General features: G+C 71.3%; 50 protein-coding genes and 1 riboswitch (2 of these 51 running past the window's edge). Of the genes, 22 read left to right on the forward strand and 28 right to left on the reverse strand.

All coding sequences use genetic code 11. The features are described 5' to 3' along the window. Positions 1-559, forward strand: the 3' portion of a protein-coding gene (locus UA75_RS13080; RefSeq protein WP_075740478.1) for a GNAT family N-acetyltransferase. Its footprint begins 656 nt before the window's first position; the window shows 559 of its 1,215 coding nt (coding positions 657-1,215); its start codon lies beyond the left edge, outside the window; it ends in the stop codon at positions 557-559. A 217-nt stretch (positions 560-776) separates the two neighbouring features. Here UA75_RS13080 and UA75_RS13085 read toward each other — a convergent pair whose 3' ends face one another. Continuing rightward, positions 777-1,739, reverse strand: coding sequence for a 5'-3' exonuclease (locus tag UA75_RS13085; RefSeq protein WP_075740479.1), 963 nt, complete (start codon positions 1,737-1,739; stop codon positions 777-779). Positions 1,740-1,884: 145 nt separating this feature from the next. Between UA75_RS13085 and UA75_RS13090 the strand changes: the two genes are divergently transcribed. Together UA75_RS13090 and UA75_RS13095 are read left to right on the forward strand one after the other, a co-directional pair. Next, complete coding sequence (locus UA75_RS13090) at positions 1,885-3,042, forward strand: M24 family metallopeptidase (protein ID WP_075740480.1); 1,158 nt, start codon at positions 1,885-1,887, stop codon at positions 3,040-3,042. Beyond that, positions 3,039-3,491: an Lrp/AsnC family transcriptional regulator gene (locus tag UA75_RS13095; RefSeq protein WP_075740481.1), complete on the forward strand. Its 453-nt coding sequence runs from the start codon at positions 3,039-3,041 to the stop codon at positions 3,489-3,491. Before UA75_RS13090 ends, UA75_RS13095 begins: the two co-directional genes overlap by 4 nt. Positions 3,492-3,688: 197 nt before the next feature. On the opposite strand, the gene UA75_RS13100 is transcribed toward UA75_RS13095, so the two are convergent. Further along, positions 3,689-4,768 (reverse strand): GDSL-type esterase/lipase family protein, encoded by a 1,080-nt coding sequence (locus UA75_RS13100; protein ID WP_075743757.1) that lies wholly within the window; start codon positions 4,766-4,768, stop codon positions 3,689-3,691. A 381-nt stretch (positions 4,769-5,149) separates the two neighbouring features. On the opposite strand from UA75_RS13100, the gene UA75_RS13105 reads away from it, so the two are divergent. Together UA75_RS13105 and UA75_RS13110 are read left to right on the forward strand one after the other, a co-directional pair. Continuing rightward, positions 5,150-5,800: a class I SAM-dependent methyltransferase gene (locus UA75_RS13105; RefSeq protein ID WP_232251196.1), complete on the forward strand. Its 651-nt coding sequence runs from the start codon at positions 5,150-5,152 to the stop codon at positions 5,798-5,800. Positions 5,801-6,098: 298 nt separating this feature from the next. Beyond that, positions 6,099-6,995, forward strand: coding sequence for a putative RNA methyltransferase (locus UA75_RS13110; protein WP_157434152.1), 897 nt, complete (start codon positions 6,099-6,101; stop codon positions 6,993-6,995). A 9-nt stretch (positions 6,996-7,004) separates the two neighbouring features. On the opposite strand, the gene UA75_RS13115 is transcribed toward UA75_RS13110, so the two are convergent. From UA75_RS13115 to UA75_RS13125, 3 genes are read right to left on the reverse strand one after another with little or no spacing between them, the layout of a single operon-like run. Further along, complete coding sequence (locus UA75_RS13115; protein ID WP_075740482.1) at positions 7,005-7,694, reverse strand: ABC transporter ATP-binding protein; 690 nt, start codon at positions 7,692-7,694, stop codon at positions 7,005-7,007. After that, on the reverse strand, positions 7,691-8,395 hold the full coding sequence (locus UA75_RS13120) for an ABC transporter ATP-binding protein (protein ID WP_075743760.1): 705 nt from the start codon (positions 8,393-8,395) through the stop codon (positions 7,691-7,693). Before UA75_RS13120 ends, UA75_RS13115 begins: the two co-directional genes overlap by 4 nt. A gap of 4 nt (positions 8,396-8,399) precedes the next feature. After that, on the reverse strand, positions 8,400-11,009 hold the full coding sequence (locus UA75_RS13125; protein ID WP_157434153.1) for an FtsX-like permease family protein: 2,610 nt from the start codon (positions 11,007-11,009) through the stop codon (positions 8,400-8,402). A gap of 405 nt (positions 11,010-11,414) precedes the next feature. On the opposite strand from UA75_RS13125, the gene UA75_RS13130 reads away from it, so the two are divergent. The 4 genes from UA75_RS13130 (at position 11,415) to UA75_RS13145 (ending at position 15,488) form a co-directional block, all read left to right on the forward strand. Then, complete coding sequence (locus UA75_RS13130; RefSeq protein ID WP_075740484.1) at positions 11,415-11,990, forward strand: FxsA family protein; 576 nt, start codon at positions 11,415-11,417, stop codon at positions 11,988-11,990. Between the two features lie 50 nt (positions 11,991-12,040). Further along, on the forward strand, positions 12,041-13,675 hold the full coding sequence (locus UA75_RS13135) for an amidohydrolase (protein ID WP_075740485.1): 1,635 nt from the start codon (positions 12,041-12,043) through the stop codon (positions 13,673-13,675). 51 nt (positions 13,676-13,726) lie between these two features. Further along, positions 13,727-14,365: a DUF1707 domain-containing protein gene (locus UA75_RS13140; protein ID WP_404799974.1), complete on the forward strand. Its 639-nt coding sequence runs from the start codon at positions 13,727-13,729 to the stop codon at positions 14,363-14,365. Positions 14,366-14,894: 529 nt separating this feature from the next. Further along, complete coding sequence (locus UA75_RS13145; RefSeq protein ID WP_083683172.1) at positions 14,895-15,488, forward strand: winged helix-turn-helix domain-containing protein; 594 nt, start codon at positions 14,895-14,897, stop codon at positions 15,486-15,488. Between the two features lie 228 nt (positions 15,489-15,716). Here UA75_RS13145 and UA75_RS13150 read toward each other — a convergent pair whose 3' ends face one another. Both UA75_RS13150 and UA75_RS13155 read right to left on the reverse strand, forming a co-directional pair. Continuing rightward, the gene (locus UA75_RS13150) at positions 15,717-17,333 is read right to left on the reverse strand and encodes a cellulase family glycosylhydrolase (RefSeq protein WP_075740487.1); all 1,617 of its coding nucleotides are present in this window, start codon (positions 17,331-17,333) and stop codon (positions 15,717-15,719) included. 396 nt (positions 17,334-17,729) lie between these two features. Continuing rightward, entirely contained in the window at positions 17,730-18,335 is a 606-nt protein-coding gene (locus UA75_RS13155) for a sigma-70 family RNA polymerase sigma factor (protein ID WP_075740488.1), read from the reverse strand. Positions 18,336-18,372: 37 nt separating this feature from the next. Here UA75_RS13155 and UA75_RS32805 point away from each other — a divergent pair, with 37 nt between their 5' ends. Both UA75_RS32805 and UA75_RS13165 read left to right on the forward strand, forming a co-directional pair. Beyond that, on the forward strand, positions 18,373-19,098 hold the full coding sequence (locus UA75_RS32805; RefSeq protein ID WP_257787507.1) for a zf-HC2 domain-containing protein: 726 nt from the start codon (positions 18,373-18,375) through the stop codon (positions 19,096-19,098). Positions 19,099-19,503: 405 nt separating this feature from the next. Further along, positions 19,504-20,490, forward strand: coding sequence for an aldo/keto reductase (locus UA75_RS13165; protein WP_075740489.1), 987 nt, complete (start codon positions 19,504-19,506; stop codon positions 20,488-20,490). A 101-nt stretch (positions 20,491-20,591) separates the two neighbouring features. Here UA75_RS13165 and UA75_RS13170 read toward each other — a convergent pair whose 3' ends face one another. Continuing rightward, complete coding sequence (locus tag UA75_RS13170; RefSeq protein WP_075740490.1) at positions 20,592-20,837, reverse strand: hypothetical protein; 246 nt, start codon at positions 20,835-20,837, stop codon at positions 20,592-20,594. 501 nt (positions 20,838-21,338) lie between these two features. Between UA75_RS13170 and UA75_RS13175 the strand changes: the two genes are divergently transcribed. Together UA75_RS13175 and UA75_RS13180 are read left to right on the forward strand one after the other, a co-directional pair. Then, on the forward strand, positions 21,339-22,817 hold the full coding sequence (locus UA75_RS13175) for a phytoene desaturase family protein (RefSeq protein WP_075743763.1): 1,479 nt from the start codon (positions 21,339-21,341) through the stop codon (positions 22,815-22,817). Between the two features lie 715 nt (positions 22,818-23,532). After that, complete coding sequence (locus UA75_RS13180; protein WP_083684034.1) at positions 23,533-24,258, forward strand: SGNH/GDSL hydrolase family protein; 726 nt, start codon at positions 23,533-23,535, stop codon at positions 24,256-24,258. A gap of 275 nt (positions 24,259-24,533) precedes the next feature. Here the strand turns inward: UA75_RS13180 and UA75_RS32810 are convergent, their stop codons facing one another. The 7 genes from UA75_RS32810 to UA75_RS13210 form a co-directional block, all read right to left on the reverse strand. Further along, positions 24,534-24,707, reverse strand: coding sequence for a hypothetical protein (locus UA75_RS32810; RefSeq protein ID WP_157434155.1), 174 nt, complete (start codon positions 24,705-24,707; stop codon positions 24,534-24,536). 128 nt (positions 24,708-24,835) lie between these two features. Continuing rightward, entirely contained in the window at positions 24,836-25,867 is a 1,032-nt protein-coding gene (locus UA75_RS13185) for an NAD-dependent epimerase/dehydratase family protein (protein ID WP_232237740.1), read from the reverse strand. Between the two features lie 26 nt (positions 25,868-25,893). Beyond that, on the reverse strand, positions 25,894-26,526 hold the full coding sequence (locus tag UA75_RS13190; RefSeq protein WP_198044254.1) for a DUF2231 domain-containing protein: 633 nt from the start codon (positions 26,524-26,526) through the stop codon (positions 25,894-25,896). A gap of 216 nt (positions 26,527-26,742) precedes the next feature. Next, positions 26,743-27,495 (reverse strand): DUF742 domain-containing protein, encoded by a 753-nt coding sequence (locus UA75_RS13195; protein ID WP_075740493.1) that lies wholly within the window; start codon positions 27,493-27,495, stop codon positions 26,743-26,745. Positions 27,496-27,814: 319 nt separating this feature from the next. Continuing rightward, complete coding sequence (locus UA75_RS13200; protein WP_083690686.1) at positions 27,815-28,678, reverse strand: ECF transporter S component; 864 nt, start codon at positions 28,676-28,678, stop codon at positions 27,815-27,817. After that, positions 28,675-30,291, reverse strand: coding sequence for an ABC transporter ATP-binding protein (locus tag UA75_RS13205; protein ID WP_075740494.1), 1,617 nt, complete (start codon positions 30,289-30,291; stop codon positions 28,675-28,677). The genes UA75_RS13200 and UA75_RS13205 overlap by 4 nt, the downstream gene beginning before the upstream one ends. Continuing rightward, positions 30,288-31,385, reverse strand: coding sequence for a CbiQ family ECF transporter T component (locus tag UA75_RS13210; protein WP_232237741.1), 1,098 nt, complete (start codon positions 31,383-31,385; stop codon positions 30,288-30,290). The genes UA75_RS13205 and UA75_RS13210 overlap by 4 nt, the downstream gene beginning before the upstream one ends. Positions 31,386-31,664: 279 nt before the next feature. Then, a riboswitch (cobalamin riboswitch) is annotated at positions 31,665-31,789 on the reverse strand. 489 nt (positions 31,790-32,278) lie between these two features. Between UA75_RS13210 and UA75_RS13215 the strand changes: the two genes are divergently transcribed. After that, positions 32,279-33,499 carry a hypothetical protein gene (locus UA75_RS13215; RefSeq protein ID WP_075740496.1) on the forward strand — a complete coding sequence of 407 codons (1,221 nt, stop codon included), beginning with the start codon at positions 32,279-32,281 and terminating at the stop codon, positions 33,497-33,499. A 197-nt stretch (positions 33,500-33,696) separates the two neighbouring features. On the opposite strand, the gene UA75_RS13220 is transcribed toward UA75_RS13215, so the two are convergent. The 3 genes from UA75_RS13220 to UA75_RS13230 form a co-directional block, all read right to left on the reverse strand. Continuing rightward, on the reverse strand, positions 33,697-34,980 hold the full coding sequence (locus tag UA75_RS13220; RefSeq protein ID WP_075740497.1) for a glycosyltransferase: 1,284 nt from the start codon (positions 34,978-34,980) through the stop codon (positions 33,697-33,699). 233 nt (positions 34,981-35,213) lie between these two features. Continuing rightward, entirely contained in the window at positions 35,214-36,506 is a 1,293-nt protein-coding gene (locus UA75_RS13225) for a glycosyltransferase (RefSeq protein ID WP_198044255.1), read from the reverse strand. A 277-nt stretch (positions 36,507-36,783) separates the two neighbouring features. Beyond that, a complete protein-coding gene (locus UA75_RS13230; protein ID WP_075740499.1) occupies positions 36,784-36,981 on the reverse strand; it encodes a DUF397 domain-containing protein in 198 nt (65 codons plus the stop codon). A 234-nt stretch (positions 36,982-37,215) separates the two neighbouring features. Here UA75_RS13230 and UA75_RS13235 point away from each other — a divergent pair, with 234 nt between their 5' ends. Continuing rightward, the gene (locus UA75_RS13235; protein ID WP_198043011.1) at positions 37,216-37,689 is read left to right on the forward strand and encodes a hypothetical protein; all 474 of its coding nucleotides are present in this window, start codon (positions 37,216-37,218) and stop codon (positions 37,687-37,689) included. A 1,072-nt stretch (positions 37,690-38,761) separates the two neighbouring features. Here UA75_RS13235 and UA75_RS13245 read toward each other — a convergent pair. Beyond that, complete coding sequence (locus tag UA75_RS13245; protein WP_083683174.1) at positions 38,762-39,469, reverse strand: TetR/AcrR family transcriptional regulator; 708 nt, start codon at positions 39,467-39,469, stop codon at positions 38,762-38,764. 141 nt (positions 39,470-39,610) lie between these two features. Here UA75_RS13245 and UA75_RS13250 point away from each other — a divergent pair, with 141 nt between their 5' ends. Together UA75_RS13250 and UA75_RS13255 are read left to right on the forward strand one after the other, a co-directional pair. Continuing rightward, a complete protein-coding gene (locus tag UA75_RS13250; RefSeq protein WP_075740502.1) occupies positions 39,611-40,168 on the forward strand; it encodes a YceI family protein in 558 nt (185 codons plus the stop codon). A 905-nt stretch (positions 40,169-41,073) separates the two neighbouring features. Continuing rightward, complete coding sequence (locus UA75_RS13255) at positions 41,074-41,298, forward strand: hypothetical protein (protein ID WP_157434159.1); 225 nt, start codon at positions 41,074-41,076, stop codon at positions 41,296-41,298. 412 nt (positions 41,299-41,710) lie between these two features. Here UA75_RS13255 and UA75_RS13260 read toward each other — a convergent pair whose 3' ends face one another. Then, positions 41,711-42,754: a methyltransferase gene (locus UA75_RS13260; protein WP_075740504.1), complete on the reverse strand. Its 1,044-nt coding sequence runs from the start codon at positions 42,752-42,754 to the stop codon at positions 41,711-41,713. Positions 42,755-42,942: 188 nt separating this feature from the next. Here UA75_RS13260 and UA75_RS13265 point away from each other — a divergent pair, with 188 nt between their 5' ends. Both UA75_RS13265 and UA75_RS13270 read left to right on the forward strand, forming a co-directional pair. Beyond that, positions 42,943-44,469, forward strand: coding sequence for a serine/threonine-protein kinase (locus UA75_RS13265; RefSeq protein ID WP_075740505.1), 1,527 nt, complete (start codon positions 42,943-42,945; stop codon positions 44,467-44,469). Between the two features lie 249 nt (positions 44,470-44,718). Further along, positions 44,719-44,937 (forward strand): hypothetical protein, encoded by a 219-nt coding sequence (locus tag UA75_RS13270; protein WP_075740506.1) that lies wholly within the window; start codon positions 44,719-44,721, stop codon positions 44,935-44,937. 176 nt (positions 44,938-45,113) lie between these two features. On the opposite strand, the gene UA75_RS13275 is transcribed toward UA75_RS13270, so the two are convergent. From UA75_RS13275 to UA75_RS13300, 6 genes are all read right to left on the reverse strand, one after another. Continuing rightward, positions 45,114-46,799, reverse strand: a complete 1,686-nt coding sequence (locus UA75_RS13275) for a BCCT family transporter (protein WP_075740507.1) — start codon at positions 46,797-46,799, stop codon at positions 45,114-45,116. 840 nt (positions 46,800-47,639) lie between these two features. Next, a complete protein-coding gene (gene ligD / locus UA75_RS13280; protein ID WP_075740508.1) occupies positions 47,640-48,554 on the reverse strand; it encodes a non-homologous end-joining DNA ligase in 915 nt (304 codons plus the stop codon). Between the two features lie 128 nt (positions 48,555-48,682). Beyond that, a complete protein-coding gene (locus UA75_RS13285) occupies positions 48,683-49,273 on the reverse strand; it encodes a DNA polymerase ligase N-terminal domain-containing protein (RefSeq protein WP_075743767.1) in 591 nt (196 codons plus the stop codon). 136 nt (positions 49,274-49,409) lie between these two features. Beyond that, positions 49,410-49,826: a CBS domain-containing protein gene (locus tag UA75_RS13290; protein ID WP_075743768.1), complete on the reverse strand. Its 417-nt coding sequence runs from the start codon at positions 49,824-49,826 to the stop codon at positions 49,410-49,412. Between the two features lie 101 nt (positions 49,827-49,927). Beyond that, entirely contained in the window at positions 49,928-52,093 is a 2,166-nt protein-coding gene (locus UA75_RS13295; protein WP_075740509.1) for a catalase, read from the reverse strand. Between the two features lie 317 nt (positions 52,094-52,410). Further along, complete coding sequence (locus UA75_RS13300) at positions 52,411-53,211, reverse strand: SAM-dependent methyltransferase (protein WP_232237743.1); 801 nt, start codon at positions 53,209-53,211, stop codon at positions 52,411-52,413. 158 nt (positions 53,212-53,369) lie between these two features. Here UA75_RS13300 and UA75_RS13305 point away from each other — a divergent pair, with 158 nt between their 5' ends. Then, a complete protein-coding gene (locus UA75_RS13305; protein ID WP_083690687.1) occupies positions 53,370-53,903 on the forward strand; it encodes an adenine phosphoribosyltransferase in 534 nt (177 codons plus the stop codon). Between the two features lie 149 nt (positions 53,904-54,052). Here the strand turns inward: UA75_RS13305 and UA75_RS13310 are convergent, their stop codons facing one another. Both UA75_RS13310 and UA75_RS13315 read right to left on the reverse strand, forming a co-directional pair. Further along, positions 54,053-54,490 (reverse strand): SRPBCC family protein, encoded by a 438-nt coding sequence (locus UA75_RS13310; RefSeq protein ID WP_075740510.1) that lies wholly within the window; start codon positions 54,488-54,490, stop codon positions 54,053-54,055. Between the two features lie 94 nt (positions 54,491-54,584). Continuing rightward, the gene (locus UA75_RS13315) at positions 54,585-55,634 is read right to left on the reverse strand and encodes a bile acid:sodium symporter family protein (protein WP_083683177.1); all 1,050 of its coding nucleotides are present in this window, start codon (positions 55,632-55,634) and stop codon (positions 54,585-54,587) included. On the opposite strand from UA75_RS13315, the gene UA75_RS32815 reads away from it, so the two are divergent. Next, complete coding sequence (locus tag UA75_RS32815) at positions 55,633-55,923, forward strand: hypothetical protein (RefSeq protein WP_157434160.1); 291 nt, start codon at positions 55,633-55,635, stop codon at positions 55,921-55,923. The two genes, UA75_RS13315 and UA75_RS32815, sit on opposite strands and share 2 nt — an antisense overlap. After that, positions 55,920-57,047 carry the 5' portion of an ABC-ATPase domain-containing protein gene (locus tag UA75_RS13325; RefSeq protein ID WP_075740512.1) on the forward strand. 729 nt of this gene lie beyond the right edge of the window, so only the first 1,128 of its 1,857 coding nucleotides appear in the window; the start codon lies at positions 55,920-55,922; the stop codon falls past the right edge of the window. The genes UA75_RS32815 and UA75_RS13325 overlap by 4 nt, the downstream gene beginning before the upstream one ends.

A 57,047-nucleotide genomic window follows, 5' to 3' on the forward strand; every position in this document is an offset into this window, starting at 1 on the left:
CTTCGTCACCTACCGGGCCGTGAAGTCGGGCGGCTTTCGCGCCGAACTGCGCGTCGAGGACCTGCACGGCGCGACGCCGACGGCGATCCGGGAACTCTGGCGCTTCCTGATCGGCCTCGACCTGACCGCCGTGATCAAGGCAGGCTCGCAGCCGCTGGACGACCCGCTGGAGTGGTCACTCGTCGATCGCCGGGCCGTGGGCGTCGACGGCGTGACCGACTCGACCTGGCTGCGCCTGCTCGACGTGTCCGCCGCCTTGGCGGCCCGGTCGTACGGCGACGCGGAGCCCGTGGTGATCGAGCTGGTCGACGACCTGCTGCCCGCGAACACCGGCCGATACCGGGTCGGCGCCGACGGCGCCCGCCGTACCGAGGCCACCGCAGATCTCGTGATGGGCGTGGCCGCGCTCGGCGCCCTCTATCTGGGCGACGTCGCGCCGTCGACGCTCGCCGAGAACGGCTTGATCACCTGGTCCGGCGAACCCGGCCAGGCGGCACTGGGCCGGGCCGACCGACTGTTCCGCACCCCGACGCCCCCGTACTGCGGCACCTTCTTCTGACGGCCGGGCGAGGCCCTTCTGCGACGGTGTCTTCACCCGGCCGGACCCGGCGGCTCGCTCATCCCCTGGCGCAGGTGAACCGGCGCGTTGCGGCCGCCGGAGCCGCCGTCCGCAGGGCTCCGGTGCCTGCGGGGGCCCGATGCCGCTCGTCGAGTGGCTCGGCCCCTGCGGCCGGCGCCATGGGGCCTCCTCGATCGATCCGTCGGTGCCTTCGCCCCTATCGGTCTGCTGCCCCCAGAGCGTGAGTCAGTCGACCGAGTGAACCGCCGAGTCCCCAGCGTTCGCCCAGCTCGGCGAGCCGGGCCGGGTCGGCGGGCCGGGTCGGGACGAGGTCGGAGTCGCTCCCGCTGATCGGCGCGTCGAGCGCCACTCGCACCACGGTCGGGGCGACGTCCAGGTAGTCGGCCGAGCCGAGCAGCGCTGCCCGTGCTCGAGCGGGAATCCCCGCCGAGCCCTCCTCGGCCGCCTTCCGCAGCGCGGCAAGCGAGCCGAAGCCGGTGATCAGTCTCGCCGCGGTCTTCTCGCCGATGCCGGGCACGCCGGGCAGCCCGTCGGACGGATCGCCGCGCAGCATCGCCATCTCCGCGTAGGCGGAACCGGCGCCCTCTTCGGGAATCCCGTACTTCGCCGCCAGTTCCGCCGGGCCGATCCGGTCCCGCTTCAGCCAGCCTCGCCCGACGTAGAGGACGACCACCGACGTCGGTTCGGTGCGCACGGTCTGGAACAGGTCGCGATCGCCGGTCACGATCTCCACCGGATCGCGGTCCTCGCGGGCGGCGAGGGTGCCGATCACGTCGTCCGCCTCGAAGCCCGCTGCCTCGGCGGTCGCCAGCCCCGCCGCTGCCAGCACGTCCAGGATGATCGGCACCTGCGGCGTCAGCGTGTCCGGCACCGACTCGGCCGCGCCGGGCTCGGTGCCCTCGTGCGGCGCCTCCTCGGCGACCCGGTGGGCCTTGTACGAGGGCAGCGCTCGCACTCGGAACTCCGGCCGCCAGTCGGCGTCCAGACAGCAGACGAGTCTGCCGGGTCGTCGATCCGACACGATGCGCGACACGGTGTCGACGAAGCCGCGCACGGCGTTGACCGGCGTGCCGTCCGGGGCGGTCAACGACTCGGGCAGGGCATGGAAGGAGCGGAACCACAGGCTCGCGGAGTCGAGCAGCACCAGGGGAGCGTTCACCGCCCCAGCCTGCCGGCCATGGCTGACGATCGCGCCTCGATCCCCGGCTGCCGAGGTCCCTCGGGCGCTCGCCCGACCGGCGGGGCGGCGTATCGGGGCAGGCACGCGCCTTGCCCGACGCGGGCGGCTCGCTACGCTGTCGCCCATGGCGTCGACTTCCTCCTCCCTGCCCCCCGCCCAGGTGCTGCGTTCCCGACTCGATCGGGCCCGCGAGGCGTGCACGGAAGCGGGTGTCGACGCGCTGGTCGTCGCTCCGGGCTCCGACCTCCGGTACCTGCTCGGCGTCGAGGGCGGCTCCCGAGAACGGCTCACCACGCTCGTGGTGCCTGCCGCGTCCATCGGCGGCGCCCCGGTGCTGGTGCTGCCCAAGCTGGAGGCCCCCGGATTCACCGAGGTGCCCGCCGCCGAGATCGGGCTGGAGATCGCCACCTGGGTGGACGGCGAGGACCCCTACCGGCTGGTCGTCGACCTGCTGTCCCGAGGAGGATCGACGCCCCGTCGGGTCGCCGTCGGCGACATGCTGGAGGCGCTGCACGTGCTCGGTCTGCGCGCTGCGGACCCGAGCATCGAACAGAGCCTCACCGGCCCGGTGCTGCGCGAGCTGCGGATGCGCAAGACCGCCGAGGAGATCGAGGGGCTGGCGGCAGCGGGCGCCGCCATCGACCGGGTGCACGCCAGGATGGGCGAGTGGCTGCGGGTGGGTCGCACCGAGGCCGAGATCGGTGCCGACATCGCCGCCGCGATCGTCGCCGAGGGACACACCCGACCGGACTTCGTGATCGTCGGGTCCGGCCCGAACGGGGCGAGCCCGCATCACCGTGTCTCCGACCGCGTCGTCGAGGCGGGCGACGTGGTGGTGATCGACATCGGCGGACCCGTCGAGTCGGGCTACAACTCCGACTGCACCCGGACCTACGTCCTCGGCGAACCCGCGCACTCCGACGTCCACGACGCCTACGAGGTGCTGCGGCGGGCCCAGCAGGCCGCCGTGGACGCGGTCCGGCCGGGCGTGACGGCCGCCGAGATCGACGCGGCGGCGCGCGGGACCATCGAGGAGGCCGGACTCGGCGAGTTCTTCATCCACCGCACCGGACACGGCATCGGTCTGGACGTGCACGAGGAGCCCTACATCGTCGGCGGCAACGATCTGCCGCTTCAGGAGGGCATGGCCTTCAGCGTGGAACCGGGCCTGTACCTGCCCGGCCGCTGGGGAGCGCGGATCGAGGACATCGTCGTGGTCACCGCCGACGGCGTCCGGGCGGTGAACACCAGGCCGCACGAGCTCGCGGTGCTACCGGCATGACCGCAGGCCTGGAACCCACTGACCGTGCGATCCTGCGTGAGCTGGCCGCCGACGGCCGTTGCAGCTTCACCGACCTCGCCGAGCGGGTGGGACTGAGCGTGTCGGCCGTGCACCAGCGCGTCAAGCGGCTGGAACAGCGCGGCGTCGTGCAGGGTTACGCGGCGCGGCTGGACGGCGACCAGATCGGCCTCGGCCTGACGGCCTTCATCTCGCTCACGCCGACCGATCCGGCCGCTCCCGACGACTACCCGCAACGGCTGCGGCACCTCCCGCAGATCGAGTCCTGCTACTCGGTGGCGGGGGAGGAGTCCTACATCCTGCGGGTGCGGGTCGCCTCGCCCGCAGGCCTGGAGGACCTGCTGCGGCAGATTCGCGAGGCCGCCAAGGTCGCCACCCGCACCACGGTCGTCCTCTCCACCCCGTTCGAGAACCGCTCGCCCGCCGTCTGAGAGCCTGTCTTTGATCCCCTTGGAGTCGTGAGCGGGGATCGGCGTGGACGAGCTGCCCGGGGGCCTGCGGAAGCCGTCACGGATGCCATGGTGACCGACGACGGCGCCGCAGATCGCCGCGCAGGCCCCCGCGCAACAGAAGGGCAGGGGCACAGACCGGCGCTGCGGGCCCGGCCTGTTCGTGGCGGAGGCCGGCGCTAGCCGGTGGCCTGACTGGTCTGTCCCGTCTCCGGGACGGCCCGCAGACCGCCCTGCTGATCGGGCAGGCAGCGGGCCGACGAGGCGTCCGTGGTGAGGAACTCCGACAGACACTGGGCGAAGGCGCGATGCCCGGCGGCATTGGGATGGAACGACTCCTGCACGGCGTGCGGGGCGCGGTCCTCGTCCTCCAGCGCGGACCAGTCGACCACGAGCCGGGTGAACCACTCCTCGGTCTGCTTCTCGGCGGAACACGCCTCGCGGCCGACACCCGCCTCCGCATAGTCGAGGAATCGGGCGTCCACGCTGTCGGCCGCGCGACGCAGCCCGTCGGAGAGGGTCTGCACGCCGACCTCCCGCATCCACTGGGCGTCCTCGACGCGGAACGGGCAGCCCGCCAGGCTGCCGAGATCGCGTTGGATGTCCGGACCCACCGGCGAGGCGTAGGACTGCACGACGAGTTCGTAGGCGTTGTCCGGGTAGCCGTTGGCCCGCATCACGGTGCGGACGTCCTCCAGCACGTTGCTCACCTTCGGGACCATCCGGTCGACTCGGTCCAGCCACTCGTCTTCGAATTCGCCGTGGGTGCAGCCCGGTCCGTTACGGAGGAACCAGGCCTGGAAACAGGCGCTGAGCACGTCGGAGAACCGGGGATCGTCGTTGGCGCCCAGCCCGATGACCACGGCCCGGACGCGGTTCTCCGCCGCCAGCTCGGCCAGCAGCGCCGTCTGCGACTCGGCGCCGTGCTGTCCGTCGCCGTCGATCCGCAGGTGCTCGGAGCGAGCGCTCGAGCAGCTCAGGTTGATCCGCTCGTCGATGGCGTCGTCGTCGACGAGGTTGATCAGAGCGGCGGGGGAGCGGTGGCACCAGTTCCCGTCCTCGCCGTGGGTGCCCACCTCGTAGTCGCCCGCGCCCTCTCCCGACATCGTGCTGTCGCCCATGGCCACCACCACGTCGGGGGCGCCGGGCGGCGGGCCGGGTCTCGGCGGCACGGGGCTGTCGCCGACCAGCACCACGAGGCCGAGCACGGGTGCGAGGATCAGCAGGAGGATCGGGAGTCGGTGGCGAGGAGGGTGCATCGTCGTCCAGTCTAAGAGTCCGTCGTGACTGCTCGCCATCCATCGGGCCGGACCGAGGACGGTGATCGACCGGACCGCCCTCGACCTCGGCTCGCCGGTCTCGACCTGAGACCGGTCTCCGGTCGCGACGCCCTCGCCTTCGGTCGTGCCGATCTCGTCGGCGCGCCCCGGACCGGGCCGACCCGCCTCGTCGACGGCCGGACTGGCGGACCGCCCTCCGGGCCACGGCAGGGCCCGCGGCGATCGATAGCATTCGACGATGTTGGTGTCGTCCTACCCGGAGACGGCGCGACGGCGGCTGCGTCCCGTCACCGATGCCGATCGGGGATTCCGGCGGGTGAACACCGGTGAGCGATCCGTCCGGTAGGAGGCGCGAGTCACGTGACTGACGGCGTGGGACGGCCCGGCTTCAACCACAACGACTTCTATCACGGGTCGTTGCTGCGCCGGGTTCCGCCGGACTGTGCTCGGGCGCTGGACGTGGGCTGCGGAACCGGGGTCTTCGCCCGGCGACTGGCGCTGCGGGCGAGTGCCGTCGACGCCCTGGACCGCTCCGCCGAGGTGATCGAGACCGCCCGATCGCGGTCTGCCGACCTGCCGCACGTCCGGTACGTGCACGCCGACCTCGCCGAGCACGACCTGGGCGAGGGCCGCTATGACTACATCGCCGCGCTCGCCAGCATCCACCACATGCCCTTCGCCGAGACGATCACTCGGCTGTCTCGGGCCCTGACGCCCGGCGGAGTCCTGGCGGTGCTCGGCTGTTACCGAAAGGTCACGCTGCCCGACCTTCTCCCGGACCTGATCGCCGCTCCGACGAACCTCGCGGCGAACGTCGCGGTCCGCCTCTCCTCTCGGCTACGCGGCCGTGCGACGTCCGTCGTGGACACGGCGCCGGTCAGCGAGCCTCGGATGACCCTCGCGGAGATCCGCCGGGAGGCCGAACTGCTGCTGCCCGACGTCGTCATCCGCAGGCGGCTCTACTGGCGGTACTCGTTGTTCTCTCGACGTCCGGCGACGTCCCTGCGCTGACGAGCGACGCCCGAGCGGCCACGCCGCGGGTGTCCCTGCGCGGTGGGTTCGTAGCTCGGATGCGTACTGCTCGACGTCCAGCCGTATTGACTCCACCCGGACCGCCGCCGGAGAGCCTGTTCTTGCTCCCCGCTGTCCTGTTGCCCGGGGCCTGCGCGGCGATCGGCGGCAGTGGTCGTCGCCCCACCATGACTCCGTCGTGGCTCTCCTGTCGCCTGGCAGCTCAGCCACGCTGATCCCCGCTCACGACGGAGGAGGAGGGAAGACAGGCTCTAAGGTATCGGCTCGTGACGACGACATGCCGGACCGGCCATCACTCGACGGCGGGGGCGGCGACGAGGTGACGACCGCGCCGACACCCCTCGACCAGGCGGTTCCCTTCCTGCGCTGCCCGCACTGCGCCCAGGACCTGCATCGCGCCGACGCCTCGCTGCGATGTCCGGCGGGCCATGTCTTCGACGTCGCCCGCCAGGGCTACGTCTCCCTGCTCTCCGGCGCGAGCAACCCGCACGTGGCGGACACGGCGGCGATGGTGGCCGCACGGGAGGAGTTCCTGTCGGGCGGCCACCTCGATCCGATCTCCGAGGCCCTGGCTCCGCTGGTCGCCGCCGCTGCCGACGCGTCCAGCTGCGTGCTCGACGTCGGCGCGGGCACCGGTCGCCATCTCGGCCGGGTGCTGGCCGAGATGCCCGACCGCGTCGGCGTCGCCGTGGACCTGTCCAAGCACGCGCTGCGCCGGGCGGCCAAGGCGCATCGGCGGATGGCCGCCGTGTGCTGCGACGTGTGGCGCGGACTGCCGATCCGCACCGGCTCGGTGGCGGCGGCGATCAACGTCTTCGCGCCGCGCAACGGCGCCGAACTGCGGCGCGTGCTCGCGCCGCAGGGCACGCTGCTCATCGTCACCCCCACCGACCGGCACCTGGCACAGCTGGTCGCCGAGCTGGACCTGCTCACCGTCGCGCCGGACAAGCGCGGCCGCCTCGCCGACACGCTGGGGCCCGGCCTGGTGCTACGGGACCGAGACACCGTCACCTGGCGCCGCGAGCTGGATCACGCCCAGGTACGGGCGGTCGTCGGCATGGGACCCAACGCGTGGCACCAGGACTCGGCGGCGCTCGCCGAGAAGGTCGCCGGGCTGCCGGAGAGGATCGAGGTCGACTTCTCCGTCGACGTCTCCCGGTACGGCCCGGCGTAGCCCCGTCCCTCAGCCCTCCGTCACCTGACCATCGACGATCTGGAGTCTGCGGTCGGCGGCGGCGCGGACCTCGTCGTCGTGGGTGGACAGCAGCACACAGGTGCCGTCCTCGGCCGCCTCGTGGAGCAGACCGAGCACCGCGCCCACCATCTCGTGATCCAGATGCGCGGTCGGCTCGTCGGCGAGCAGCAGTCGGGGACGGATCGCCAGTGCTCGGGCCAGCGCCACCCGCTGCTGCTGGCCGAAGGACACCTCGGACGGGTAGCGCTCGGCGAGCTGATCGACTTTCAGAATCGTCAGCAGTTCCGTCACCCGCCGGTCGACGTCGCCGAGCCTGCCCGCGATCTCCTCGGGCGCCAGCCGCATCGGCAGCGCCACGTTCTCGGCGAGCGTCAGCTCGTCGGCCAGCCCCATGGCCTGGGGCAGCACGGCCACGACGTGCCAGGCGACCATCGGGCTCATCGGCTCGCCCAGGATGAGCACCTCGCCCTCGTCGGGCTGGTCGAAGCCACAGAGCACGGAGAACAACGCGCTCTTTCCCGAGCCCGACGGCCCGGACAGCGTCACGACCTCGCCTGCCGACACGGCCAGGTCCACTCCGCGCAGCACCTCGACCCGGCTCGTGCCCTGCGGGAAGGAACGACGTACGCCGTTCGCCCGCAGGACCACCGTGTCGATCAGTACACCTGCCTCACTCATCGTCGTCCCCCTTCGACCTTGATCAGTTCGCCGTCCCGGAGCCACACCAGGGTGTCGGCCCCGGCCCGCAGCCGCTCGTCGTGCGAGGCGACCACCACCGGGACGTTCAGCGCGGTGACGCGGCGCAGCGAGTCGAGCACCAGGTCCGCCGACCGCGCGTCGAGCTGGGAGGTGGGCTCGTCGGCCAGCACGACCTCGCACCCCATGGCCAGGGTGCAGGCCAACGCGAGTCGCTGCTGCTGTCCCCCCGAGAGCGCCCGGATGCGCCAGCCCCCGGTTCCCGGCAGGCCGAGCTCCTCGAGCAGCTCCTCGCCGGGATCGGGCCGGTTCGCCAGCTGCGCGGCGGCGCGCAGGTTCTCCGCCACCGTCAGGTAGTCGAACAGGTTCTCGCCCGGATTCTGGTAGACCAGCGCGATCCGGCTGCGACGCAGTCGGCGCAGCGCGCCCGCGTCCAGCCTGCCCAGTTCACGGTCCCGCAGGAGCACCTGGCCCGAGGTCGGTCGGTCGAGCAGCGCGAGGACCCGCAGCAGGGTGGACTTCCCCGAGCCGGACGGGCCTGCCAGCACGGTCAGGCCACGGGCGGGAACGTCCAGGGTCACGTCGCGCACGGCGCTCACCGGCCCCGACGGCGTCGGGTAGGTCACCGACACCGAACGCAGTCCCAGTACCTGCTCGACAGCCGAGGTCGGCTCGGCGGTCATCGTCTCAGCCACGGATCAGCTCTCCCACTCGTGCGGTCCGCACCAGACGGACCGCGATCCAGCTCGCGATCGCCACCACCGCGGCGCCGATCAGCACCGTCCAGATCAAGAAGCCCAGCGGCATTCCGGGGGACGGCAGCGGGAAGACCTCCGGCGCCGGGTCCAGCCGCACCGCCGACAACTCCGCCCCGATGATGCCCGCCAGCGCCCCGAAGCCGATGGCGAGCACGGCGACGACGCTCAACTCCACGAGATAACTCGACACCAGGGTCCGCAGCCGCAGACCCATCCGGGTCGCCAAAGCGCCCGAGAGCACGTTCTGTCTACGCCGGGCCTCGACCGCCAGCAGCAGCGACACGACCGCGAGCACCGCCAGCACGACGCCGAGCACCACGATGAAGGAGAAGGTCCACTGGATGGTGAGGAAGGCGAGCGCGTCCATGGCCGACGACCGCTCAGCGGTGTTGAGCGCCATGACGTCCACGGCGGCCAGCGCATCGACCACCTCGGTCAGGTCCAGGGTCGACCACACGTACCAGGCGCCGAGGGTCGAAGGCTGGTCCACGGCCTCGGCGGAGATCACGTAGCCGATCCCTCGGGTGAGGCCGGGGAAGCCCTCCAACGACCCGGTGGTGCGGACCTGAAGTCCGCGACCGGTGTCGACCGTGCCTTCGGCGGCGCCGCCGACCGCCAGCGCGGGAACCACGCCGTCGGCGTCGGGCGCCCCCAGCGAGCCGAGCTGCTCGCTGATCTGCTGATGCAGGGGCGTGTCATCGGCGTAGGCGCCGTCGGCGAAGGTGGCCGGGTCGACCGCCATGATGCGCCCGTCCCGCCCCTGATCGAGGATGTCGCGGGTCGTGACGCCCACCATGGTGGACTGCCCCGCCAGCGAGTCCGGCAGGACGAGACCGTCGCGAACCTCCGCGTTCCCGATCTGCACCGCGCTCTCGGCCCCCACGCTCAACCCGGACTTCGCGTCGAAGGCCTGCCGTTGCGCGGTGACGACGCCGTCGCCGACGGCGATCGTGCCCACCGCCAGCAGCGCCACGACGAGCACGCCCGTCACGGTGCCCCGGGAGGCGGCGAGCCTGCGGATGCCCAGCTGAGCCGCAGGCCGCGACCACATGCGCAGGCGATGAGACTTGATCAGCGAGCCGTTGAGCAGGCGGGCGACCAGACCGGCGACGGTGAGCACGACCAACAGCGGGAAGGCCAGGGCGACCGGGTCGATGCGGGGGATGACCTCACCCGTCTCGACGGTCAGCGCGCCGTCCCAGAGGCGGCTGCCCGCCCAGACGGCCAGCCCGGCGCTCACCAGCTCCCACGGCAGAAGGGCGAGCACTCGTCGCCCGCGTCCGCCGCGCTGGACCCGTTCGCGCTCGAAGGCGGCCCTGGTCCGCAGTGCCACCGTGCCCGCCAGCACGCCGACGGCGATGACCGCCACGCAGAGCATGATCACCGTCAGGGTGGTGACGGTGCCCGGCTGGATGACCGAGGAGGGGGCGAACAGGCTCAGCGTGGCCGCTGCCGTGCCGACGCCCAGTCCGATGCCCACGGTCAGCGGCAGTCCCAGTTCCAGGACGGCCTTGCCGCCGATCGAGGCGGGGGAGATCCCGCGTGACCAGAGCAGCCGGATCTCGGTATGTCTGCGCTGACACCACTGCATCGCGACCGCTGCGACTCCGACCAGGCCGACCAACAGGCTGACCAGTGTCAACGGCAGTACGGCCAGGGTCACCGTCCGGCTGGACTCATGGGACAGCTCCACCGGTCGGTCCAGATAGGCCCTGGCGTTCACCGGCTCGAACACCGGGAAGTGCGCGACGGCCTCGTGCACTTCCGAGGTGAGCAGCCGGGCCCGTTCCGACAGCGCCGCCGCCTGCTCCGGGGTGTCGGGTGTCTCGACGGGGTAGCGGACCGTGGTGATGAGTGGTGTCCCCGACTGGTGCGCGAAGTCGTCGAACTCGTCGCCGTCGGCGAAGAACGCCACCTGGGCGTCCTCGAAGTCACCGCTGAGCGGCCGCACGGTGACGGTCCCCTCCTCGGTGCACCAGTAGTCCTCCTGGGGCGCCGCCAGGTCTGCGTAGACGGTGGTCACGGGTGGCAGGTCGGTGACGCCCGCGAGACTCGGACGGTCGCCGATCTCGACCTCGCCCGCCTCCGCCACCGACTGGGCGATCCACAGTCCGCTGCGGTCGCCGCCCTCGACGACCCGGAGGTGATCCAGGGCCCCGTCACGGTGACCGAGCCTGCTGGTCGGGGTGTTCTCGCCGAAGGCGATCCCGGTCGGGTAGGTGTAGCGGCCGGTGATGCTCTCGGTGAAGCCGTGCTCGGTGCCTGCCTCCCGCGCCGCTTCCACCAGCGTCGCGGAATTCTCGGCAGCGAGGTCCTCGCCGACGACGTTCGGGCCGACGGCCTGGGGGCACAGCCGATCCAGGTTGTACTGGACGGCGGCGCTGCCCACCGTGGAGACGTGCAACACGGCACCGGCGATCACGAATGACAGGACCAGCCCGGTCAACACCGCGACCAGCATGGTGGAGGGACTGGACAATGCAGCGCGTGGTGCCCTGGTCCACGGCAGCTTGAGGGTCGGCCTTCGCTCGGACTTCACGCGCACGAGCGTGACACGACGGTGAAATGCGCCACCACCGATTCGGGCGAACCGACATGCTTTGGTAACACCTGACTCCGACTGCCGGACGATCTCGTGTTCGACGAGCCGCGGGCCGACGGTCGACCGTCCGACACTCGGCGAGCATGCACCGGGCCTGCACTGCGGGGACGGCCGCGCAGCGGAACGGTTTCGTCGCGCACGGTGACCTCGGCCGGTCCCGTCGGTGACGTCGCGCACGGGCCTGCCTGCCTGCCCCTGGCGGCGGGGGCGACGGCCCGGACCGGACCGTCACTACCATCGGACTCGGCGGCGGGAGCAAAACGGACGTCTCGTTCGTTGAGTACAAGACGAGCCGCCAGCTGCCCGGACCACGGGCCGCCGACCTCTCAAGGAGCCGCCCACGTGCCTCTGTTGTTGCTCATGCTCCTGGAGATCACTGCCCTGATCGTGGTGGGCAACCTCATCGGAGTGCTGTTCACACTCCTGTTGGTCGTCGGCAGCAGTGTTCTGGGCGGCTTCCTGCTCCGCAGGGAGGGCAGCCGGGCGATGGCCGCCATGCAGGAGGCGATGCGCCACCGCAGGCTGCCGTCCGACTCCGCCGACCCGACCACCATCGTCGTGGCGATCCTGTTCCTCATCCCGGGCCTGATCACGACGGCCTCGGGGCTGCTCCTACTGATCCCCGGCAGTCGCACCCTCGTCGCGCGTCGGATGCGGCGCAGCCCTCGTTTCGTCGCCCAGCCCGGCGGACCCTTCGCGGCCCAGGCAGGCGGCGGTGCGTCGCCGTTCGGGCCCCGTCCCGGCGGGCCAGGTGGGCCGATCCCACGCTCGGGCACCACCGCTCGCGGGGATGTCGTCGAGGGCGAGGTCATCGACGGCGAGGTGCTCTCCGAGACCATCGAGTCCGAGCCCCGTAATGCCGACGGACCGGCAGGCAGGCCTACCGGCGATCCGAAGCCCGGCGACGATCGCGATTGACCTCACACCCCGTCCGCCCGTCCGGGGAGGCCGGGGCAGACTGCACCACTGTGACGACCACTGCGCACCCCACCACGCTCCTGTTGAGGGGCGGTCGGATCCACTCGCCCGCCAGCCAGGACGCCACCGCGATGGCGATCATCGACGGCGTCGTCGTCTGGATCGGCCAGGACGCGGCGGGCGACGCCCTCTTCGGCGGGCAGGCCACGACGGTCGATCTGGACGATGCGTTCGTCGCGCCTGCCTTCGTCGATGCCCACGTCCACGCGACCTCGGCGGGCCTGCTGCTGGAAGGGCTCGACCTCACCGGCTGTCCGACGCTCGCCGACTGTCTTCGGCGCCTGGCCGAGCACGCCGCCGCCCACCCCGCCGGAGTCCTGTGGGGCCACGGCTGGGATGAGAGTCGCTGGCCGGAGCACCGTCCGCCGACCAGAGCCGAGATCGACGCGGCAGTCGGCGCGAAGCCGGTGTACCTGTCCCGGATCGACGTCCACTCCGCGCTGGTCTCCAGCGCGCTGCTCGCCATGGTGCCCGAGGCGCGGTCGGCGGCGGGATTCCACGAGGACGGGCCGTTGGCCAGGGACGCTCATCATCTGGTTCGTGGGGTGGCCCGCGACGGCATCGACGGCGCGCAGCGTCGGGCCGCGCAGCTCGGCTTCCTGCGTCACGCCGCCGCGCAGGGCATCGCCGCCGTGCACGAGTGCGCGGGACCGGACATCTCCGACCCTCAGGACCTCCACGACCTGTTCGTCCTGGCGGGCACCGAAGACCTTCCCGAGGTCACCGGGTACTGGGGCGAACTCGGCGCGGTGGGCGTCGCCCGCCGCCTGCGGGTGGCGGGGCTGGCGGGCGACCTGTTCGCCGACGGCGCCCTCGGCTCCCGCACCGCCGCGCTGCGCGCGCCCTACACCGACGCTCCCGACACCAGCGGCGCCCGCTACCTGGAGCCGCCCCAGATCGCCGAACACCTGGTGGAGTGCACCCGCCACGGTCTCCAGGCGGGCTTCCACGTGATCGGCGACGACGCCACCGCGGCGATCATCGAGGGCTTCCGCCTTGCCGAGGCCGCCGTGGGGCTGCGGGCCCTCACCGTACGACGGCACCGCCTGGAGCACCTGGAGATGGTCGACGCCGAACAGGCCGCCGAGCTGGCCCGCTGGGGGATCACCGCCTCCGTGCAGCCGATGTTCGACGCGTTGTGGGGCGGCGAGAGCGGCATGTACGCCGAGCGGCTGGGCGTCTCGCGGGCGGCCGGGCTCAATCCCTTCTCGACGCTGGCCTCGGCAGGCGTCTCGTTGGCGTTCGGCTCGGACGCGCCGGTCACCTCGGTCGGGCCCTGGGCCGCCGTGCGGGCCGCCGTCCACCACCGCACCCCCGGCGCAGGCATCTCACCGCGAGCCGCGTTCACCGCGCATACCAGGGGCGGCTGGCGGGCGGCCGGTGCCGCCGAGGAGCTGACCGGGACGCTGGTGCCCGGCGCCTCGGCCACCTATGCGATCTGGACGGCGGGGGAGCTGGTCACGCCCGTCTCCGACAGCCGGATCGCCCGTTGGTCGACCGATCCCCGCTCCAGGGTCCCGCGACTGCCCTCGGTGGAGCCGGGCGCCGACCTGCCCGTCTGCCGCGCCACGGTGCTGCGGGGCCGAGTGATCCACGACGCGGAGGGCCTGCTGCCCGTCAGCTGATTCCACCGTGCCCGCACGAGGACGCCTGCTCACCACGTAGGGTGCATGACCGTGACGGAACAACCGGACCGCAACCCGGAGGTCCGCGCCTCCGATGCCGAGCGCAACGAGATCGCGTCCCTGCTGAACCAGGCCGTCGGTGAGGGGCGGTTGAGTCTCGACGAGTTCACTCATCGCGTCGGGCTCGCCTACGAGGCGACGACTCGCAGCGAGCTGGACATGCTGGTGACCGACCTGCCGGTGTCTCGCACCGCACCGGAGGCACCGCCCCTGGCGGTGCGCTCCGACGGTGACGACGAGGCGGGCGGCAAGCGCAAGTGGAACCTCGCCGTGCTCGGCGGCAGCGATCTCAAGGGGCGCTGGCGGGTCCGGCGTCGGATGGGCTTCTTCGGCCTCCTCGGCGGCAGCGACATCAACCTCTGTGACGCCGAGCTGGACGCACCCGAGGTCGAACTCACGCTGGTCAGCATCCTCGGCGGGCACACCGTGATCGTTCCGCGCGGTGTCCGGGTGGAGAAGTCCGGCGGATTCGATCTCATGGGCGGCGACGAGGTCAAGATCGATGAGACCGCGGTCCTGCCCAATTCGCCGGTGATCCGCATCCGCTCGTACTCGGTGCTCGGCGGCTCGGACATCAAGAATCCCAAGAAGAAGCGCAAGCGCAAGCGGGATCGCGAGCTGGAGGACTGAACTCGGCGGTCGCCGAGGCGGTGCGTCCGACGGACTCGGTCCCGCCCGAGGTCGCGCCGTCGGTGCCACGCCGCGACGCCCGCGCAGGCCGGTTCGTGACACCTTCGTGGCGGGTCGGGCGGTCCTGCCGGGCGGGCCCTGTCTCGCTGATCGGAGCGGGTCCGCTCCGCGTCGCTCCGGGCGGCGGCGGGTTCGTCGACGGCCCACTCCATCATCCCCCCGGTGGGAGCGTGCTGGGCAGCCCGTCCGGCTCAGCTCGCCGGTGGTCCACGCCGTCGCCTCCCGGCACCGAGTCCGCGCTCTGTCGTCGGGTGTCGGCCGCCGCGACGCACGTCGTGACCACTGCGCCGAAGCGTCCAGTCACTGGGAGTCGTTGACACCCGGCCGTGGGCTTGATGCGATCATGCTGTGGTTCCCACCGTGCTCACGCGACGTCGTCACGTGGACTACGCCCGCGTGTCCACTCAGGCCTGTTCGAGGGGTCCGCTCGGCGAGACCAGTCCTGCTCAGGCCCTCGGTGAGGAACTCCATGGCGCAGCCGACCCAGACATCACCGCTCACCACGACACCCGCGGCCGAACCCGCTGACGAGCCGATCAGCGAGACGGCCGTCATCGTCACCATGAACGCCGAGACGGACGACCCGACCGGTCTGGCAGGCAGGCTGATCGAGATCATCGGCACCGTCCTCCAACCGCACTCGGTGACCGTGACGGTGCGGGGAACCACGTTGCGAGCCGCCGCGCCCCGGCTGCTCCCCTCGGTCGAGACGCCGCCGCGCAGGCGGATCGTCTCGTTGACGCGGCCCGTGCCGACCGTGCTGATCGACGTGCCCTCCCGCAGCGTCTCCTGCCGAGGCACGGTGGTGGAGCTGACGCGGCTGGAGTTCGACCTCCTGCTCTTCCTCTGCGAGCACCGCGACCGAGTACATCGACGGAACTCGCTCATCACCCGGCTCTGGGGCGCGGCGCAGGAGCCGCCCGGCGCCCGGACGGTGGACGTGCACGTCCGGCGCATCCGGGCCAAGCTCGGCGACGACGTCGAGGTGATCAGCACCGTCCGGGGTGTCGGCTACCGGATCGACGACGCCGCAGGCGTGGTCGTGCGGCGTGGACAGCTCTGATCAGTCGGTGCCTGCGGCCTTCGACCGGCGCGGTCGGCCGTCGGTGTGACGGCGCCGGTGCGAAGACCCCGGCGCCCAGTGCTCGGGACGCCGCCGTCGACGATGGACCGTCCTCGAGGGACCGTCCGCACCGCCGCCTGCTCAGCCGTCCGTCGAACACCTGCCCGCCATGACACGCGGCCTGCACGTCCGGGCCCGCCGCCTCGGCAGGCCCGGACGAGCCGGGCGTCAGGCGACGGTGCAGCCCCCGTTGTTGAGGGTGAACGCGGCGGGGACGCTGTTGGTGCCGGTCCAACTGCCGAGGAAGCCGAAGGATACCGACCCGCCGACCGGGATGGCGGCCGTGTAGTCGACATTGCGCACGGTGACCGTGTTCCCGGTCTGGGTCGCGGTCCCGCCCCAGACGTTGGACACGGTCTGCCCGTCGGGATAACTCCAGCCGAGGGTCCAGCCGTTGATCGGACTCGTCCCGGTGTTGCGGATCACCACGTCGGCCTGGAAGCCGCCGCCCCACTGACCGGAGACGCGGTAGGACACCGCGCAGGAGCCTGCCGCCTGCCCCGGCTCGGTGGTGACGGTCGTGGTGGCGGACCGGGCCGATCGGTTGCCCGCCGCGTCACGCGCGTACACCGCGAAGCTGTAGGCGGTGTCGGGATGCAGTCCGGCCACGGTCGCCGAGTTCGTGGGACTCGTGACGGCGGCGGTCTCCTGACCGCCTGCCACGCGCACCACCTGATAGCCGGTGACGCCGACGTCGTCGGTGGACGCCGTCCAGTTCAGCGTGACGCTGGTCGCGGACACCGCCGAGGCGCTCGGCGTTCCCGGCGTCGTCGGCGCCGTCGTGTCCGATCCGCCGTTGCCGAACACCGAGGCCTCGCGGGAGGTCTGCGCGATGCCGTCGGCGCCGTGGAAGATCCGCTCGCCCCAGGACGTCAGACTGTCGCCGTCGAAGTTCTGGACCATGTCCAGGTACTCGACGGGGCTGCCGTTGCCGCTCCACGACCAGCCGATGTAGCCGAGGTCGAGCTCCTCGGTGGTCGCCATGATGGTGTCCTCGTCGGGATCACCGTCGGAGTGATTGTGGCCGAACTCGCCGACCATGATCGGCAGTCCCTGATCGACGAAGTGCCGGAGGTAGTCCTGGATCTCGGCGGCGGTGTCGTAGACGCCGTACATGTGGATGGAGAACACCGTGTTGGCGTGCGGGTCGGAGGCGAACACGCCGGGCGCCTGACTGCGCATGGTGCCCGACCAGTCCTGGCCCCAGTTGGGACCGTCCACGATGAAGGTGTGGTCGAAGCCTGCGTCGCGCAGTCGGTTGATCGCGGCGGAGGTGTCGGCTCCCCAACCGGCGTAGTCGGTGTTGCCGTACGGCTCGTTGCCGATGTTGACCAGCACGTAGTCCTCTTCGCCGATCACGGCGTCCTGGATGCGCAGCCAGTAGTCCACGGCCCGGTCCAGGCTCACGGCGGCGGCCTGCTCGCCGTAGCCGGTGGTGTCGTGCACCTCCAGCATGCAGATCAGCCGATTCGCCTTGCACTGGTCGACCACGTTCGCGACGTCTGCGGCGCTGTTCTCGGTCCACTGGTCGCCGCTGCTGAGCACGATGCGCACGGTATTGGCGCCCAGGGACTTGATGTCGGCGAGGGACTGGGTCGTCTGCGAGGTGAACCAGGTGTGCGGATGGCTGACGCCGCGGATGACGAATTCCTGGCCGTTGGCGTCGTAGAGCCTGCCGCCGTCCACCTGGAAGCCCGCCTCGGCATGGGCGGTGGGGATCGCGACGAACATCGACAACAGGAGGGCGAACACGGCGGCGCCGATGGATGCGACTCGTCTTCTCATGACCTACCTCAGGGAACAAGCCCGCAACGGGGCATGGGCGACCGGGCCCGCAGTGCGGCCCGACGACAGGTTCCCGGCTTCCTGTGGCAGCACCCTCGAGCGTAGTCGACGGTGATCGGCGACACAATGGACCGCATCTCGGCAGGTGGTCGGCTCCTGCGACGCGATGCCGCCCGGACCGCGTCGGCTCGGTGCTCGCGGAGCCCCGGGTGGTGCGTGACCACCCTGGTCGCCCGCCGTCGACGCTGTCGCGGCGACGGGACGCCCAGCCGATCGCCGCCCACCGGATCAGCCCGGCGAGACGTCGGAGGCAGCCGGCCGGGGACGTCAGTCGGCGTCGGGGAGTCCGCCCACGGAATCGAACGCGGTCCGGAGCGGTGCGAAGCCGCCGGTCCGTCAGGCCGTCCCGGCGTCGTGCGACTCGTCCATGGCCCGGATCAGCTCGTCACGAGCACGGGCCACTCGGGAGCGCACGGTGCCGATCGCGCAGCCGCAGACCAGCGCGGCCTCCTCATAGGAGAGACCGAGCAGCTGGGTCAGCACCAGCACCTCCCGTCGCTCCGGCGCGAGGCTCGCCAGCAGCAGATCGAGTTCGACGGCCTCCTCGAAGCCGCTGGGGGCGGAGCGCCCGCCAAGCTGTCGGTCGTCGGAGAGCTGGGTGAGATCGATGCCGAGCACCTGTCGGGGCCTGCGCCCGGCCTTGCGGAACTGGTCGACCACGACACGGCGGGCGATGGACAGCAGCCAGACCCGCGCCGAGGAGCGACCCTCGAAGTCGGGCAGGCTGCGCAGCACCCGCAGGTAGGTCTCCTGCGTCAGGTCGTCGGCCGCCGCCGTGCCTGCGAGGTGGGCGGTGAACCGCCAGACGTCGTGCTGAGTGGCCCGGATGAATCGTTCCAGCGCGTGACGATCGCCGGCACTCGCCGCGAGTGCCGACTCGGTGGTCTCGACGTCGACGTCGGCCGGCCAGGTCACAGATCGGAAGATTAGCGCAGTCGTCATACTGACCCGGTCCGCCGAATGGAGGACAATTGCACTCGTGGAGTGCGACACCTGCCGTGAAGCCTTGTCCGCCCGACTCGATTCCGAGGCCGAACCCGTGCGGGCGGACGAGACCGACGAGCACCTGCGAACCTGTGTGGAGTGTCGGTCCTGGCAGCAGCGGGCGACGCTTCTCACCAGGTCCATGCGGGTCAGAGCCGCGGTGGCGCCTCCCGATCTCACCGACGCGATCCTCGCCGCGCGCGGGCGTGGTCGTGGTGAGAAGGCGGTGCGGGCCGCGCTGGCGTCGGTGGGCGTCGCCCAGCTCGCGCTCGGTGCGGCGCAGCTGCTGGGAGTCGACCACGGGATGACCCACGACGGTGCGGCGGCGACGCATCTGTTTAACGAGAGCACCGCGTGGAGCCTCGCGATGGGACTGGGACTGCTCTGGGCGGCGCTGCGCAGCGGCCACTCCCGGGGAATGCTGCCGCTGGTGGGCGGGTTCGTCCTGGTGCTCTCGGTGTTCAGCGTGCAGGACCTGATCGCGGGGGAGGTGACCGTGTCCAGGGTGCTCTCCCACGGCCTGCTGGTCATCGGGCTCGGGCTCCTGACCGTGGTGCACCGGCAGGAGTCCCGGCACAGCCCGGAGCCGGGCAGACCCGGCATCCGCGAACCACGGCAGGCCGCCGCGCCGCTGCCTGCCGAGATCCGACTCCAGGCACCGGATCTGCCCCGGTCGGGACGTCGTCGCCTGCGCTCGATCACCGGCCGTCGCGCGGCGTGACCAGGCCGCGCCCGCCTCGTCGAGGACGGTTCGCGGCCGACGGCGGCTCGCATCGGACCCGCCGGAGCGTCTGCTCGCGCCGTGGTCCGGCCGGCCCGAGCAATGCACCCATCGCCTCGATTCGCACCTGCGGCGGTGGTGCGGCGTGCGCGGCAGCACGGCGTCCCACTGATCGGTCGGGTGTCCTCGAACCGGGACGACCACCGCCAACGGGGGGAAGCCCGGCCCGATCTCTGTCACCGAGCGTCGACGGCGCCGGTCCTCATTGCATCGACCGGGTCCACTTCTGCCTGAGCTGATCTGGCGAGCCTTCTCCGCCGGTTGCCGTCGCGGCAGACTTGGCGAGGCTCGGCGCACGGCGGCGGCGGAGCCGTCCAGACGGCGAGGGAAAGAAGGCCGGAACGAATGCAGTATCGATCGTTGGGGCGACGTGGACTCGAGGTGTCGGCCGTCGGGTTCGGTGCGATGACGCTCTCGCCGGGCATCTACGCGGGGGTGACCGAGGCCGATGCGGCCGCAGCCCTCGTCGCGGCGCTGGACGCGGGCGTCACCTTCATCGACACCGCCGACATCTACGGGGCAGGCCATAGCGAGACGTTGATCGGCCGGGTCCTCGGCGGTCGACGTGATCACGTCGTGCTCGCCTCGAAGTTCGGCGGCGACACCGACGCCGAGGGCAGGCTCCTGCCGGGCATGGGTCGGGCCTCCTACCTGCGCAAGGCACTCGACGCGAGCCTCACCAGGCTCAACACCGATCACCTTGATCTGTACTACCTGCATCGCCTCGACGTCACCACACCCGTCGAGGAGACGGTGGGCGCTCTCGGCGAACTCGTCGAGGAGGGCAAGATCAACCACATCGGACTCTCGGAGGTGTCGGCGAGCACGATTCGGCGCGCGGACGCCGTTCATCCGATCACCGCGATCCAGACCGAGTACTCGCTCTTCAGCCGGGGGCCGGAGGACGGCGTGCTGCCCGCCTGTCGGGAGCTCGGCATCGGCTTCGTCGCCTACAGCCCGCTGGGCAGGGGACTTCTCGGCGGCGGCGTCCGTGCGGCAGGAGATCTCGCCGAGAACGACTGGCGACGGACCAATCCCCGTTTTCAGGGGCCGAACCTCGAACACAACGTGTCGGTGGCCGACGCGGTGGAGACTGTGGCGGCGGAGCTGGAGGTCACCGGGGCTCAGCTCGCGCTTGCGTGGCTGATCCAACGCGGCGTCGTGCCGATCCCCGGGACTCGGCGAGCCTCGAACGTCCTGGCCAATGCCGCCGCAGCCGACCTTGCGCTTGATCCGGCCGTGTTCGATCGGTTGGAGAGCCTGGTTCCGCGCGACGCCGTGGCGGGCGGCCAGGCCGACGACTCCTACCTGGCGGCGATCGATGTGACGTGAGCAGCGGCCTCGACGACGCCGCCGGCTCCGCCGCCGTTCGCTCGGGACAGCCGACGGGAGGTGCGGCGGGCCCCGACCGGGCCCCGCCGCGCCCTGCGGGGTCAGAACGGCGGCGGGTCCGATACCGGACCGGGCTGGAATCGCGGCGCCGGTCGGTCGGCGCCGCTGTCGTCGGGCCTGCGGGGCGGGGTGGGCGCTCCGCCGTCGTCGACAGGCCCGGTGGACATCGCCTCGCTCGCGTACGGGGTCGCCGCCGAATCGAGGCGGCGATCCGGTTCACCGAGGAGATCGCCCGCCGCTCGCAAGGAGACCAGCACCTGTCTGCCGTGGACGTCCGTACCGGACACCCCGCCCCCGGGTGAGGACGAGTACGTGGCCGCCGCGCTCGCCCTGCCGCAGCAGGAACGAGCGCGGTGCATAGGTGCGTGGTGGCGCGTGATCCAGCATCGCGTGCAGTCCGCGCCGGGGCGAGCCGGGGTCCGTGATCATCAGGGACCTGAGTACCGGCCCGGCAGAGTCGGCAGGCGGGTTTCCACGATTTTTCCCCCGATCAGCGGAATCCGAGGATTCCGACGCGGGCAGGGTGTTCGGCGGCTCGTTCTCAGCGGCGTCCTGAGGAGCCTTGCGGACGGGGGGCCGGGCGTCGGGTCGACGCGGTGCGGCCCCGGTCCGGTCCGATCGCCGCATGCAGACGGACTGCCGGGCCCCGGCTCCGACCGATACAGGCCGGACGCCGCGATGCCTGCTGTGCCGTCGCTTGTGATGATGACCGCCATGCGAGCCCGAACGGCAGGACGCGGACAGGACCACTCTCGGGCAGGGTGCCGAGGCTGCTTCGGGATCGGTCGATGACCGGGACCGGCCGCCGCCCCGCACTGGACGCCGTGATCGTCGGAGCCGGGCCGAACGGGCTGGCCGCCGCCGTGATCCTGGCGCGGGCCGGTCTTCGGGTGGAGGTGCACGAGGCCGCCGCGACGCCGGGCGGCGGGGCTCGGACCGAGGAGTTGACACTGCCGGGGCACCGCCATGACGTGTGCTCGGCGGTGCACCCGATGGGACTGGCGTCCCCGTTCTTCCGGGCCTTCGACCTCGCCGCGCACGGCGTCCGGATGTTGCAGCCCGAGGTCGCCTACGCGCATCCGCTGGACGGCGGGCGGGCCGGACTGGCCTGGCGGGACCTCGACCGGACGGCCGACGGGCTGGGCGTCGACGGCCGGGCCTGGCGACGTCTGCTGGCACCGCTCGTCCGGGCGTGGCCGGGTGTCGTCGGGGTCGCGATGTCGGACCTGCGCTCGCCGCCGCCCGACCCGATCACGGCGTTCGCGTTGGCCCGCCGGATGGTGGAGCAGGGCTCGCCGTTGTGGAATCTGCGCTTTCGGGGCGAGACGGCGCCTGCGATGTTGACCGGGGTCGGCGCGCACGCGATCGCCCCGCCGCGAGGACTCGCCCCGGCGGGAGCGGGGCTGTTGTTGGCGACGCTGGCGCACGCCGTGGGCTGGCCGATCCCCGAGGGCGGCAGCGGATCGGTGATCGCCGCGCTCGTCCGCGACCTGATCGCCCACGGCGGCCGGGTGATCACCGGCAGCCGGATCGACCGCCTCGATCAGCTTCCGCCCGCGAACGCCGTCCTGCTGGACCTCGCCCCGGCGGGCCTGCTCCGGCTTGCCGAGGCCGAACTGCCGTCCTCCTATGTCCGGAGCCTCCGGCGCTTCCGGTACGGCGGGGCGGCCTGCAAGGTCGACTTCGTGCTGACCGGACCGGTGCCCTGGTCGGCACCGGGCTGCGCGCTGGCCGGCACCCTGCATCTGATCGGGACGCGCGCCGAGGCCGTCGCCGCCGAGCGGGCCGTGGCGCGGGGCGTGCACCCGGACCGGCCCTATGTGCTGGCCGCCCAGCCGGGCGTGGTCGACTCCTCGCGGGCCCCTGCGGGCCGCCACACCCTGTGGACCTACGCCCACGTCCCCAACGGGTCCGGTGTGGACGTGAGCGCGGCGGTGATCGCCCAGATCGAACGGTTCGCGCCGGGATTCCGCGATCTCGTGGCGGCCACCAGCGTGCGCACGGCACTCGACCTCGAACGCTACGACGCCAACGACGTCGGCGGCGACATCGCCGCAGGCGCCCTCACGCTGTGGCAGACCGTGGCGCGGCCGGTGCCGCGACGCGACCCGTACGCCACGCCGCTGGACGGGGTCTACCTGTGTTCGGCCTCGACTCCGCCCGGTCCCGGCGTGCACGGCATGGCAGGCCTGCACGCCGCCCGTCGCGTGCTGCGCGCCCGATTCGGTATTCGCACCGATCCGCTGCGGCTCCTGCGGCTGCCGTGACTGCGGGTCGCCGCGCGCTGCTCCTTGCCGAGCTGACGCGCCGGGCTCGCCTGCCGCCGAAAAGCGGTCCGGGCAAGGGCGTGTGGTGGGGGGTCCGGCGGCGGCGCGCGGTACGGCGTCGGCGGGCGGGGCTCCTGCTGCGTCGGAGGATTCTCGACTCCGGCGAGAGTCTGGCCAGACCGGAGAATCGTGCCGGAGTGATCTGGATCACGTGGTAATCCAGTGCTCTGGACGGTGATGAATCCCCAGATCAGGAAGTATCGGCCCCGCGCATGCGGGGATGGCTCGCCGAGTCGGAGCTGCGACCAGTCACCCCCGATATCGGCCTCGCGCCTGCGGGGACGGCTCGATGTCCCGGATCGCGCCCGCCTCACCATCCATCGACCCCGCTCACGCCGGGACGGCTCCGGTTGGGCCGACGCCACCGCCGAGTGCCTATCCGCTCCCGCCCCGGACGCCGAACCTGCAGCACGCCGTCATCGGCTCGCCGACCGGTCTTGCGCCGTTCGGTGGGCGAACGCCCCCCGACGGGCCGCTATCGGTGCGGTCCCCGCCGCCGTACGGTCGAGACGGCGGCAGGAGCATCTCGCCCGGGTGCTTCCCTCGGCAGGCGATCGAGCCGCGACTCGGTCGTCCGGCGGCGTCCGGCGATCCCGCCCCGCACGCCGAGACGCGCCGCCCGTGGGTCGCCGTCGACGACATCGGGAGACGAGCGATGCGCGGAAAGGCTGTGCACAGTGTCGTGTTCGGCATGGTGATGACGATCTTGACGGCCATGCTGGTCGCGGTGACCGGAGGGCAGGCGGCCGCCGCCCAGGACCCGGTGCGGATCATGCCGCTGGGCGACTCGATCACCGGCTCGCCGGGGTGTTGGCGGGCGATGTTGTGGAACGACCTCCAGGATTCCGGCCACACCGACATCGACTTCGTGGGCACCCGAGGCCCGCAGGGCTGCGGCGTGGACCACGACGGCGACAACGAGGGACACGGCGGCTTCCTCGCCACCGGCATCGCCGACCAGAACCTGCTGCCCGGCTGGCTGTCCGCGACCAGCCCGGACGTCGTGCTGATGCACCTGGGGACCAACGACGCCTGGAACGGGCGGCCGACCGAGACGATCCTGTCGGCGTTCACCACGCTGGTGACGCAGATGCGGGCCGACAACCCCGACATGCACGTCCTCGTCGCGCAGATCATCCCGATGACGCCGAGCAACTGCGGCGAGTGCGCCCAGCGGGTCGTCGAGTTGAACGCGGCGATCCCGGCGTGGGCGGCGGAGCTGACCACGGCGCAGTCTGCGGTGCTCGTCGTCGATCAGTGGACCGGATTCGACACGGCGGTGGACACTTACGACGGGGTGCACCCCGTCGAGTCCGGTGACCGCAAGATCGCGCAACGCTGGCATCCGGTGCTCTCGGGCGTGCTCGACTCGCTGTCCTGACCAGGGCCGCCCGGCTCGGAGACCCGGCCGACGTCGGGGTGTCTCGACGTCGGGCCGGCGCCTCCCGCCTGCCCCGCCGCGTCCCCGCCCTGCCGTTGCGATGGGTGCGCCGGGCCGATTCGTCCTCTCGGGACGGATCGGCCGCCCGTGTGGCGGCCTTCGACCACGGTGCCTCGGCGATCGGCGCCTCGGAGAGCAATGCCACCGGAGCCGGCTCTCGATGACACGAGAGCCGGAACTCGCGATCTCTCCCCGGACCTCGCCGTCGTGGACGGTCACCCGGCGTCGTCGGGCACGGCCGTCGCGGCAGGCCGGGTGGGGAAAGGACCCACGACGAAGGTCATGGAGACGACGTTGACCAGTCCGACGACGACGTGCTCGCTCGTGAGCGAAGAGGAATCATGGTCGGGTATGCGCCTTCCTGACCGGGAACCAACGGGGGCGCTCACCGTAGGAGCCTGCCGTTGAGCGTCAAGGTCAAGAAGGCGATCGGTCGACCAGCCGGATCGCTCGATGCTCGCGTCGTTCCGGGCCTCGACGGGCTGTCTCGAACAGCGGCTCACCCGGCCCGCGTCGGTCAGCGCCGCCGGGTGGCCGTGACCCGCAGCCTGCCGAGCGTCCTGCCCAGTCCGCCCGCCGCCAGCGGCGGGGTGGCCATGCCCGCACCCTCTCGCAGGCCGTGCAGACCCTCGGTGAGGGTGTCGCGGGCGCTGTGCACGGGCGACCAGCCCAGCTCGACCCGGGCCCGCGTGGTGTCCAGCAGGGGCATCCGCAGCAGCGCGTCGAACAGGTCGGGCGAGGCCCCCACGAGCCGCAGGCGCCAGGCCGCCGCCAGCGCGGCGCGCAGCGGGCCCGACGGCAGGCGCGACACCCTGGTCTGGAGGCAGTCGGCGAGCAGGGCGGCATCCACCGGGGGTTCCGCCGCCAGGTTGTAGGAGCCTGCCGCGCTGCTCAGTGCCGCCAGCCGGAACGCCTCCGCCACGTCCTGGGCGTGCAGCACCTGGAAGCGCAGCCCCGGCAGGTCGGGAACGAACGGCACGCCGCCGGGCCGCAGCAGCGCGGCGGGCAGCAGCGGACCGGCGAACAGCCGGTGCTGGGCGCGCGCGGCCTGCCGTTGCAGGATGATGCCGGGCCGCAGCCGCACCACCCGCAGGTCGGGGCGACTGTCCTCGACGGCGTCCAGGACCCGCTCCAGATAGGCCTTCTCCCGCGAGTACGCGGCGCCCGGCCAGCCGTGCGTCGGCCAACTCTCGTCGATGCCCCGATCCTTCGGGCCGGGGGAGTAGGCGCCGACCGACGAGGCGTACACCAGCGCAGGCACCCCGGCGTAGGTGACGGCGTCGAACACCCGGATGCCGCCGAGGACGTTGGTCCGCCAGGTGACGGCGGGAGCGTGGGTCGGCTGGAACCGCCAGGCGAGGTGGATGACGACGTCGGCGCCATGGAAGACCTCGGTCAGGTCGTCCTCGGTGATGTCGGCCGTCCGCCAGGTCGTCTTCGGCGGCTGCCAGGTCGGCCTGCGCCGGGCGACGCCGATGACGGCGCCCACCCGTGGGTCGGCGACCAGGCTGCGCACGACGCTCGTCCCCACATTGCCGGTGGCCCCCACGACGACCACTCGACTGCCCGCCGTGGTCACGACCCGCCGGGCCGGGTTGCCCGCTCGTGACGCCCGCCCGCCGTCGCGTCGTCGGACGGGGTGCGCGGTTGAGGGCCGGGCCGTTCGCCGACCGCCTCGGCCGGCCGATCGGACCAGCGGAACACGCCTGCGCCCTGCGCATAGGTCAGATGACCGCCGATCGCGCCCGCCGCGCCGACCGCCGCCAGGCCGAGCACGGCCCAGCCGCGCCCCGCCGTGTCGCCGCTGCGGTGTCGGGACAGCCACGACAGCAGGTAGCAGACCGAGGAGGTCGCGTTGGCCATCGCGTGGACGAGGCCGACCCGGCGTTGCCGCAGGTCCAGATCGCTCCATTCGGCGAGCCCGGTGATCACCGCACCGGGCGTCGAGAGCAGCCCGAGGGAGATCAGGTGCCGGGCGGTCTCGCGCCGTCCGAGCAGGTCGCACACGGCGGCCGCGCTGTAGCAGCCGATGGGCAGCGTGACCAGCGCCGGGTGGATCGCGTGCCCCGCCCACTCACCACGCAGCGCCTTGTCCAGGGCGGGGCGGTCCCGCAGGAACGGACGGACCCGTGCGCGCAGGCGTTCGGCCGCCCCGTCGACGGACTGTCGCGACTCGAGGGACTTCAACCATCGCTGTACTGCGTTCATGTGCGGCGGGTACCCCCGGCCTTCGCCGGGAAACAGCCGTCGCCCCTCGACGGGACGGCGTCGACTCCGACCGGACGCCCGTTCGGGTCCTGTCGAGGCGCGTCGCCGGGAGAACCCGCCGGGACGATCGCCGATCACCGCCCAGGACGTCGCGAGAGTCACGCTGCGTGATCGTTCCCTCGGTGGCTAGCCGCCGTCGTCAGGCGACCGCGCTGCTCACAGCCTGCGCAGGCCGGTGAGTACCCGTTGCAGGAAGTCGCCGTTCATGACGAGGCGCCGCGGGTCGATCGGCTGGTGCACCTGCACCCCGCCCGACTCGGCGAGATCGGCGATCAGCACCCTGGTCACCCCGATCGGGAGCGCGAGCAGCGCGGAGACCTCCGCCAGCGAGCGCGGCTCGACGCAGATCTCGGTGATCCGTCGAAGCTCGGGGCGGGCCGCCGTCGTGATCGACACCGGTCCCGTCGACGAGGAGATCAGCGTCTCCATCGCGAGGTCGACGGCGACCGAGGTGCGGCCCCCCGTCCTGGCGTACGGGCGGACCAGCGAGCCGGTGAAAGAGGCCTCCAGCCAGGTCCCCGGCTCGCCCACGCTCGGCGGCCAGATCGGGTCCTCCTCGAACTCCTCGCCGACCTCGTCCAGCGGGTCGTTCCATGGCACCGGTCGGGACGACCTGGTCTGATCGAAGTCGATGTGCACGGCGTTCTCCGCCTGCACCGTCTCCGCAGGGGAGGTGTCGTCATCCCGATCGCGTCGCCGCCGCGCGGCCCCGCCGAATCGGGCGCCGGTACTGCCGACCGAAGCGCGACTCGTGCCGGTCACCGAGTCCGAGGTCGACGCCGTGGCTCCCTCGTTCGGTTTCGGTGTGTCGTGGCGAGCGCGTCGCCGGGTGGACGGGCCGAATCGCGCTCCGGTGAGTCCGACCACCGAGTCGTCCGCCTCGTCTGAGTGGTGCTGATCCGATGTCATCGACAAGCCCGCTTCTCGCCGTCTCCCCGACCGGTTCTCCCCGTGCGGCACCGGCCCCCGTGTTCGAGACGGTCTGCTGATCGACGGTGATCACTCGATCGTCCCGGTGCGAAACACTGTAGGGCGGATGTCGAGAGAGTCGTTTCCGATGTATTTCCACTGGATTCTATCGGAATGAACACCGGGCGGCGCTGGTGCTTTCGGGGAGCGAATTCAGTAGTTCGCGCTTCGCATTGTCAAGAATGGTCCGGTTGATTGCACATATTGGTCCGAGAGGAGTATCAAGCCGGGCGGGCTCGGCGCTCGTCACATTGGGTACTCAGCTCCGCCGGGCCGACGACGGCAGCGGCGTGTCCCAGGCGGCTCGCCGGGCGGCTCGGCGCAGCACCGCCAGAACCGCAGGACCCACCAGCAGGATCGCCACCAGGTTGGTGATCGCCCGTCCGGTGTCCCAGCCCAGTGTGGAGGTGGTCAGAGTGAACAGCACGAAGCGGTGCAGGTTCTCGGTGATCGGATCGCCCGGCACGAAGGAGAGCTGGGTGTCGGTTCCCGCGAGCAGCGGCCAGGACCACATGTTCATCAGGAAGCCGAAGACATAGGCGGCGAGGACTCCGTAGCAGGCGAGCATCGCGATCTCGGCCCGGCCCCGAGGCCGGGCGGGCAGGAGCCCGGCGCCCAGTCCCAGCAGGGAGGAGGAGAGCATCTGAAACGGCAGCCACGGGCCGACGCCCGCGGTGAGCAGGGCGGAGGCGAACAGCGACGTCGATCCGAGCAGGAAGCCGAAACCGGGGCCGAAGACGCGGCCCGCCAGCACCAGCAGGAAGAACACCGTCTCGATGCCCGCCGTGCCCGCGCCGAGTGGGCGCAGCCCCGCGTTGACCGCCGACAGCACGCCGAGCAGCGCCAGCGACTTGGCGTCCATGCCGGAGTCCGACATCTCGGCGAGCACGATCGCCAGCAGCAACGGCAGCAGCACCACGAAGACCAGCGGAGCATTGGCCGCGCGAGCCGTCGGATCGGGGGACTCCGAGGCGAACAGCGGCCAGAGGAACATCGCCAGCCCCGCCGCCGAGGCCAGCGTGAGCACCACCGCGCGGCGCGGCGTCACGCGCACGACCCGCACCCGGCTTCGGGGCGTCTCGGTCGTGCCCTCCGCCGCCGGGATGCCTGCGCCCTCGGTCATCGCGGCACCGCCGCATCGGCCAGCGCCTGCCGTACCTGATCCACCGTCAGCCAGGACTGCGGGGCCAGCACCTTCGCCACCTGCGGCGCGAACGACGGCGAGGAGACCACGACGTCCGTGGTGGTGCCGTCGGCGACGACCTCGCCGATCGCGAGCACCACCACCCGGTCGGCGACGGTCGCGACGAACTCCACGTCGTGCGTGGCGATCACCACCGAACGGCCCTGCGCGGCCAGATCCGCGACGAGGGCGCCGAATGCCCGCTTCGCACGGTAGTCCAGGCCCCGGGTCGGCTCATCGAGGAGCACGACCGGCGGCGCGGCGACGAGCTGAATCGCCAGAACCAGCGCCAGTCGCTGCCCCTCGGACAGATCACGCGGATGACCGTGCGGGTCGACCTCGTCGATCAACCGCCCCAGCAGCGTCACGCAGGTTCCCGGCGGCGCCGCCGACTCCCGATCGGCCTGCGCGCACTCCTGGGCGACCGTCTCCAGATACAGCAGGTCGGCCGCCGTCTGCGGCACCAGGCCGACGAGAGCCCTGGCCCGATGCGCGGGCTCGGCCGCCGGATCGAGTCCGCCGGTGAGCACAGTGCCGCCCGCGCGGCGGCCCGAACCCTGCAGAGCCCACAGCAGTGAGGACTTGCCGGAGCCGTTTCGGCCCATCAGCGCGGTGACCTGACCGCCGTGCAGGTCGAGGTTCACCGCCCGGACCGCCACGACGTCGCCGTGCCGCACCACCACGTCGTGTGCCGACAGCAGCGGCGACTCCGTCGCCGCCCTCTCCGGCGCGGGCGGGGCGTGGTCGGTCAGCCGGGCGCGCAGCTCAGGCGCCCGTCTGCGGGCGTCGCGCACCGACAACGGCAGCGGCGTCCAGCCCGCCAGCCTGCCCAGCTCCACCACCGGCGGCGCCAGCGTCGCGTCCGCCAGCACCTCGGCGGGCCGCCCGTCGACCACGCCGCCGTCGCCGGGCAGGTAGACCATGCGGTCGGCGTACTGCACGACCCGTTCCAGCCGGTGCTCGGCGATCACCACCGTGACCCCGAGATCGTGCACGAGCCGGGTGACCGAGGCCAGCACCTCTTCGGCGGCCGTCGGGTCCAGCGCCGAGGTCGGCTCGTCGAGCACCAGCACCCGAGGATGCACGGTGAGCACCGAGCCGATCGCCACCCGCTGCTGCTGCCCACCAGACAGGGAACGCAGCGACCGGTCCCGCAGCTCCGCGATTCCGAGCAGGTCCAGCGTCTCCTCGACGCGCTTGCGCATCACCTCGGCGGGAATCGCGAGCTGCTCCATGCCGTAGGCCAGCTCCTCCTCCACCGTGTCGGTGACGAAACCTGCCAGCGGGTCCTGGCCGACGACTCCGACCAGGTCGGCGAGTTCACGGGGTGGATTCGTCCTCGTGTCCCGTCCCGCCACCGTGACTCGGCCGCGCAGCGTCCCGCCGGTGAAGTGCGGCACCCGGCCGTTGATCGCACCGAGCAGCGTCGACTTGCCCGAGCCGGTGTGACCGACCACGAGGCACAGCTCGCCCTCCTCGATCTCCAGGTCGACACCGGACAGGACGGGGGCGGACTCGCCATAGTGGACCGCCACCTCCTCGAAGCGGATCATGAGCGGACCTCCGGCGGCGGGGCGAACCACGCGGGGGCGACTCCCGCGAGGATGCCGAGCACCGGCGGCAGCGTCACCGTCGGCCAGCTCAGCGGGCTGAGTGAGGGATAGAGGTTCGCCGGGTCGACCCCGGCGGTCACGGTGAGCACGAGGGCGGCGGTCAGGCCCGACAGCACCACGAGCGTCTCCGGCAGGCGCCACCGGTCGGGCCGGTAGACGCTGCGGCGGATTCGCCTGCCTGCGACGAGGAAGCCCGCACCGGCGACGAGCAGGCCCGCGACCGCCATCGGCAGCCCGAAGGCGTGCCGGGTGCCGTCCAACAGCCCGTACACGCCGACACACACGCCGAGCAGGCCCGCGATCACCAGCACCCCGGTCAGCAGACGAGTGCGCCTCGGCGTGTCGCCGAACCGGCCGTACCCTCGGGAGTCCATCGCCGAGGCCAGGGCGAGCGACCGGTCCATGGCATCGGCCAGTACCGGGACCACGATGCCGCGCAACGCCCGGAGCCCGCGTTGTCTGCCGCCGCGCAGCCGCCGGGCCCGGCGGACCCGCAGGACGCTCTCCATGAGCTGCGGCGCCACGGAGAGGGCCACCACCACGGCCGTGCTGATCTGGTAGAGCGCCGCAGGCACCGCCTTGAGCATCCGGCGCGGATCGGCCAGCGAGTTCGCCGCGCCGAGACAGATCAGCATCGTCGCCAGGCGCAGCCCGTCGTAGAGCCCGCCGAGCAGCTCCTCGGCGCTCACCGGGCCGAGCAGCCGGATGCCCGCCGCCGCCTCCGGGAGCGTGATCTCCGGCAGCACGAACAGGATGTGCTCGCCCGCACCGCCCCCGAAGATCATCCGCCACAACACGCGCATGACGACGATGAACACCCCGAGGTACACGTACATCCGGAACGTGGCGGCCCACGGCGCCCGGCCGCGACGCCGGACCACGACGTACCCCGCCACCACCAGGATCAGCGACAACAGCAGCGGATTGGTCGTGCGGCCCGCTGCGGCCGCCAGGGCCAGTGCCCATAACCACCAGGCACCGGGATGCAGGGCTCTCGGGAGCCGCGTCGAGGCCCGGAGCACCGATGCGGTCACGCCGCCCACGTCCCGGAGGCACGGGGCTCGCAGGGCCGCTCGGCAGGAGGGCTGTCATGCCGGTCTCGGGGCCGCCGACGGGCCTGCGCGGCGCGGAGCGAGGGCGTCTCGACCACGATCCGGTGTCCGGCGGCGGTCTGCGGCCTGCGCAGCGTGGTACCCGACATGCCTCGATGCCTTCCCCGAGCGGGTCGAGAGAGGCATCCGACCAAGAGCAGGCGCCGCCGACGTCGGCGTGCGTGCTCGAATCGGACTCCACCTGCGGACCACGACAGTGTGAACGAGCCCTCGTCCCCGGACGGGCATTCCGGCTCGTCGTGCCTCGGCACGAACCACGGCTGCGGGTCAGCGCCGGACTTCGACCGGCTTCCCCCGCCGGGGACGTCTGAAGTTGTCACGACCGGTCAGCGGTCGTCGAGAGACTACCGAGGAGATTAACTCACTCGAGTGGTCCTGGGTCGGCGCACGCGGCAGACCGTTCAGCCGTGCCGGCTCGAGCCACCAAGTCGTTCCTCCGCCCTGCGCCGGGCCCGAGACACCCGGCTCGATGTGCTCGACTCGGCGCGGTCGGCGGATCGGCGCAGGCGGCGGTACGCAGTCGAACCCGGTGACGCACGGCGAAGGGCGCCGCATCGAGCGCTCGTCGCCGATGGGCAGGACGCGGTCGACCCTCGGCCCGCCGGATGCATCGTCGGAGACGGGACTGCTGTGCCGAGTGGTCCGCCACCCACGGAGATCATTACGATGAGTAGTCGACGTCCGTCACTAAGGGTGGTAGATCCGCGAAGTTCAGGTGACAGGGCTCGTGATGTCGCGACGGCAGCCACGAGATCGACCGGCGGTGTGCCAGCTACCGCAGGCCCGTGTCCAGGACGAAAGACGAGGCAGCCGCAATGAGGATCGCCGTCATCGGAGAATTCCGTGCTGACCGAGTGGTCGACGCCATCACCCGTTCCGGCCACCACGACCTGGTGTTGTTAGGGCCGACGGACGTCGCCGACTACGTCGGCAGGCGGGCTCGTCACCGGCACCTGGCGGCGAGTGCGGAACCGGAGGACCTGCTGGCGGTCTGGACCGAGGAAGACGTCGAGCTGGTCATCCCGAGCCTCTATCCGGTCGACCAGGAACAGCTGCTGCCCAGCCTGGCCGCCGCCGCCGACGCGTGGCGCGGCCCCGGCAGGCACGCCGTCGTCCACTCGACCCGCTTCGCCGACCTGGTCACCGACAAGGCGATGTTCCATCGCGTCGCGCTCGCGGCGGGCTGGCCGGTGCCCGAGGCCGTCATCTGCGACCGGGTGGAGGAACTGGAGTCGGCGGTGCGTCGGATCGGCGGCCTGCCCGTCATGGTGAAGGAGGCCAGGTCACTCCCACGCGCGGGCCGCTGGCATGTCGACACCGAGCAGCGCCTCACGACGCTGCCGCTGACCGCCTTCCCCGTCGTCGTTCAGCGTGTCTGCCGGGGTGAGGAGTTCGGCCTCGAACTCTTGAGCGGCGCGAACGTCACCGACTGCTGGCCGATCGCCTCCTTCGGTCCGCTGGACCAGCGCTGCATTCCGGGGCATCGGGCGCGGCTCGCTCCGATCGCGCTCCCGCCTGCCGTGATCACCGAGCTGGCCGGGTTCATCCGCGGCATGACCGACCAGTTCGACGTGTGCGGTCCATGGCAGATCGACTTCGCCGTCTGCGATGGCAGGCTCCAGGTGTTGGAGGTCAACGGCAGGCTCAGCGGCATGGCCGATCTCAGTGCGGCCACCACCGGTCTCGATCCCTACGACGCCTTCGTCGACGCCTGCCTCGGCCAGCCTCGTGTCGTGCCGCCTGCCCGCCGGCTCGCCCTGGAGCTGCCGATCCGTCTCGACGCGCAGCTGCCGGGACTGCCGTGGGGTGTGCGCATGAGGCGACAGTTTCCGCTGCCCACGAACCGGTCGCTGCCGGTGGACTTCCAACGGCTGCTCGTCACGGCGGACGATCCGGTGCTCCTGGCGAAGTGGCTGCGCGACTTTCCCCCGGACGCCCTGCTCACCGGATCGCCGGGTCAGCTCGCGGCCACCGCGCTGGAGATGAGCCCGCTGCTCACCTCGGCGGGGTGGCCTCGGGGCTGTCCGCCGGTCTGAACCGGCGACTCCGGGTTCGTATCAGCCGTGATCCGGCCTGCGAATGCTCCGGGGCCGCTCAGCAGCGCAGGCGCCTGCCGTGTCGGTGCTGTTCGCACCCTTGGCGCGGCAGCGCTGCGGCTCGGGTGCGGCTGGGTGCCTCGCGACGTCTCCCGACTGACGCCGGAGCCAGGCGGGCCGAAGGCAGGCGCCGCGACTCAGCAGGACCGCCCGGCCTGCTCGACGGCGGCGGCGATCGCGGAGCAGGGGTCGTGCGCCTCGTATTCGGCCTGGAGCCGTCGGGCCCGGTCGCGGAGGAGCGGATCGTCCAGGATGCTCTCGACGGCCTTGCGGATGTCCGCCTCGTCCGGGTCCCCGGTGCCGAGGTTGACGGCCGCCCCTGCCCAGGCGGCCTTGGCACCGACCTCGATCTTGTCCTCGGTGTCGCCCGCCAGCACCATCGGGACCCCGTGACGCAGTGCCTGCTGGACGCCGCCGTAGCCGCCGTTGCTGACCAGCACGTCGACGTGGGGGAGCATGGCGTCGAAGGGGATGAACTCGGCGACTCGTGCATTGGCGGGCAGTCCGGCGGGCACGACGTCGCGGCCGGTGGTGACGACGACTAACGCATCGAGATCGGCCAGGGCGCGCAGCGTGGGCTCGATCAGCCTGCTGAGGTCGTCGTTGGCGATGGTGCCCTGTGAGACGACGATCAGTCGACTCGCGGACGTCACCTCGTCCCACCAGTCCGGGAGTTCGACGGCGTCGCCGGTGTCCGGGGGCAGTGCTCCCACGTAGCGCAGGCGCGGCGGCGCATCGCTGCGGGGGTAGTCCATGCTCTCGATGCTGAGCTGAAGGAAGCGGTCCGGCACGCCGACGAGGCCCCGCGACAGCAGCGGTGGCGGCTCGGTGCTCCCCAGCCGGGTCAACGCGGCGGCCAGCAGGCGATGCGAGCCCGCCCGCTCGGCCGCCTCGGCGTGCTCGGTGAGCCTGCGACCTCGGGTCCGGCCCTCCTCGGAGCCGTCCGGGGCCAGCCCGGTGCCGAAAGGCGGATGATCGGCACTGTTCAGCGGCAGCGGCATCACGCCGACGCCGATGACGGCTGCCGGGCGGACGCCCGCCGCGCCGTGCAGGACCGGCCAGGCTCCCAGGAACATCGTGTCGTGCAGGAGCACCGTCGGTGCCGCGTCGTCCTCGGCGAGGAGCTCCTGGAGCGCCGTGTGCTGCGCGGCCATCGGCGCGATGAACAGCTGCTGGTTGTCGTACTCCAGCCGGGCCGGTCCGGCCGGTATCGAGTTCCGGTCGGGGAACTGATCGGGACGCAGATCCGCCTCGGCGGGCAGCGCCGCGAACCGGGCGCCGGTCCGCTCCACGGCGGCACGGAAGGCACTGCCGGTCAGGAACGTGACCTCGTGTCCGCGTTCGACGAGATCCGCCGCGATCACCCGCAACGGCCGCACGTGTCCGAAGAACGGGACTGCGGCGATCAACACCCTGGTCATCGTGCGGCCTGCTCCTTGAGGTGGTCGATCTGTCCTCGGCGAGCAACAGGCTATTCCGTCTGTCGTCGGGGGAGCACCGCCGACGACCCGCACTGCCCCTCGGGCGCAGGCGGCACGCAAGCGCCTACGCCAGAGCCGTGGGCGGCGCCGTGGGGGAGCGGGGCAGGCGCCCGTGGCGAGGGCCGCTGCCGTGCCGGACCGCGTGCAGACCTGCTGCGGGAGTCCTGCGTGATTCACGCCTCGCGGCGAGCCAACTCCTCGACGGCGGCGGCGATCGCCTCGTAGGGGTCGTGACTCCGGCACTCGGCCGCAAGCTCCTCCGTCCGCTTCGTCCGGCTCGGATCGGTCAGGATCGTCTCGACGGCCTTGCGGACGTCGGCCTCGTGCGGATCTCCGGTGCCGAGGTTGATCGCGGCTCCCGCCCACTCCGCCAGGGCGCCGACCTCTGCCTTGTCGTCGGTGTCGCCCGCCAGCACCATCGGGACGCCGTGCCAGAGCGCCCGGTGGACGCCGCCGTAGCCGCCGTTGCTGACCAGGACGTCGACGTGGGGCAGCAGGAGGTCGAAGGGGACGTACTCGGCAACCCGCGCGTTGGCGGGCAGTGCGGCGGGCACCGCGTCGCTGCCGGTGGTCACGATGACCAGCGCGTCGAGATCGGCAAGTGCGCGCAGCGTCGGTTCGATCAGACGGCCGAGGTCCGAGTTGGCCAGGGTTCCCTGCGTCACGAGGACCACCCGAGACGCACTCGTCAGCTCACTCCACCAGCCGGGCAGTTCGACGTCATCGGGTTCACCAGGCGGCAGCGTGCCCACGTGCCGTAGGTGCGGCGGCGCGTCGCTGCGGGGGTAGTCCATGCTCTCGATGGTGAGTTGAAGGAACAGGTCGGGGATCTCGACCAGCCCCTGGTAGATCAGCGGCGGCTCCTCCGTCGTCCCCAGCTCCGCCAGCGTCGTGACGAGGTCGCGATGCGATCCCGCCCGCAGCGCCGAGGCCGCCACCTCGTTGAGGAAGGTGTTGCGGGCTCGGCCGTCCGCCGAGCTGTCCGGGGGCAGGCGCACTCCCCAGGGAGCGTGATCGATGCTGTTGATCGGGACCGGGATGACGCCGATGCCGATGACCCCGGCGGGCCGGCGGCCCGGCGCCCCGAGCCGGACCGGCCAGACACCCACGAACGTGGTCTCGTGCACCACGACCACCGGCTCCGACGGGTCCTCGGCGAGCAGTTCTTGAACGGCCGCGTGTTGCGCCGGCAGGCCCTGGATGGTCAGATCGATGTCGAATTCGATCTGTTCCTGCCCGGCGCGCAGGGCCTCCCGTTCCGGGAACAGCGCGTTCAACGAACCGGCCAGGTCCGCCTGGCCGGGAAGCGGTGCGAATCGGGCGCCCGTGCGCTCGACTGATTCGCGGAAGATGCTGCCGGTGAGGAACGTGACGTCGTGTCCGCGTTTGACGAGATTCCGCGCGATCTCTCGCATGGGCGTCACATGCCCGTGCACCGGTACTGCCGCTATCAACACCTTCGTCACTGTGCGGTCTGCTCCTCGCTCACGGGTGCGGCGCGTTCTGCCTGCGACGAACTGAAACGGCCTGGTCGCGCCGATGCGCTGATCGTTTATACCGTATCGCCGCGCGGCGTCGGCGAGTGCCATAGCCCGATCCCGGCCTGCCCGGAATGGCACCACCGCTGCCCGAGCGGAAATTCAATTGAATTTGCAACGAAGTGGTCGATCGTCCTCGGCGACGACTGACCGGCCCGTTTCTCGATTCGCGGAATGCCTGCGAATGCGTGGCGCGCCCGGCGAGTCAGTCGCGGCGCAGCCGGTCTTCCTTGACGGCCTGGACGAACGCCAGGAAGGCCTGTCTGCTGACCTGCAGGGTGCCGCCCTGGCGGTGCTTGGCATCGCGGATGCAGGTCAGGCCGGGGGCCTGGGCGATCTCGACCTGGGGCGAGCCCAACGGGCTGTGCGCCGAGCGGCGGACGCCGGGGGCGTGGTGTGCCATCGGTTGCTCCCTCCGCGGTTCGTGAAGAGGGTTCACCTCCACCTTAACCGCACTCCCGCGTCGGAGGGGCCGCCGCCCACGCCCTCGGCGCGTCCCCTGCCGTGGTCACTCCGCCGATCGGGGCGATGATCGACCCTGATCGGCGCGAGACGATGGAGTTTCGGCTCGAACAGGGTTAGAAAGAGAGAAGTGATCATTCCGGGGCTAGGGTCGGCTGCTCCGCCACCTCGTCAGGTGGCGGCCTGGTGGGTACTCGACCTGCTGGCGGCGGAACGAGTGCCGTGGTGGGCGGCCGAGTGGCTCGCGCAGGGACACGACGGACCCTGCCTGCGAGAACTCGCCGGACTCGGCGCCCAGGACACGAGGCAGACCCGGGATCTGCTTCCCGCGGTCTTCGCCGAGCTCTCCATCCGGCCTCCGCAGACGGTGATCACGGCGGCCGAGGTGTGTTTCGGGTATCTGGCCCGGTTATGTCTGGAGGGCAGAGCCGACGAGCGCTGGGTGGCGGGCATCGTCGATCAGGTGCTGTGTTCCGCCGACTTCGCCGACGAGGTCTACGAGCAGCCGTTGGCGGGTGCCTTCGGCGTGGACGAGGCCTGGGACGACGGATGGGCGGGGCCGACGTCGGAGCTGCGCGTGCTGGTGCGGGACGCCTGTGCCGCCCAGCTCGGCGTCGTCGACACCGAGGCCGCAGCCGACGAGCCGTGAGTGAATCACCCGATTGCGGCGGCTCGATCGCCGGTGATCATCCGGTCGGCCTAGCCGGCAGCCCGTCTCGCGTGCCGATAACCGCGAATAGACGGCCCCGACGGTCGACTTCCCCGTACGTCGGGGCCGTTCCATGCCGTATCCCGGCTGGTCGTCTCCGCAGGCCCCGTCGCGTGATCCGATCTCCCGCAGCGGTCGGCGGCGGCGCTGTCGAGCCTGTTCGGTCGGGCCCGTTGCCGACCCGTCCGGCTGCGTGTCGTCGCCTGCTCGCCGCCGGCGGCGACACCGCCGCGGAGCCCTGCGGCCGTGACGGCCCGTCAGCTCGCACCCGACCGCACTGCCGGGGGTGCAAAACCAGGGCTCGGCGGCTGCGGCCGCCGTGCCGGAACCAAGATCGTTGCAGGTAGACGTGCTGACGAACGTGACATCCATCTTGTTGCGATCACAACTATTGCCCGCGCAGCATCGAACATATGAGCGAACCGCGATGGCCTCCCCGGTGTCCCAGCGGGCGGCATCGGCTCCTGCCCGGAGAGCTGCTCGTCGGCTGGCATCCCTGCGACTGCACCCCCGATCTCCTGGGCCACCGAACCTGGACCTGCGTTCGCTGCATGGCCGCGGGCCGGGTCGACACCTGGTTTCACCCGCCGTGCCTCGCCTCGGCCGCCACGCCGTGAGTGCCGTGCCGCCGATGGAGGGCACCGCGCGTCGGGCGCCTGCACGTCCGATTCCCCGGAGCCGACCGGTGCGGGCCTCGCCGAGGATGCTCACCGCTCGGCGGGGCCTGATGGTCGAGGACGTCGCGTACTCGGGACGTCGCGGCTCGGACCGTCGCGCACTCGGGACAGGGAACGGCCCCGACGCCAGGGGGAGGAGCGCCGGGGCCGCAGGGGGTACTTCTGATTCATCGGGTCCGATCACGCCCGGCCGGCTCCGCCGATCAGGTGGACATCAGCGGGGATCAGGTCCGGACGAACGGCCCGTCGGAGTCTGCCCGGCGCTCGGCTCCCCGAGGCGGCGCGGCTCCCGGCCGTCGTGATCGGGGCTCGACCGTCTCGCCTGCCCGACGGTGTCACCGCAGCTCGGGCAGACCGGGCTTGCGGCCGGTCCTCGGCGCCTGGAACGCCGACATCAGGCGCTCCGACACCTGCGGACACGGCAGCGGCGGGCCGTCCCCGACGGGAAGCGCGGCCAGCATGAGCGCCAGGGTGCGTCGCCAGGCATCCGGCGCCGTGCCGCCCGTGGCCTGCACCACGCCCGCATTGGCCAGCAGCAGCAGCACGACATCGGCGGCCACCAGATCGGCGCGCAGCGAGCCCTCCCGCTGCGCGCGTTCCAGCAGCGCCTGCTGCGCCTCGTGCAGCTGCCTGCGTACTCGGGCCATCGTGGGGCAGTCCGGCAGTGTCACGGTGAGGACGTCGGTCAGGCTGCGATCGGCGGCCTGCAACTCGCACATCCGAGTCAGATAGCCCACGAAGCCGCTCCAGCCGTCCGGAGCCGTCAGGCCCTCTTCCGCCGCTGCCAGATACTCGTGTGTCTTGGCGAGGAACACCGCCTCCACCAGATCGACACGGGTCTCGAAGCGCCGGTACAACGTCCCGACGCCGACCTCGGCCCGCCGGGCGATCTCCTCCATCGGCACGTCCATGCCCTGATCGGCGAACGCCTCCCGGGCGGCGGCGATGATGCGTCTGCGATTGCGCTCCGCATCCCGCCTCGGCCGTCGCCCGGCAGGCGGCAGGCCGGGGCAGGCCTGGTCGTCCGCCGTCCCGAAGGTCATGGTCGCCCAGCCTACGTAATCGGACGGGATTCCTCCTCTTTCCTTGCCACCGAAACGCCGACCGCCTAGGTTGGCGGCGAACGGAAGAATCTCGTCCGTTTGCCTCGTTCCGGTCGTTCGCTCTCTTCTCGAGGAGTCCGCATGTCCAGCCTCACCTCGTCCATCCCCGGCTACGTCGTCGGCACCTGGACGATCGACCAGGCGCATTCCGAGATCGGCTTCTCGGTTCGCCACATGATGATCAGCAAGGTGCGCGGTAGGTTCACCGAGTTCTCCGGCGAGTTCGTGACGGCGGAGAATCCCGTCGACTCCTCGGTCACCGCCGAGATCGTGTTGAACTCCATCCACACCGGCAACGAAGGGCGGGACAACCACATCCGCTCCGCCGACTTCTTCGAGGTCGAGAAGCATCCGACCATGACCTACCGCTCGACGTCGATCCGGCTCGACGGCGAGGACCCGGTGATCGAGGGCGAGCTGACGCTCAAGGACGTGACCAGGTCGGTCCCGCTGACCGTCGAGCTCGGCGGCTTCGGCCCGGACAACTACGGCGGCACCAGGGTCGGGCTCACCGCGAAGGCCGAGATCAACCGGGGCGACTTCGGCATCACCTTCAACCAGCCGTTGGAGACCGGCGGCGTGGTGATCGGCGAGAAGATCACCATTCAGCTGGAGATCGAGGCCGTCCTGAACACCTGATCTCTGCGCACCGAGGGCACATCGGCCGGTTCTCGCCGCGGGATCGGTGTCTGGGGGTCGTCCGCCGGCCGTGTGCTCTCGCCATCGCCATCGGTCGCCCGCTTCGTCGACGTTGGGGGCCTCGATCCCGCCGGAGTCCCCGCCGCAGAGCGACGCCGCGTCCTGCCTGCCCTCGAGCGGCAGACTGCGCATCGTCGGACGTCGGTCGACCGGCTGCCCTGGGTACCCAGCGCTTGGCCCGTCCGGACGAGCACACGACTTCGTTCGCCTTCGTCCTGTCCAGTCCGTGGCTTCGCCTCGATTCGGGCTGCCGCCGGACGGCGCAGGCAGCCGGGCTCCGCGCGCCCTGCACCGATTCGGGCCCGCCACGTCCGGGGAGCCTCGCAAGATCGTCATGCGAAACCCGACCGACGACGCGATGATGCGGACCATGTCGACTCCACAGGCTTCGCGAGGCGCCCCGAGACCCCGTCGCGGGACCGTCCACCGGCGTCCGAACGCTCCGTCGGCGTCGGCGTCGCGAGTCCGTTGGAGCCCGCGCCGTCGCATCGTCGCGGGCTCGTCGGGGCCGACGAGTACTCCATCCGGCTCAACATCGGGTAGCACGTCCGGGTGCAACCCGACCACGCGGCCGGAATGCGTACCAAGCTGAGGGTCGGCCCTCGGCCGCTTCCCCTGGAGGTGATCATATGGACGTCGGTGGACCGTCGTCGCAGCATGGCTCGGCTGATCTCGACTTAGTCCGGCGCGGTAGTCGTCGCCGAATCGACGCCGTTGTGAGTGCGGTGGACAGATCACCGCCGGTTTCCGACCGGCCCGTGTCGTCCTCCGCCGTGGGGATTCCCTCGGTCGTACCCGCGAATCCGTCGGTCGCACCGAGGTTCGCCCGTCATTCCGGAGTCCTCATGTACGCCTGGTTCGTGCGTTCCGTCCGCGCTGGAGACACCCATCTTGCCGAGGAGGACTGGGACGGCTACAACCCCGTCGTGCCGGTCTGTGAGTCCACAGTCGCCTTCTCGCCGCTCAATCGGGAGCCCATCGAGGTCTGCTACTTCGACGAGCAGCGTTGTCTCCGCTGCCTCGAGCTGACCCGCCCCCGTCCCAAGACACGACTGGCCTCGGTGCGATGAGCACCGGGAGACGCCGGTCCACCGGACCGCCGGGCAGGGGGACGACATGCCCGTCGGCGGGCAGGTCGACCGCAGGCGGGCCCGGCGGCCGCCCGAGGATCAGGGCGCCCGATCTTCTGCGGAGCAGCCCCTTCGTGACGTCGACGGAACCGGTTCGCCACGCCGGCGGAGGACGTCCGTCCAGACCGCGTCGTCGCCTCCCGACGGAGTACGCCCGAGGCGACGAGCACAGTGCGACCGGTTCGGTCCGGCGCCTGGCGCGACATGCGGGCCGCCGCATCCCGGAGCGCCCGCGCGTCCGACCGGTTCGCCACCGGTCCGGCTGACCGGTCCCGCCTCGAGAACCTCGGCGCCCGTGTCCCGACCGTCGCGCGGCGGCGTACGGGGCACTCGTCGCCGGAGCCCGGTCCGTTCAGCGCGGCAGGGCCGTCACCACGTGTGAGTCGAGTTCGGTCGACAGGGTGACGGTCCCGCCGAGCCGAAGGCCTGCCTGGTCGAACAGTCGCTCGTACTCGCCGACAGTGCGCTCTCGACCGGTGGTCATCACCAGCATCTCCATGTCACCGAAGGCGGTCATGAGATTCGCATCGCCGGTCGGCTGATCCCAGTCCGGCACCAGCGCCGTGATCACCAGCACCCGGCCGGTCGGCTGCATCGCCGTCCGGCAGTTGCGCAGGATGCGGACACAGGACTCGTCATCCCAGTCGTGCAGGATGTTCTTCAGCAGATAGACGTCCCGCCCGGCGGGAAGGGTCGCGAAGAAGTCACCGGCCTCGGTGTCGGCCCGGTCGGCCACGCCTGCCTTGCGCAGCATCTCGGCAGCACGTTCCAGTGCGGCCTCGGTGTCGAATACCGTGCCGTGCAGGCTCGGTCCGGCAGCCAGGATCGCCGCAAGCAGGGTGCCGTCCCCGCCGCCGACGTCGACCAGCCGCTCCCCCTGCGTGAACGAGATTCCTCGGACGGCGTCCGGGAGCTGGATCTCCGAGATCGTGCTCATCGCGCGGTGGAACCGGGCCGCCAACGCGGGGTCGGTGCCGAGGTGATCGAAGAACCCGGTGCCGAACACGGCGTCGAATCCCGGCCTGCCGGTGCGGATCGACGCCTCCAGCGAGCCCCAGGCCTGCCACCAGGCGGGGTCGCCGTACAACTCGGCCATCGGATGGAGCGAGTGCGGGGCCTGGCTGCGGAACAGCCTGCCGAGGGGGCTCAACTCCACCAAGTCGTCGCCGGTCGTGACCACGACGCCGAGTTGTCCGAGTGCCCGCAACAGTCGGCGCAGCGCATCGTGGTCGGTGCCCGTCTCGGCTGCGAGGTCCGCTACCGTCTTCGACGTCTCGCCGATCAGATCGGGGATGCCCAGACGCACGGCGGTCCCGAGCATCTGGGAGAACGCGAAGCCGAAGATCAATGACGTCGCCTGTCGGGCGGCGTCGAGTTCTGATTCGTGCTCGGGCATCTCCGCTCCTGACTGGGGTTCTCGATCGTCCTCGTCGAGCCTAGGCGTGTGGTCGGTGTGGCGGGCTCCTGCCGAGAAGGGAAACCGGATGAGCCGAGCGTGAGTCTCAGTAGCATGACCCGGCGTCCACCCTAGTGGGGAGCACGATGCCGAACGAGTGAACTGCACTGCCAAGAAGGAGACTGAGGGTGACCGATCAGGACGCCTCCATCCGTTCAGAGCGCCGCATCGCGGGTCGTTATGTGCTCGTGGAGGAGATCGGACGTGGCGGTATGGGAGTCGTCTGGCGTGCCGAGGACGCCGTGATCGGTCGGAACGTCGCCGTCAAGGAACTGCGGCTGCCGGACGGGGTGCCCCAGCAGGAACGGGGCGTCCTGGAGGAGCGCGTGCTGCGTGAGGCGCGCTCGGCGGGCAGGCTCAACGATCCGTCCGTGGTGACCGTCTTCGACGTCGTGTCGGAGGGCGCCGCCACCTACATCGTCATGGAACTGGTCGAGGCGCCGACGCTCGCCGACGTGGTGCAGGCGCACGGGCCGCTGCCCGCAGGCCAGGTGGTCGAACTCGGACGCCAACTGCTGCACGCCCTCCAGACCGCCCATACCGCGGGCATCGTGCATCGGGACGTGAAGCCGAGCAACATCATGGTGCTGCCCAACGGCAGGGCGAAGCTCACCGACTTCGGCATCGCGCAGGCGGCGGACGATCCGCGCCTGACCACCACCGGGCTGCTGGTCGGCTCGGCGACCTACATGGCGCCGGAACGGATCAGCGAGAACGCCGCCACCGCCTCCTCCGACCTGTGGGCGTTGGGCGCCACGCTCTTCCACGCGGTCGAGGGTCGGGCTCCGTTCGACCGACCCACCACGGCCGCCACCCTGCACGCGATCTTGAACGACGTGCCCTACCTGACCCGGTGTCAGGGGCCGCTGGCCTCGGTGATCATGGGTCTGCTGATCACCGCCCCGCACGCCAGACTCACCTCGGCACAGGCAGGCGGGCTGCTGGACGCCACGGCGTCGCGCCCCGAGCTGTCCGGCCCGGCCATGGCGGGCACCCAGCAGGTCACGAGTCCGATGGGGCCCTCTGCTCCGATGGGATACGGCCCTGGTGCCAGCGGCGGACATCCGATGCCGGGTGCTCTCGTCCGGTCGAAGGGACTGCGGTGGCCTCTCCTCACCATGCTCCTCGTCGGGTTGCTCGCGAGCTTCGGCGGGGGCTTCGTCACTCATCTGGTCACCTCGGCGGACCAGGTCCAGGACGTTCCCGAGCACCTGGGCGGCACCGTCGCCTACGGTCCGGGCGGCGAGCTGACGGGCTTCTCCCTCGGGATCGAGGAGTGCGCCAGCGGTGCCCTGTCGGGGCGGGGTTTCAGCCGGGAGTCCGCCGTGCCCTGCGAGGAGGACCACGACTTCGAGGTCGTCCGGCGGAACAGGCCGTTCGATCTGGACACCGGGACCGCCTATCCGGGGCAGGAGGAGCTGACCAGGTACATGACGGGCCTCTGCCAGCTGCACTTCTCGTCGGACCGGATCGAGCTGCCGGAGGATGAGGCGGACGCCCTGACCTTCACGGTCATCGTGCCCACTGCGGCGGAGTGGTCGACGAACACCGAGGACATCACCGGCCTGGACGACACGAATCTCAGCTACTGCGTCCTGCACCGGGCCGACGGCGCCACGATCAGGGGCTCGATGATCAACACGCCGGAGGACTGAGTCCTGCGGGCAGGGCTGCGGCAGGCCCACTCCTGGGGACGGAACTCGAAGCGCAGGCCTGCGCCGCGGAGGCCGCTTCCGGTGCAGGCGCCTCGGGCCTGACGCCCGGCTGACCAGCCGGGGCCGCCGAGGTGCTGCTCGGCAGGAGCTGCACTGCGGTGTCGCCGTTCGTCGGGCACCTGCCGACCCGTGGTCTCGGGGGCATGATGGATCGCATCCGAGGAGACCACGGCGACGAGTGGAGGAACCGTGACCGGCATCGAGCCCAGTCAGCCAGCGGGAACCGAGGCCGATCTCGCCGAGCAGGAGCGCGAGGTCGCCGAACGCGACGTCGGGAGCGGCGTCGAGGCGGGGGAGGACCTGCCTCCGGACGCGGGTGCGGAGCTGCCGCCCGAGGCGACGGAGGCGGATGTCGTTGATCAGCGCGAAGAGGTGCTCGACGACGAGGAGGACACCGAACACGGCTGAGAGCGCTCATCGCGGCCGGTCCGGCCGCACCCGGCATCCCGGTGACCGACCGGCGGTGGACGCCGCTGCCCTGCGCTCGGCGGGAGGCGGGGATCAGCCCCCAATGGCGAGGCGCGAGTGCGGCCCTGGACTCGGGCCGCACTCGCGCCTGGTGACGCGGTGGGGATCGACGCAGACTAGTCGTCGCGCGACTTCGTCGTTGTGGTCACCGTCACGGCTTCGACCTTGGCTCCGCCTGCCGTCGTGGCCTTCGCGACGGCCTCCTCTTCGGGCGTGGTGATCAGCCCGTCCTCGATGAGGGACCGCGAGACGTGCACGGTCAGCTCCTCGGCTCGACGCCTGCGCTGGATGCGCAGCGCCTCCTTGCGCTCGGCGCTGAACTCCTTCCACAGCGCGACGGCCATCGCGATCATCACCACGCTGAACGGCAGCGCGATGAGGATCGCCACGGTCTGCAAGGCAGCCAAGGCCTGTTCACCGCCGACGACCAGCAGAGCGATGGCGACGAGACCCTCGGTGATGCTCCAGAAGATCCGGCTCCAGGTCGGCGGCTCCGGGTCGCCGCCGGAGGACAGCATGTCCACCACCAGTGAGCCGGAGTCCGACGAGGTGACGAAGAACATGATGATCAGCACGATGGTGACGACGCTGGCTATTCCGCCTAGTGGCAGCCCGTCGAGCAGGGCGAACAGTGATCCCTCTGTGTCCACTGATCCGTCGGCGCCGACGAGGCCGCCGCCCTGGTTGAGCTCCCGGTACAGGGCGGTGCCGCCGAGCACGGTGAACCAGAGGAAGGTGAAGACGGTGGGCACCAGCAGCACGCCTGCGACGAACTCCCGCACCGTGCGGCCGCGCGAGATCCTGGCGATGAACACGCCGACGAACGGCGCCCAGGAGATCCACCAGCCCCAGTAGAAGATCGTCCAGCCCGCCTGCCAGGCCTGCCCCTCCATGCCCTGCATCGCGGTGACGTCGAAGCTCAGGCTGACGAAGTTCTGCAGGTAGGAACCGGTGGCCTGGACGAACTCACGCAGCAGGAAGAGCGTCGGTCCGAAGGCCAGCACGTACAGCAGCAGGGCGCCCGCGATGCCGACGTTGATGTTGGACAGCCACTTGATGCCCTTCTTCACGCCGGAGACCACCGACAGCGTGGCCAGCGCGGTGATCCCGATGATCAGCAGGATCTGGGTGGTCGTGCCGGGGTCGTCGACCAGGTTGATGTAGTCCAGACCGGCGGCGACCTGCAACACGCCGAAACCGAGGGAGGTTGCGACGCCGAAGAGGGTGCCGACGATGGCGATGACGTCGACCGCGTCGCCGATCTTGCCCTTGACCCGGTCACCCAGCAGCGGCTCCAACGCCCAGCGGATCGACACCGGGCGGCCGCGGCGATGGACGGAGTAGGCGATGGCCAGACCGACGACCACGTAGATCGCCCAGGGCTGGAGACCCCAGTGCAGGAACGTCTGCACCAGCGCGCCCTCGGCGAGCTGGGTCGGGTCTGCCGCCGTGTCCGTCCCCGGCTTGGGGCTGGCGAAGTGACCCAGCGGCTCGGCGACGCCAAAGAAGACCAGGCCGATGCCCATGCCTGCGGCGAAGAGCATCCCCAGCCAGGGCAGGAAGCGGAATTCGGCCTTCTCGTCGTCCTTGCCGAGCTTGATGTCGCCGAAGTGGCTGACGCCGACCCAGATGGAGAACACCACGAACGCCGCGACCAGCACGACGTAGTACCAGCCGAAGACGCCGATCACGTTCTCCTGGATCGCGCCGAGCACGTCCTGCGCGGTTCCGGGGAAGATCATGGCGAACAGAACGAAGGCCACCATGATCCCGGCGGCTGGCCAGAAGACTCTGGGCGCCATCGAACTCTTCTTCTTGGGGACCTTGGTCGTGTCGTCGACGGCCGGGGGTGGTGATTTCGGTGCTGACGCGGGCACGAGTCGTGCGCCTCCCAGATTCAGTAGTTCGGACGGTTGACGGCAAACTGCCTCACGCAGCGTAGTGGCTGCCCTCAGCCGGTCTGAAGTCGGTGTGAAAGACCGGCGACGATCATCCCTGACATCGACGAGCGACAGGTGGCGAATCGGAGAAGATCTCTCGGCACGCCGACGACCCCGGCGGGTGGGTCGACCCACTGCCGCCGGTGGGCGGAATTCCGCTTCTAGGTGGCGTATTCCCAGCTCATCGGCTTGCCGAGTGGTCGGATCGGGTCGATTCGCCGCCCGAGTCCGCGAATCGTTCACGTCCGGAAGCCGGCCACGGATCGTTTTCTGATCGCAATATGACGGCCCTCAGAATTCACCTCCGGCACGCCGGACGGAGCCCAGGATTCCGGCCGCCCTTGCCGACGCGTCCACGGCAGGGAAGCTTGAACGGTCGAGTGTCCCCGAGCATGGTCACTTTGAGTGTCGGGTGGGGTCTGCTCCCGCCGTGGTCCGGCGGCGGCGAACGAGGCCGTCGCTGCGGTCTCCCTGCGAGCCGGGCATGCGGCCCCGGGACCGGGCCTGCGGGCCGGGCGGCGGGTCCCCACGGATCCTCTTGCCCTGGCTCGGGCGGGGGCGTGGACCGGGGCGGGGCGCAGCAGGGAACCGCGTGTCGAGCCGCGACGATCGAGAGCGCCGGCTCGGCTCGGCTCCGCGGGCGAGGGTCGGCGTCGGGCCGAGTGCCTGCGAACCGCCGCCGACGAGTGTGCGGGGCCCGCGTCAGCTCAGCCGGGCATGGAGCCGTGCCGCGGAGACCGCATGTCGATCCATCTCGGCCCAGGGGTCGCCCTTGGACGCCAGCCGACGAGCCACGTTGCCGAGGTGATAGGCGTCCGGACGTGCCCTGGCCAGCTCGCGCGGCTGGATCGGCGTCGCCACCGGGGCGCCGGGCCGGGCCCGCGTCGAGTACGGTGCGATCACCGTCTGTGCGTGGCCGTTGCGGTTGACGTCGAGCAGCACCCGCCCGTTCCGGCGGTCCCGCCGCTGCTCGACAGTGAATCGCCGGTCCTCCTCGGCCAGCCTGCGAGCCATCTCGCGTGCTGAGGCGAGGACCTCGTCGACGGGGCAGTCCGGCACCAGCGGGGCCACCACGTGGAAGCCCTTGCCGCCGGTGGTCTGCACGTACGGGGTCAGCCCGACCTCCTCGAAGCGCTCGCTGACGCGCCGGACCAACGGCCGAAGCTCGCGCGGGTCATGGCCGGGCGGCGGGTCCAGGTCCACCACGAACCGGTCCGGGTAGCCGGGTCGATCGGCCGGGCACAGCCGGATGTGCAGTTCCAGGCTCGCGAGGTTGGCCAGGTACACCAGCGTCGACTCGTCCTCGCAGACGACGTGGCGCACCGACCCGGACTGGTGTCGATGGGGGACCGACACGGTGTGCACCCACGAGGGCAGCCGTCCGCCCGAGTCCTTCTGAAAGAAGCCGGCCGACTCGACGCCCTCGGGATAGCGGCGCAGGGTGAGCAGCCGGTTGCGCAGGTGCGGGAGCAGGGTGGCGGCGACCGCACGGTAGTAGTCGACGACCTGGGCCTTGGTGATCTCGGCTCGATCGTCCGTCGCCGGGTAGAGGACCTTCGTCGGATTCGACAGCGTGAGCACCCTGCCGTCGATCTCGACGCGCTCTCGACCGCTCATGTCGGTGCTCCTCCATGGTCACGGGACGGGACGGGTGCTGCGGCGGCCCGGCCGGGCCGGACGGCCGCGGGCTGCGCGGCCGGATGGCGGGGGCGTCGTTCGTGCGATCTGACCGCCTCCTCCGCCGGTCAGGAGCCCTCGGCGAGGTCATGGTTGGTTCGTCCGGTCAACACCGACTCGGGACTGTTCTCGGCGGGATGCGCCTGGCGATCCACGCCCGCCCCGCGTGCCTTCACCAGCAGCCACGACTCCTGGCGGCCGCCGGTCGGCGTCCTGGTCAGGGCGAACGGGCCGGTGAGCCTGCTGCCGTGCAGCCAGAAGGTCAGATGCCCCCTGTCCAGGGCGTCCTCGACGGCGACGGGCTCTTTCCTCCGGTCGTGGGAGTGGTTGTCGTAGGTTCCGGTGTCCCAGACCACGACGGTCCCCGCGCCGTACTCGCCGCGAGGGATCACGCCCTCGAACCGCGCATAGTCCATCGGGTGGTCCTCGGTGCGCACGGCCAGCCGCTTCTCCCCGGGGTCGAGCGACGGACCGCGAGGCACGGCCCAGGAGACCAGGACGCCGTTGATCTCCAGCCGCAGGTCGAAGTGCAGCCTGCGAGCGTCATGACGTTGGATCACGAAGATCGGACGTTCACCGGGTTCGCCGCCGCTGGGCTCACCGGAGACGGAGGTGTCGCGTCGGCCCGCGTAGGTCTCGAGTCGCTCGTCGTTCGACATGGCTGCACTCCGTTCCCTGATACCTCGGTCCCTGACCTCGTCGTCTCCCTCGCCCTCGTCCCGTCGCACTCGGCTGTCCAGTCGGCCGCGCGAGGCGGGTCACGCCCGGCCTGCACCCTGATCCGCAGGACGCGGATCAGGGGATGGACAGCGCCTCGATCAGCAGTTGGACGTCGCCGTCGGGCATCGCCTCGCCTGCGGCGGCCAGCGACACGATGCCGATCAGTCGAGGGCCGTCCAGCACCGGCAGCCGCCGCAGCCGGTGGTCGATCATGATGTTGATCAATCCCTCGGCCGAGTCGTCCGGCAGGATGCTGATCGGCTCGTCGCCACGCACCTCGCCGACGGTCGTCGTCTCGTGGTCGAGTCCGCCGAGGAGCACGCGCAGCATGATGTCCCGCTGGCTGAGCATGGCGAGCAGGCTGCCGTCGGAGTCGCAGACCGGCATCGACTCGACATCGAGCTCCTGGAGCCTGCCCACGGCGGAGCGGAGTGTCTCGTCGACCTGGAGGAACGCCGGATCGGGGGTCATGATGTGTCGTGCGGCCGTCATCGAGGTCTCCTCCATCCTGCGCGAGGGCGGTCGGGCCGGTGCTGGCTTACTACCTCGATTCAGCTACTGCCAAACCACGCACCCCTCTGACCAGCGATGACTCACGCCGGAATCCCGGTGGTGTCCCGAGTCCACACCCGGTGCGCCGCCACGGAGCCCGCGAAGGCGGTGAGGAAGCGCGCGGATGCCTGGTCGTGCGCGGTTCCGCTGGTCAGGATGCCCTGGTCAGACACCAGATCCTCGCCGGGCTGGGCGAGTCGGAGGCCGGTCAGCGGCGCCGCGTGCAGCAGCTCCACGCCCGCGCCCAGGGCGCCCACCGTCTTGGCGTGTCGCACGGCCTCGGCGACGAAGTGCACGGCGCCCCCGTCGGCACACAGCGTGTCGACCGACTCCGCTCCGTCAGCGACCAGCACGGCGTCGTAGAGCACCGAGGCGGTCGTGGGCAGCGCCCGATCCGCAGTCACCTCGGAGCCCTCGTCCGTTCCCTCCGTCGAGCGCAGGGCTCCTGCTCGGGGCGCGACGACCTCGACGACCAGACCCATCTCGGTCAGCGCGGAGGTCAGCGAGCGCAGCAGCGGGCCCCGCACGCCGTCGGCGGCCAGCACGGCGACCGTCCGACCCCGGACGACGTCGTGGACGGTGTTCTCCTGACTCAGCGCGGGGGAGACGTCGGAGTGCGTCCTGGGCGCGGGCCCCGACGGCGCCGCGACGCCGATGCCCGGTGCGACGCGCTCGGCCAGCTCGCGGGAGATCCGATCCAGCTGCTCGACGACGCGTTCGCGGACCTGCTGATCGGTGACCTTGCCCAACTCGAAGCGGAAGGCCGCCACGATGTGCTCGCGTTCCCAGCCGGACATGCTGTTCCAGAAGAGGGTCGCCTGGCTGTGGTGATCGGCGAAGCTCCCGCTGCGGGCCCGGATCTTATGCCCCTCGACCTTCTCCTGATAGTGCCGGAATCCGCCCTCGGCCGTGCTGGAGACCATCGGATACCCGGAGTCGAGGCTGTTCTTGTGGTACGGGGCCCGGCCGAGGTGGATGTTCTGCTGTCCGTGGCCGTCGCGCAGGTTGTCGTGCACCGGGGCGATCGGCCGGTTCACCGGGAGCTGGCTGAAGTTCGGCCCGCCCAGCCGGATGAGCTGAGTGTCCAGGTAGGAGAAGTTGCGTGCCTGGAGCAGCGGGTCGTTGGTGAAGTCGATGCCGGGGACGAGGTTGGCGGTGTGGAAGGCGATCTGCTCGGTCTCGGCGAAGAAGTTGTCGGGATTGCGGTCCAGGACCAGTCTGCCCGCAGGCAGGACCGGGACGATCTCCTCCGGGATCAGCTTCGTCGCGTCCAGCAGGTCGAAGTCGAAGGCGAACTCGTCGGACTCCGGCACCAGCTGCACGCCGAGCTCCCACTCCGGGTGGTCTCCGGACTCGACGGCGTTCCAGAGGTCCCGACGATGGAAGTCCGGATCGTTGCCCGCGACTCGCTGATACTCCTCCCAGATCATCGAGTGCGTGCCCAGCTTCGGCGTCCAGTGGAACTTGACGAAGGTGCCGACACCGGCGGCGTCGACCAGCCGGAAGGTGTGGACGCCGAAGCCCTGCATCATCCGGTAGCTGCGGGGCAGCGCCCGATCCGACATCAGCCACATCACGACGTGCAGCGACTCGGGCTGCAGGCCCACGAAGTCCCAGAACGTGTCGTGAGCGGACTGAGCCTGCGGGATCTCATTGTGCGGCTCCGGTTTCACAGCGTGCACGAAGTCGGGGAACTTGATGCCGTCCTGGATGAAGAACACCGGCATGTTGTTGCCGACCAGGTCGTAGTTGCCCTGCCGGGTGTAGAACCGGGTCGCGAACCCTCGGACGTCGCGCACCGTGTCGGCGGACCCCCGCGAGCCCGCGACGGTGGAGAAGCGGACGAACACCGGGGTGCGGATCGAGGGATCACGCAGGAACTCGGCCACCGTGTGGTCGGCCAGCGAATCGTCGTACGGCTGGAAGAACCCGTAGGCGCCCGCGCCCCGGGCGTGCACCACGCGTTCCGGGATGCGCTCGTGGTCGAAGTGGGTGATCTTCTCCCTGGCATGGAAGTCCTCCAGCAGGGTGGGTCCGCGTTCGCCGACGGTCAGGGAGTCGTCGGTGTGCTCGACTCGGACGCCCTGACTGGTGGTCAGTCTCGCCTCGGCGGGGTCGACCCGCGCCGAGGCGAGGTCGGCGTCCTTCTCGTCCCCGCCGCGCGCGGGATCGACGGGATGTCCTGCCGAGTCTGGCGAGACCGCCATGCCGTCCTCCTGATCTTCGATGCCTGGTTGTCGGCGTCGAATACCCGGAGGCAGGCCCGCCTAACTCGTGGCGGCCACGCGGTGTGCGGATCTCGAGCGGATCACGAGTGTCGACGGTGCCGAGGGCTCCCGGGTTTCGAGGCGGACGCCGGTTCCGAGGAGGACGCTGTGGGCTGCCGGATCGCTCGGCTGCCGGGGATTCGGCCAGGGGGCCGGCCGAGCGTCGCGTGACCCGAGGCTCGACGACTCGTGATCGCTGGGCGCTCCGGCCGTCCGGACCACGGCAGCCCCGTCCTGACGGGCCTGCTCGGCGAGGATCAGCGTCGGCCCACGGCCGCGTACGCGCCCGACTGCTCGGGCAGCGCTTCCACCGGCTCCTGATCCGGCCGCCAGGCGGCGGTGAACACCACGCCGGGCGACATGATCTCGAAGCCCGCCAGCATGGCGGTGATCTCGTCGCGGCCACGCATGGTGGCCGGGTTGGCGCTCTCCTTGTACTGCTCGGCCAGCGCGGCGACCTCCGGGACCCCGTCGGTCGTGCCGTGGGAGAGCACGAGCATGCTGCCCGGCGCCATGACGTCCCGATAGGCCGCGACGAGCCCGGCCGGGTCGTCGGAGTCGGGGACGAAGTGCAGCAGGGCCACCATCAGGACGGCCACCGGCTGCTCGAAGTCCAGCAGCTTCCGGACCTCGGGATCGGCGAGCAGGACACGCGGATCGCGGACGTCGGCCAGGATCGCGGTGGTGAGCGGGTCGTCCTGGAGGAGCTGACGGCTGTGGGCGATCGCGACCGGCTCGTTGTCCGCGTACACGACCCGAGTGCCAGGGTCGATCTTCCGCGCCACCTCGTGGACGTTGCCGACGGTCGGTATGCCGGAGCCGATGTCCAGGAACTGGCGAATGCCCTGATCGAGGCAGAACTGCACGGACCGGCGCAGGAAGGAGCGATTGAGCATGGCCACCATGCGTGCGCCGGGGAACCGGGCCAGCGCGCGGTCGGCGAACTCGCGGTCCACCTGGAAGTTGGTGCTGCCGCCGAGGACGTAGTCGTAGATCCGCGCAGCGCTGGGCCGCTTGACGTCGACAGCCTCGGGAAGACTGCTCTGCTTGTCCGTCACGATGACCTCCACTGCGCCGAATTCGTCGCTCTCGGTGTCGGAGCGACTCGAACGGGTGAGTGACATTACATTGTTCGGGTGAGTGCTTTGCTGGCCGATCCGACATCTCGTGGTCGGGTGTCGACCGAGATCGTTTTCGCCTGAGGTAGGTTCGCCGGGTGTTGGCCGACCGCATTGCCGCAAGCCTGGTGTCGATCCCGGACTTCCCCACACCGGGCGTGCTCTTTCGCGACCTGGCCGGGATCTACGCCGATCCGGAGCTGTTCGACGCGGCGGTGACGGAACTGTCGCGGCGGTTCGCCGAGCGGTTCGACGCGGTCCTGGCGATCGAGGCGCGCGGCTTCGTCCTGGGCGCCGCCCTGGCGCGGCAGACCGCGCGACCGCTCATCCTGGCGAGGAAGCCCGGCAGACTCCCCGGCGAGGTGCTGGAGGAGAGCTACTCGCTGGAGTACGGCATCAATACCCTGCAGATCGGCCGACAGGCCGTCTTCCCCGGTACGCGGGTGCTCATCGTCGACGACCTCCTGGCGACCGGCGGCACCTTCGCGGCCGCCGCCCGACTGGTGACGGCGGCAGGCGGGACCGTGGCCGGGATGGCGACGCTGGTGAGCCTGGCGGGCCTCGGTGCCGACCGGACGCTGGCGGGGCATGAGGTCGCCTCGCTGTGTGGCGTGCCCGCCGCAGGCTTCTGACGCGCCGTCGCGGGCGGGCGCGGCCTCGGCGAAGGGTTGCCTGCGGCGAGCCGCCGCCTGGGGGCGCGATCAGCGATCGGCACGACGGGCGCCCGCCGCCTCGTGGACTCGTCTCGACCCTGTCGAGGCGGCGTGGAACCGCCGGTCGATCAGATCAAGACGATCTGCTCCATGCGCCGGAGGGTCGCCTGCATCGCCCGGAGGTTACGACGCGGGATGCCCGCCAGCTCGTAGGCCTTCGGCCACTTGACCCCAGACCAGTCGAAAGTCTCCACGACCTCGGTGCGCTCCTCGTCCAGGGCTCGGAACTCCCAGCGCCACACGTGCAGGCCCATGTGACGCCAGCCGATCACCTTGCCCTCCTCGAACTCCACCACCTTGTTCAGGATCTTGTATGACATGCCGAGGCGCATCGACATGCCGAACTTCGTGCCGAGTTCGAGTCGCTCAGGCGTGCCGTCCTGTGCTGCTCTGACGGTGCCCGACCCGTCGATCAGCGCGTGCTTCGACGGGTCCGCCACGATGTTGAACAGGCGATCGGCGGGCGCGGAGATGGTGCGGGTCGCGCTGATCTGACGGTCTTCCATCGTGCCTCCAGAGTTGACGTCTCACTGCTTGATACCCGAACTCTGCGCGGTGCGAGTGGTGTCGATCACCACAGCGGTCGGGTGGCGATCATCCTCAGTGCTCGGCGGGCCCGTCGTCGCCTGCGGGACGGGTGTCGACACCGGAGTCGGGCGATCCGCTCTTCGAGCCGCCCTCACCGGAAGACGCCGTGTCCACCGTCTCACGCGGTGCGCCCTTGCGTGCCCAGTACGTCGCGATCAACGCGCCGGAGATGTTGTGCCACACCGAGAAGAGCGCGGCGGGCAGAGCGGCCAGCGGCGTGAAGTGGACCGTGGCCAGGCTCGCCGCGAGCCCCGAGTTCTGCATCCCGATCTCGACGCTCACCGCGCGCCGCGCGGACTCGGTGAACCCGGCGAGCCGCGCCGCCAGATAGCCCAGGGCCAGGCCCGCCGAGTTGTGCAGCACCACGGCGAGCACGAGGAGCAGCCCGCTGCCGAGCACGGCCGAGGAGTTCGCGCCGACCACCGCGGCCACCACGAGGACGATTCCGGTCACCGACACCAGCGGCAGCAGCGGCAGCAGCCGTTCGACGAACCGGCCGGCGAGCGCCCGCAGCAGCAGCCCTGCCACCACCGGTACCAGCACGACCTGCACGATCGACAGCAGCAGGCCGCCCGCGTCCACCGGCAGCGCCGAGCCCGCCAGCCACAGGACCAGCAGCGGCGTGAACAGCGGTGACAGCAGGGTGGAGACCGAGGTCATCGTCACCGACAAGGCGACGTCGCCCTTGGCGAGGTAGACGATGACGTTGGAGGCGGTGCCGCCGGGTGCGGCGCCCACCAGGACCATTCCGACCATCAGCTCCGGGGGCAGGCCGAGCAGCGTGCCGATGAGCCACGCCGTGAGCGGCATGATGACGAACTGCGCGATGACGCCGATGATCACGGCGTAGGGCCGTTTGGCGACGAGGGCGAAGTCCCGGCCGCGCAGGGTGAGCCCCATCCCGAACATGATCACGCCGAGCAGCAGCGGGACCCACGGGGCGAGCGTCGCGGCCGGACCGGGGATGAGGAGGCCGACGATCGCGCCGAGCAGCACCAGCAGTGCGAACCAGCGGCCCACCGCTGCGGCGAGGCGGGCGATCGGCGAAGTGCCGTCGGTCATGGCTCCTCCAGTCGAGCAGGGCGTGTCGTCCTGGCAGGCCGGGCGACCAACCGGCCTGGGCACGCCGGGGAAGGCTACCCCGACGTCGCGCCTGCTCAGCCGAGCCGTGGTCCGCGCCGCGCACCCTGTGGCGGGCGATCCGGGCGAGGGGCACGAGCGGCGGCCGGGACAGGCGTTCCCGGCGGGTCTCCACGCCTGTGCCCTGCCGCTGCGGCTCCCCGCCCGGCCCGGCTCGGCCTCGGCCCAGGCCGGGCGGCCCGTCGTGGTCGTGATAGGCAGTCCGATGTGACCCGACAGTACGGCCGCCCCAGCGGCAGGACGTCCGCAGGCAACCGAGGACGGCCGCGCTCGCGCGGCGCGGGCGGCGGCGATGCGAGCGCACTGGCCGCGCTGCTCGACCGGCTCGACGGCAGCGGCTACCCGGCCTATCACGACCTGCACGGGGACTGGAACTTCCCGCACTTCACCCTGAGCTTCCGGCGGGTCCAGGCCGATCCGTACGCACCGCCGAGCCGAGTGGAGGTGCGCGTCTCGGCGGAGGCGGCAGGTCTGCCCGCCGAACTCTGGCGTACCCCGGCGGCGGCGCGGGCCACGAGCTCTCATCTGCTGCGCCGATTCGCCTCGGCGCTGGGCGGCTCGGCGCAGGCGGGCTCGCCGTCGGAGGCGGCGTTCCCGGGACGTGGGCGGTCGCAGCACGCGGGACTCGAGGGCGCCGGGTCTCGGCGGTCGACGCGGCGCACCGGCCCCTTCGCCGTGGACGCGGGCGGACCCGAGATCCTCGACCGCAGCGCCGGACGCATCGTCGACGGCGAGTTGACGCTGCGCATGGCCCTGGCGCTGCCTGCCCACGGCCGCCGCATCGACGGAGTCACCGCCCGCCGAGCCCTGATCGAGACCCTGCCCGCCGCCGTCGACGCGGTGCGCGGTGCGCGGGCCGACCTGGCGACGGCCCGCCGCTTCGTCGCCTCGGTGGAGGACTCCGTCGCCCTCCGGGAGCTGCTTCCCGACCTCGGGCTCGTCGCCTTCGTCGCCGACGGCGCGATCCTGCCGCGACGCTCGGGGGTGGACGACGAGCCCATGCCGGGAGCGCTGCCGTTTCGTGCCCCCGAGTCGATGACCGTCCGGGTCCGGCTGCCGCATCGGGGCGAGGTGACCGGCCTCGGTGTCCCCGAGGGAGTCACCGTGGTCGTCGGCGGCGGTTATCACGGCAAGTCCACCCTGCTGCGTGCGCTGGAACGCGGTGTCTACGACCATGCGCCCGGCGACGGTCGGGAACTCGTCGTCACGAGGGCGGACGCGGTGAAGATCCGGGCCGAGGACGGCCGCGCGGTGACTCGGGTCGATGTCAGCTCCTTCCTCTCGCACCTGCCGCAGGGCACCGCCACGGACGACTTCAGCACGGCCGACGCCTCC

It is taken from the genome of Actinoalloteichus sp. GBA129-24, assembly GCF_001941645.1.
Lineage (GTDB): Bacteria > Actinomycetota > Actinomycetes > Mycobacteriales > Pseudonocardiaceae > Actinoalloteichus_A > Actinoalloteichus_A fjordicus.

What these genes read in the sequence shown, in the direction of transcription:
- UA75_RS13290 (WP_075743768.1), bottom strand. Translation starts at nt 49,826, where the DNA reads ATGACGGCCGCACGACACATCATGACCCCCGATCCGGCGTTCCTCCAG.
- UA75_RS13100 (WP_075743757.1), bottom strand. Translation starts at nt 4,768, where the DNA reads ATGCACCCTCCTCGCCACCGACTCCCGATCCTCCTGCTGATCCTCGCA.
- UA75_RS13285 (WP_075743767.1), bottom strand. Translation starts at nt 49,273, where the DNA reads ATGTCGAACGACGAGCGACTCGAGACCTACGCGGGCCGACGCGACACC.
- UA75_RS13315 (WP_083683177.1), bottom strand. Translation starts at nt 55,634, where the DNA reads ATGACCGACGGCACTTCGCCGATCGCCCGCCTCGCCGCAGCGGTGGGC.
- UA75_RS13150 (WP_075740487.1), bottom strand. Translation starts at nt 17,333, where the DNA reads ATGAGAAGACGAGTCGCATCCATCGGCGCCGCCGTGTTCGCCCTCCTG.
- UA75_RS13180 (WP_083684034.1), top strand. Translation starts at nt 23,533, where the DNA reads ATGCGCGGAAAGGCTGTGCACAGTGTCGTGTTCGGCATGGTGATGACG.
- UA75_RS13155 (WP_075740488.1), bottom strand. Translation starts at nt 18,335, where the DNA reads ATGACGACTGCGCTAATCTTCCGATCTGTGACCTGGCCGGCCGACGTC.
- UA75_RS13275 (WP_075740507.1), bottom strand. Translation starts at nt 46,799, where the DNA reads ATGGCGCCCAGAGTCTTCTGGCCAGCCGCCGGGATCATGGTGGCCTTC.
- UA75_RS13175 (WP_075743763.1), top strand. Translation starts at nt 21,339, where the DNA reads ATGACCGGGACCGGCCGCCGCCCCGCACTGGACGCCGTGATCGTCGGA.
- UA75_RS32815 (WP_157434160.1), top strand. Translation starts at nt 55,633, where the DNA reads ATGGCTCCTCCAGTCGAGCAGGGCGTGTCGTCCTGGCAGGCCGGGCGA.
- UA75_RS13245 (WP_083683174.1), bottom strand. Translation starts at nt 39,469, where the DNA reads ATGACCTTCGGGACGGCGGACGACCAGGCCTGCCCCGGCCTGCCGCCT.
- UA75_RS13200 (WP_083690686.1), bottom strand. Translation starts at nt 28,678, where the DNA reads ATGACCGAGGGCGCAGGCATCCCGGCGGCGGAGGGCACGACCGAGACG.
- UA75_RS13145 (WP_083683172.1), top strand. Translation starts at nt 14,895, where the DNA reads ATGGCGCAGCCGACCCAGACATCACCGCTCACCACGACACCCGCGGCC.
- UA75_RS13115 (WP_075740482.1), bottom strand. Translation starts at nt 7,694, where the DNA reads ATGAGTGAGGCAGGTGTACTGATCGACACGGTGGTCCTGCGGGCGAAC.
- UA75_RS13230 (WP_075740499.1), bottom strand. Translation starts at nt 36,981, where the DNA reads ATGGCACACCACGCCCCCGGCGTCCGCCGCTCGGCGCACAGCCCGTTG.
- UA75_RS13220 (WP_075740497.1), bottom strand. Translation starts at nt 34,980, where the DNA reads ATGACCAGGGTGTTGATCGCCGCAGTCCCGTTCTTCGGACACGTGCGG.
- UA75_RS13120 (WP_075743760.1), bottom strand. Translation starts at nt 8,395, where the DNA reads ATGACCGCCGAGCCGACCTCGGCTGTCGAGCAGGTACTGGGACTGCGT.
- UA75_RS13165 (WP_075740489.1), top strand. Translation starts at nt 19,504, where the DNA reads ATGCAGTATCGATCGTTGGGGCGACGTGGACTCGAGGTGTCGGCCGTC.
- UA75_RS13205 (WP_075740494.1), bottom strand. Translation starts at nt 30,291, where the DNA reads ATGATCCGCTTCGAGGAGGTGGCGGTCCACTATGGCGAGTCCGCCCCC.
- UA75_RS13090 (WP_075740480.1), top strand. Translation starts at nt 1,885, where the DNA reads ATGGCGTCGACTTCCTCCTCCCTGCCCCCCGCCCAGGTGCTGCGTTCC.
- UA75_RS13110 (WP_157434152.1), top strand. Translation starts at nt 6,099, where the DNA reads ATGCCGGACCGGCCATCACTCGACGGCGGGGGCGGCGACGAGGTGACG.
- UA75_RS13310 (WP_075740510.1), bottom strand. Translation starts at nt 54,490, where the DNA reads ATGGAAGACCGTCAGATCAGCGCGACCCGCACCATCTCCGCGCCCGCC.
- ligD (WP_075740508.1), bottom strand. Translation starts at nt 48,554, where the DNA reads ATGAGCGGTCGAGAGCGCGTCGAGATCGACGGCAGGGTGCTCACGCTG.
- UA75_RS13215 (WP_075740496.1), top strand. Translation starts at nt 32,279, where the DNA reads ATGAGGATCGCCGTCATCGGAGAATTCCGTGCTGACCGAGTGGTCGAC.
- UA75_RS13195 (WP_075740493.1), bottom strand. Translation starts at nt 27,495, where the DNA reads ATGACATCGGATCAGCACCACTCAGACGAGGCGGACGACTCGGTGGTC.
- UA75_RS13255 (WP_157434159.1), top strand. Translation starts at nt 41,074, where the DNA reads ATGTACGCCTGGTTCGTGCGTTCCGTCCGCGCTGGAGACACCCATCTT.
- UA75_RS13250 (WP_075740502.1), top strand. Translation starts at nt 39,611, where the DNA reads ATGTCCAGCCTCACCTCGTCCATCCCCGGCTACGTCGTCGGCACCTGG.
- UA75_RS13260 (WP_075740504.1), bottom strand. Translation starts at nt 42,754, where the DNA reads ATGCCCGAGCACGAATCAGAACTCGACGCCGCCCGACAGGCGACGTCA.
- UA75_RS13295 (WP_075740509.1), bottom strand. Translation starts at nt 52,093, where the DNA reads ATGGCGGTCTCGCCAGACTCGGCAGGACATCCCGTCGATCCCGCGCGC.
- UA75_RS13190 (WP_198044254.1), bottom strand. Translation starts at nt 26,526, where the DNA reads ATGAACGCAGTACAGCGATGGTTGAAGTCCCTCGAGTCGCGACAGTCC.
- UA75_RS13095 (WP_075740481.1), top strand. Translation starts at nt 3,039, where the DNA reads ATGACCGCAGGCCTGGAACCCACTGACCGTGCGATCCTGCGTGAGCTG.